At 59.4% G+C, this 56,391-nt stretch carries 54 protein-coding genes and 1 riboswitch (1 of these 55 only partly in view); of the genes, 22 read left to right on the top strand and 32 right to left on the bottom strand.

Annotated features, from left to right (window positions below):
• The 9 genes from glmM to AC2FLU_RS06475 form a co-directional block, all read right to left on the bottom strand.
• Nucleotides 1-1,283: the 5' portion of a phosphoglucosamine mutase gene (glmM, locus tag AC2FLU_RS06515; protein WP_480554693.1), read on the bottom strand. 61 nt of this gene lie to the left of the window's left edge; 1,283 of the gene's 1,344 nt are visible here — the first part of the coding sequence; the start codon lies at nucleotides 1,281-1,283; its stop codon lies off the left edge, out of view.
• Between the two features lie 33 nt (nucleotides 1,284-1,316).
• Nucleotides 1,317-2,315, bottom strand: a complete 999-nt coding sequence (gene folP / locus AC2FLU_RS06510) for a dihydropteroate synthase (protein WP_496811910.1) — start codon at nucleotides 2,313-2,315, stop codon at nucleotides 1,317-1,319.
• Nucleotides 2,312-3,232 carry a dihydroneopterin aldolase gene (locus tag AC2FLU_RS06505; RefSeq protein WP_480476542.1) on the bottom strand — a complete coding sequence of 307 codons (921 nt, stop codon included), beginning with the start codon at nucleotides 3,230-3,232 and terminating at the stop codon, nucleotides 2,312-2,314. The genes folP and AC2FLU_RS06505 overlap by 4 nt, the downstream gene beginning before the upstream one ends.
• Before the next feature lie 100 nt (nucleotides 3,233-3,332).
• Entirely contained in the window at nucleotides 3,333-4,706 is a 1,374-nt protein-coding gene (locus tag AC2FLU_RS06500) for a multicopper oxidase family protein (protein WP_496808601.1), read from the bottom strand.
• 73 nt (nucleotides 4,707-4,779) lie between these two features.
• Nucleotides 4,780-5,421, bottom strand: coding sequence for a cell wall hydrolase (locus tag AC2FLU_RS06495; protein ID WP_496714527.1), 642 nt, complete (start codon nucleotides 5,419-5,421; stop codon nucleotides 4,780-4,782).
• 187 nt (nucleotides 5,422-5,608) lie between these two features.
• On the bottom strand, nucleotides 5,609-8,149 hold the full coding sequence (locus AC2FLU_RS06490) for a putative PEP-binding protein (protein ID WP_480476946.1): 2,541 nt from the start codon (nucleotides 8,147-8,149) through the stop codon (nucleotides 5,609-5,611).
• An 89-nt stretch (nucleotides 8,150-8,238) separates the two neighbouring features.
• Entirely contained in the window at nucleotides 8,239-10,458 is a 2,220-nt protein-coding gene (gene glyS, locus AC2FLU_RS06485; protein WP_496808603.1) for a glycine--tRNA ligase subunit beta, read from the bottom strand.
• Nucleotides 10,459-10,467: 9 nt separating this feature from the next.
• Entirely contained in the window at nucleotides 10,468-11,715 is a 1,248-nt protein-coding gene (gltS, locus tag AC2FLU_RS06480) for a sodium/glutamate symporter (RefSeq protein WP_496808604.1), read from the bottom strand.
• On the bottom strand, nucleotides 11,691-12,212 hold the full coding sequence (locus tag AC2FLU_RS06475) for a DUF6446 family protein (RefSeq protein WP_480554683.1): 522 nt from the start codon (nucleotides 12,210-12,212) through the stop codon (nucleotides 11,691-11,693). The genes gltS and AC2FLU_RS06475 overlap by 25 nt, the downstream gene beginning before the upstream one ends.
• A gap of 78 nt (nucleotides 12,213-12,290) precedes the next feature.
• On the opposite strand from AC2FLU_RS06475, the gene AC2FLU_RS06470 reads away from it, so the two are divergent.
• Nucleotides 12,291-12,923, top strand: a complete 633-nt coding sequence (locus tag AC2FLU_RS06470) for a MarC family protein (protein ID WP_480476530.1) — start codon at nucleotides 12,291-12,293, stop codon at nucleotides 12,921-12,923.
• A 5-nt stretch (nucleotides 12,924-12,928) separates the two neighbouring features.
• Here the strand turns inward: AC2FLU_RS06470 and AC2FLU_RS06465 are convergent, their stop codons facing one another.
• On the bottom strand, nucleotides 12,929-13,861 hold the full coding sequence (locus AC2FLU_RS06465) for a glycine--tRNA ligase subunit alpha (RefSeq protein ID WP_496808605.1): 933 nt from the start codon (nucleotides 13,859-13,861) through the stop codon (nucleotides 12,929-12,931).
• A 207-nt stretch (nucleotides 13,862-14,068) separates the two neighbouring features.
• Here AC2FLU_RS06465 and AC2FLU_RS06460 point away from each other — a divergent pair, with 207 nt between their 5' ends.
• Nucleotides 14,069-15,808 (top strand): serine protease, encoded by a 1,740-nt coding sequence (locus AC2FLU_RS06460; protein WP_496808606.1) that lies wholly within the window; start codon nucleotides 14,069-14,071, stop codon nucleotides 15,806-15,808.
• 70 nt (nucleotides 15,809-15,878) lie between these two features.
• Here the strand turns inward: AC2FLU_RS06460 and AC2FLU_RS06455 are convergent, their stop codons facing one another.
• The 5 genes from AC2FLU_RS06455 to metZ form a co-directional block, all read right to left on the bottom strand.
• Nucleotides 15,879-17,453, bottom strand: coding sequence for a 5-guanidino-2-oxopentanoate decarboxylase (locus tag AC2FLU_RS06455; protein ID WP_480919427.1), 1,575 nt, complete (start codon nucleotides 17,451-17,453; stop codon nucleotides 15,879-15,881).
• Entirely contained in the window at nucleotides 17,453-18,901 is a 1,449-nt protein-coding gene (locus tag AC2FLU_RS06450; protein ID WP_480476522.1) for a TrkH family potassium uptake protein, read from the bottom strand. Before AC2FLU_RS06450 ends, AC2FLU_RS06455 begins: the two co-directional genes overlap by 1 nt.
• 59 nt (nucleotides 18,902-18,960) lie before the next feature.
• Entirely contained in the window at nucleotides 18,961-19,599 is a 639-nt protein-coding gene (locus tag AC2FLU_RS06445) for a hypothetical protein (RefSeq protein WP_480493441.1), read from the bottom strand.
• Between the two features lie 283 nt (nucleotides 19,600-19,882).
• Nucleotides 19,883-20,986 carry a GTP cyclohydrolase FolE2 gene (gene folE2, locus AC2FLU_RS06440; RefSeq protein ID WP_496808607.1) on the bottom strand — a complete coding sequence of 368 codons (1,104 nt, stop codon included), beginning with the start codon at nucleotides 20,984-20,986 and terminating at the stop codon, nucleotides 19,883-19,885.
• Nucleotides 20,987-21,233: 247 nt separating this feature from the next.
• On the bottom strand, nucleotides 21,234-22,424 hold the full coding sequence (gene metZ / locus AC2FLU_RS06435; RefSeq protein ID WP_496808608.1) for an O-succinylhomoserine sulfhydrylase: 1,191 nt from the start codon (nucleotides 22,422-22,424) through the stop codon (nucleotides 21,234-21,236).
• A 61-nt stretch (nucleotides 22,425-22,485) separates the two neighbouring features.
• Nucleotides 22,486-22,563, bottom strand: a riboswitch (SAM riboswitch).
• 123 nt (nucleotides 22,564-22,686) lie between these two features.
• On the opposite strand from metZ, the gene AC2FLU_RS06430 reads away from it, so the two are divergent.
• Both AC2FLU_RS06430 and AC2FLU_RS06425 read left to right on the top strand, forming a co-directional pair.
• Nucleotides 22,687-23,385: a glutathione S-transferase N-terminal domain-containing protein gene (locus tag AC2FLU_RS06430; RefSeq protein ID WP_496714532.1), complete on the top strand. Its 699-nt coding sequence runs from the start codon at nucleotides 22,687-22,689 to the stop codon at nucleotides 23,383-23,385.
• A gap of 133 nt (nucleotides 23,386-23,518) precedes the next feature.
• Nucleotides 23,519-24,475: a calcium/sodium antiporter gene (locus tag AC2FLU_RS06425; RefSeq protein WP_480554677.1), complete on the top strand. Its 957-nt coding sequence runs from the start codon at nucleotides 23,519-23,521 to the stop codon at nucleotides 24,473-24,475.
• Between the two features lie 148 nt (nucleotides 24,476-24,623).
• Here the strand turns inward: AC2FLU_RS06425 and AC2FLU_RS06420 are convergent, their stop codons facing one another.
• Together AC2FLU_RS06420 and AC2FLU_RS06415 are read right to left on the bottom strand one after the other, a co-directional pair.
• Nucleotides 24,624-25,121 carry a hypothetical protein gene (locus AC2FLU_RS06420; protein ID WP_496808609.1) on the bottom strand — a complete coding sequence of 166 codons (498 nt, stop codon included), beginning with the start codon at nucleotides 25,119-25,121 and terminating at the stop codon, nucleotides 24,624-24,626.
• A 240-nt stretch (nucleotides 25,122-25,361) separates the two neighbouring features.
• Complete coding sequence (locus AC2FLU_RS06415; protein WP_480476508.1) at nucleotides 25,362-25,733, bottom strand: OB-fold nucleic acid binding domain-containing protein; 372 nt, start codon at nucleotides 25,731-25,733, stop codon at nucleotides 25,362-25,364.
• Nucleotides 25,734-25,860: 127 nt separating this feature from the next.
• On the opposite strand from AC2FLU_RS06415, the gene AC2FLU_RS06410 reads away from it, so the two are divergent.
• Both AC2FLU_RS06410 and AC2FLU_RS06405 read left to right on the top strand, forming a co-directional pair.
• Nucleotides 25,861-26,184 carry a 2Fe-2S iron-sulfur cluster-binding protein gene (locus AC2FLU_RS06410; RefSeq protein ID WP_209504265.1) on the top strand — a complete coding sequence of 108 codons (324 nt, stop codon included), beginning with the start codon at nucleotides 25,861-25,863 and terminating at the stop codon, nucleotides 26,182-26,184.
• Entirely contained in the window at nucleotides 26,184-26,927 is a 744-nt protein-coding gene (locus tag AC2FLU_RS06405; protein WP_496808610.1) for an FG-GAP repeat domain-containing protein, read from the top strand. Before AC2FLU_RS06410 ends, AC2FLU_RS06405 begins: the two co-directional genes overlap by 1 nt.
• Before the next feature lie 134 nt (nucleotides 26,928-27,061).
• Here AC2FLU_RS06405 and purD read toward each other — a convergent pair whose 3' ends face one another.
• Nucleotides 27,062-28,330, bottom strand: a complete 1,269-nt coding sequence (gene purD / locus AC2FLU_RS06400; protein ID WP_496808611.1) for a phosphoribosylamine--glycine ligase — start codon at nucleotides 28,328-28,330, stop codon at nucleotides 27,062-27,064.
• Nucleotides 28,331-28,406: 76 nt separating this feature from the next.
• Between purD and xseA the strand changes: the two genes are divergently transcribed.
• Both xseA and AC2FLU_RS06390 read left to right on the top strand, forming a co-directional pair.
• Nucleotides 28,407-29,891, top strand: coding sequence for an exodeoxyribonuclease VII large subunit (gene xseA / locus AC2FLU_RS06395; RefSeq protein ID WP_480899612.1), 1,485 nt, complete (start codon nucleotides 28,407-28,409; stop codon nucleotides 29,889-29,891).
• A 3-nt stretch (nucleotides 29,892-29,894) separates the two neighbouring features.
• Nucleotides 29,895-30,536, top strand: coding sequence for a glutathione S-transferase family protein (locus AC2FLU_RS06390; protein ID WP_496808613.1), 642 nt, complete (start codon nucleotides 29,895-29,897; stop codon nucleotides 30,534-30,536).
• Here the strand turns inward: AC2FLU_RS06390 and AC2FLU_RS06385 are convergent, their stop codons facing one another.
• Nucleotides 30,537-30,917, bottom strand: a complete 381-nt coding sequence (locus AC2FLU_RS06385; protein WP_480622395.1) for a hypothetical protein — start codon at nucleotides 30,915-30,917, stop codon at nucleotides 30,537-30,539. It lies immediately after the preceding gene.
• Between the two features lie 155 nt (nucleotides 30,918-31,072).
• Between AC2FLU_RS06385 and AC2FLU_RS06380 the strand changes: the two genes are divergently transcribed.
• From AC2FLU_RS06380 to AC2FLU_RS06360, 5 genes are all read left to right on the top strand, one after another.
• On the top strand, nucleotides 31,073-31,711 hold the full coding sequence (locus tag AC2FLU_RS06380; RefSeq protein ID WP_480516598.1) for a lysoplasmalogenase family protein: 639 nt from the start codon (nucleotides 31,073-31,075) through the stop codon (nucleotides 31,709-31,711).
• 58 nt (nucleotides 31,712-31,769) lie between these two features.
• A complete protein-coding gene (ftsY, locus tag AC2FLU_RS06375) occupies nucleotides 31,770-32,912 on the top strand; it encodes a signal recognition particle-docking protein FtsY (RefSeq protein ID WP_480554670.1) in 1,143 nt (380 codons plus the stop codon).
• An 88-nt stretch (nucleotides 32,913-33,000) separates the two neighbouring features.
• Nucleotides 33,001-33,903, top strand: a complete 903-nt coding sequence (locus AC2FLU_RS06370) for an EamA family transporter (RefSeq protein WP_496808614.1) — start codon at nucleotides 33,001-33,003, stop codon at nucleotides 33,901-33,903.
• 16 nt (nucleotides 33,904-33,919) lie between these two features.
• Nucleotides 33,920-34,525 carry an inner membrane-spanning protein YciB gene (locus tag AC2FLU_RS06365; RefSeq protein WP_480476490.1) on the top strand — a complete coding sequence of 202 codons (606 nt, stop codon included), beginning with the start codon at nucleotides 33,920-33,922 and terminating at the stop codon, nucleotides 34,523-34,525.
• A gap of 113 nt (nucleotides 34,526-34,638) precedes the next feature.
• A complete protein-coding gene (locus AC2FLU_RS06360) occupies nucleotides 34,639-35,307 on the top strand; it encodes a Crp/Fnr family transcriptional regulator (RefSeq protein ID WP_480476488.1) in 669 nt (222 codons plus the stop codon).
• Between the two features lie 218 nt (nucleotides 35,308-35,525).
• On the opposite strand, the gene AC2FLU_RS06355 is transcribed toward AC2FLU_RS06360, so the two are convergent.
• From AC2FLU_RS06355 to rpiA, 6 genes are all read right to left on the bottom strand, one after another.
• Nucleotides 35,526-36,965, bottom strand: coding sequence for a Do family serine endopeptidase (locus AC2FLU_RS06355; RefSeq protein ID WP_480493563.1), 1,440 nt, complete (start codon nucleotides 36,963-36,965; stop codon nucleotides 35,526-35,528).
• Between the two features lie 181 nt (nucleotides 36,966-37,146).
• Nucleotides 37,147-37,341: a DUF2065 domain-containing protein gene (locus tag AC2FLU_RS06350; RefSeq protein WP_480476484.1), complete on the bottom strand. Its 195-nt coding sequence runs from the start codon at nucleotides 37,339-37,341 to the stop codon at nucleotides 37,147-37,149.
• Entirely contained in the window at nucleotides 37,341-38,237 is an 897-nt protein-coding gene (hflC, locus tag AC2FLU_RS06345) for a protease modulator HflC (protein ID WP_480476482.1), read from the bottom strand. Before hflC ends, AC2FLU_RS06350 begins: the two co-directional genes overlap by 1 nt.
• Nucleotides 38,237-39,379, bottom strand: coding sequence for an FtsH protease activity modulator HflK (gene hflK, locus AC2FLU_RS06340; RefSeq protein ID WP_480557332.1), 1,143 nt, complete (start codon nucleotides 39,377-39,379; stop codon nucleotides 38,237-38,239). The genes hflC and hflK overlap by 1 nt, the downstream gene beginning before the upstream one ends.
• A gap of 72 nt (nucleotides 39,380-39,451) precedes the next feature.
• The gene (gene gor / locus AC2FLU_RS06335) at nucleotides 39,452-40,810 is read right to left on the bottom strand and encodes a glutathione-disulfide reductase (RefSeq protein ID WP_480604143.1); all 1,359 of its coding nucleotides are present in this window, start codon (nucleotides 40,808-40,810) and stop codon (nucleotides 39,452-39,454) included.
• Between the two features lie 124 nt (nucleotides 40,811-40,934).
• Nucleotides 40,935-41,723: a ribose-5-phosphate isomerase RpiA gene (gene rpiA / locus AC2FLU_RS06330; RefSeq protein WP_209504279.1), complete on the bottom strand. Its 789-nt coding sequence runs from the start codon at nucleotides 41,721-41,723 to the stop codon at nucleotides 40,935-40,937.
• 167 nt (nucleotides 41,724-41,890) lie between these two features.
• Between rpiA and AC2FLU_RS06325 the strand changes: the two genes are divergently transcribed.
• Genes AC2FLU_RS06325 through AC2FLU_RS06310 form a run of 4 tightly spaced genes read left to right on the top strand, consistent with a single transcriptional unit; the run spans nucleotide 41,891 to nucleotide 45,364 of the window.
• Nucleotides 41,891-42,592, top strand: coding sequence for a glutathione S-transferase family protein (locus AC2FLU_RS06325; protein WP_480604141.1), 702 nt, complete (start codon nucleotides 41,891-41,893; stop codon nucleotides 42,590-42,592).
• Between the two features lies 1 nt (nucleotide 42,593).
• Nucleotides 42,594-43,967, top strand: coding sequence for an L-serine ammonia-lyase (locus AC2FLU_RS06320; RefSeq protein ID WP_496808616.1), 1,374 nt, complete (start codon nucleotides 42,594-42,596; stop codon nucleotides 43,965-43,967).
• Between the two features lie 20 nt (nucleotides 43,968-43,987).
• The gene (locus AC2FLU_RS06315; RefSeq protein WP_496808617.1) at nucleotides 43,988-44,404 is read left to right on the top strand and encodes a GFA family protein; all 417 of its coding nucleotides are present in this window, start codon (nucleotides 43,988-43,990) and stop codon (nucleotides 44,402-44,404) included.
• Between the two features lie 45 nt (nucleotides 44,405-44,449).
• Nucleotides 44,450-45,364, top strand: coding sequence for a DMT family transporter (locus AC2FLU_RS06310; protein WP_480624306.1), 915 nt, complete (start codon nucleotides 44,450-44,452; stop codon nucleotides 45,362-45,364).
• Here the strand turns inward: AC2FLU_RS06310 and AC2FLU_RS06305 are convergent.
• Entirely contained in the window at nucleotides 45,309-46,016 is a 708-nt protein-coding gene (locus AC2FLU_RS06305; RefSeq protein WP_480493467.1) for a thiamine diphosphokinase, read from the bottom strand. The two genes, AC2FLU_RS06310 and AC2FLU_RS06305, sit on opposite strands and share 56 nt — an antisense overlap.
• 123 nt (nucleotides 46,017-46,139) lie before the next feature.
• Here AC2FLU_RS06305 and AC2FLU_RS06300 point away from each other — a divergent pair, with 123 nt between their 5' ends.
• A complete protein-coding gene (locus tag AC2FLU_RS06300) occupies nucleotides 46,140-47,843 on the top strand; it encodes a hypothetical protein (RefSeq protein ID WP_480493469.1) in 1,704 nt (567 codons plus the stop codon).
• Between the two features lie 200 nt (nucleotides 47,844-48,043).
• Here the strand turns inward: AC2FLU_RS06300 and AC2FLU_RS06295 are convergent, their stop codons facing one another.
• The 5 genes from AC2FLU_RS06295 to nthA form a co-directional block, all read right to left on the bottom strand.
• Nucleotides 48,044-48,280, bottom strand: coding sequence for a DUF2842 domain-containing protein (locus AC2FLU_RS06295; RefSeq protein ID WP_496714538.1), 237 nt, complete (start codon nucleotides 48,278-48,280; stop codon nucleotides 48,044-48,046).
• Complete coding sequence (locus tag AC2FLU_RS06290) at nucleotides 48,280-49,575, bottom strand: adenylosuccinate synthase (protein WP_480476462.1); 1,296 nt, start codon at nucleotides 49,573-49,575, stop codon at nucleotides 48,280-48,282. Before AC2FLU_RS06290 ends, AC2FLU_RS06295 begins: the two co-directional genes overlap by 1 nt.
• 215 nt (nucleotides 49,576-49,790) lie before the next feature.
• Nucleotides 49,791-50,129 carry a nitrile hydratase accessory protein gene (locus AC2FLU_RS06285; RefSeq protein WP_480476460.1) on the bottom strand — a complete coding sequence of 113 codons (339 nt, stop codon included), beginning with the start codon at nucleotides 50,127-50,129 and terminating at the stop codon, nucleotides 49,791-49,793.
• A complete protein-coding gene (gene nthB / locus AC2FLU_RS06280; protein ID WP_496811909.1) occupies nucleotides 50,126-50,803 on the bottom strand; it encodes a nitrile hydratase subunit beta in 678 nt (225 codons plus the stop codon). Before nthB ends, AC2FLU_RS06285 begins: the two co-directional genes overlap by 4 nt.
• Nucleotides 50,800-51,414 carry a nitrile hydratase subunit alpha gene (nthA, locus tag AC2FLU_RS06275; protein ID WP_480476456.1) on the bottom strand — a complete coding sequence of 205 codons (615 nt, stop codon included), beginning with the start codon at nucleotides 51,412-51,414 and terminating at the stop codon, nucleotides 50,800-50,802. The genes nthB and nthA overlap by 4 nt, the downstream gene beginning before the upstream one ends.
• Before the next feature lie 150 nt (nucleotides 51,415-51,564).
• On the opposite strand from nthA, the gene secG reads away from it, so the two are divergent.
• From secG to AC2FLU_RS06255, 4 genes are all read left to right on the top strand, one after another.
• Nucleotides 51,565-51,924: a preprotein translocase subunit SecG gene (secG, locus tag AC2FLU_RS06270; RefSeq protein WP_480476944.1), complete on the top strand. Its 360-nt coding sequence runs from the start codon at nucleotides 51,565-51,567 to the stop codon at nucleotides 51,922-51,924.
• 160 nt (nucleotides 51,925-52,084) lie between these two features.
• Nucleotides 52,085-53,728, top strand: coding sequence for a CTP synthase (gene pyrG / locus AC2FLU_RS06265; RefSeq protein ID WP_496808622.1), 1,644 nt, complete (start codon nucleotides 52,085-52,087; stop codon nucleotides 53,726-53,728).
• 112 nt (nucleotides 53,729-53,840) lie between these two features.
• The gene (locus tag AC2FLU_RS06260; RefSeq protein ID WP_496811908.1) at nucleotides 53,841-54,323 is read left to right on the top strand and encodes a bacterioferritin; all 483 of its coding nucleotides are present in this window, start codon (nucleotides 53,841-53,843) and stop codon (nucleotides 54,321-54,323) included.
• Nucleotides 54,324-54,483: 160 nt separating this feature from the next.
• On the top strand, nucleotides 54,484-55,254 hold the full coding sequence (locus AC2FLU_RS06255; protein WP_496808623.1) for an isocitrate lyase/PEP mutase family protein: 771 nt from the start codon (nucleotides 54,484-54,486) through the stop codon (nucleotides 55,252-55,254).
• Between the two features lie 161 nt (nucleotides 55,255-55,415).
• On the opposite strand, the gene AC2FLU_RS06250 is transcribed toward AC2FLU_RS06255, so the two are convergent.
• On the bottom strand, nucleotides 55,416-56,391 hold a 976-nt coding region (locus tag AC2FLU_RS06250; protein ID WP_496808624.1), incomplete at its 5' end, for a methyltransferase domain-containing protein.

Raw genomic sequence — 56,391 nt, 5'->3', positions numbered from 1 at the left:
TCATCCTCGCATTCGGCCATAACGCGGATCAGCGGCTCGGTGCCGGATTTGCGGATCAGCAACCGGCCCTGCCCGTTCAGCCGCGCCTCGGCATCGGCAATGGCAGCTTTAACGCTTTGAACTTCAAGCGGAGTTTGACCGTTGGCATAGCGGACGTTCTTCAACAGCTGCGGCACGGTTTCGAACTGCTTGGACAGGTCCGAGGCTTTGCGACCAGACAGAACCATCTCGGCCAGGAAATGCAGGCCGGCCATCAGGCCGTCACCGGTGGTGGCATAATCGCTCATCACGATATGACCGGATTGTTCACCGCCCAGGTTGAAGCCGCCTTCGCGCATGCGCTCGACCACATAGCGGTCGCCGACAGCCGTGCGTTCCAGTCGCATGCCGTGTGACGAGAGGTGCCGTTCGAGCCCCAGATTGGACATCACCGTGGCCACAAGGGCATCGCCTTTCAACTGCCCGGATTTTTTCCAGGCCGTCGCTAGCAGCGCCATAAGCTGATCGCCATCGGCGATCTGACCGGTCTCGTCGACGATAACAACCCGATCCGCGTCGCCGTCCAGACAGACACCAACGTCAGCGCCATGCGCCACGACGGTTTCGGCGGCCAGTTGCGGCTTGGTCGATCCGCAGTTGAGGTTGATGTTCTTCCCATTGGGCGAAATCCCGATCGGGATCACGTCTGCACCCAGTTCCCAAAGAACCTCGGGCGCGGTGCGGTGGGCGGCGCCATTGGCACAGTCGATCACCACCTTGAGACCATCCAGACGCACATCGCGCGGCAGCGAGGATTTTACACGCTCGCCATATCTGAACCGGGCGTCATCAACACGACGCGCCCGTCCGATATTCTGGGCCTGAGCAGGCCGGACACCTTCGTCGATCAGCTTTTCGATGTCGATCTCGGCCTGATCGGACAGTTTATAACCGTCGGGGCCAAAGAACTTGATGCCGTTGTCCTCTGCCGGGTTGTGGCTGGCCGAGATCATGACACCCAGATCGGCCCGCATCGACCGCGTCATCAGGCCCACCGCAGGCGTCGGAACCGGCCCCAGCAACAGCACATTCATTCCCGTTGACGTCAGACCGGCGGTCAGCGCGTTTTCCAGCATATAGCCGGACAGGCGTGTGTCCTTGCCGATGACGACCCGGTGCACACCGGTCGCATCACGCCGGAAATAGCGCCCCACCGCAGCCCCGATGCGCAACGCCATTTCCGCCGTCATCGGATGCGTGTTGGCCGTGCCCCGCACCCCGTCGGTTCCGAACAGCTTGCGCATTGGTGTCACTCCGTGATTTTCCGTGAGACCGGATTACCGGACAGCGGCCCATAGACGCAAGGCCTGAGCGGTCTCGGCGACGTCGTGAACGCGAATGATCTGCACGCCCTGAGACAATCCGGCCAAAGCCACAGCAATTGAACCCGGCGCGCGGGCAGTCTTGTCAGGCTCCCGTCCAATTGTTCCGATAAAGCCCTTGCGGGACACGCCCAGCAGGATCGGGCAGCCAAGCCCGTGAAACAGGCTGAGATTGCGCAGCAAGGTCAGGTTGTGATCCTCGGTCTTGCCGAAACCGATACCTGGATCGACGATGATCAGGTCGCGCCGAAGCCCCAAGTTTTCCAGCAGAGCGATCTGGGTTTCGAGGAAGTCATAAACATCCAGCAACACGTTGTCGTAGCTGGGGTTTTCCTGCATCGTGGCTGGATCACCCTGCATATGCATGACGCAGACCGGTGTGCCCTTGTCGGCGCAAAACGGTGCCAATTCGGGATCGAAAGTGAACCCCGAGACATCGTTGACCAGCCCCGCGCCCGCCGCACACGCCGCTTTGGCGACGCCGGCTTTGCGGGTGTCGATTGAAATCAGGGCATCCGTTTGTGCGCGAATCGCCTCGATCACCGGGCGGGTGCGGGCAATTTCCTGATCTGCCGGAATGAAATCCGCGCCCGGGCGCGTTGATTCCCCGCCAATATCCAGAATGGTGGCCCCATGCGCCACCATCCTTGCAGCGGTATCGCGGGCGGCCTCGACGGAACTGTGAACACCCCCGTCCGAGAAACTGTCAGGCGTGGTGTTGAGAATGCCCATGATGTGCGGCACCTGCATATCCAGCCCGGCGATGGGTGCGCGCGGGCGGGTCAACCGCTCCAGCGCCCCACCGGGAATATCCGATGCTGCCATGATCTGCGGTGCGGTATCGCGCCCAAGCGCTTCGACATGTGTAAACCACAGGGGCTGACCGGCCAAAGAATACGCGCCAGCGGGCCGGGTCTGGCCGTGCTGAACCAGCGGTCTGAAATAGATGCTCACAATTCGGCCTGATCCACGGCCACAGCCCGCAGGGGGGTTTTGGGCGTTTTCGGCAATTCGCCGCCGATGACCATCATTTCGCTGGCTTCAAAGGTCGCCGCAAACCATGCAGCCAAAGCCACGGCGTCGGAGGGCGCGGCGGACGGACCATCCACCGCGTCCAGCACGATCTTGGACGGGGCCCAGACACAGATCTGGCCGTTCTTCATGGCCCAGTCCAGTTCCGTCCGGGTTGAAACCACCTTGCAGCGGTGATCGCGCGCGGCCAGAACCCACGCGTTCTGCTCGATCGCCAGCAGGTCAATCCGGCGCTGTGTCATTGCGTGGCCGGTTTGCGGCGCAGCCAGGTCTGACGCCCCCACACACAGGATCAGCGGGCGCTGTCGGTTCTGCAACTGGTCGATCCACCCGGTCAGATTGTCCGACGCGATAGCGTCATTCGACAAGTAGACCAGACGGGGATGCGGGCGATCTTCCTCGGTCACGTCGTGATGAACCGAGTCTTTCCCCCGCACGATCTCGACCCCGAGAGCGCCTGGGCCGCGATCCAGTTTTTCGATGCGAACAAAGACCCTTACAGCCTGTGGTTCATGCAAGATACGTTCGGCTACACGCTCGGCCAGGGTTTCAAGCAGGTTCAGACGCTCGGCCGCGAGTTCATAGGCAATGGATTCCGTCACCCGGTCATAAGACAGGATGCGATCCACATCGTCGTCAATAGGGTCGGTCAGAGGCCGGACTTCGACCACGATATTGAAACAGATCCGCTGGGTTGTTCCCCGCTCGGCCTGAAACGCACCGATTTCAACCTCGACAATATGGTCGCGCAGGGAAATGCGGTCCAGCGGCCCTCGGGGCGAGGTCGCCTCGGACCGTTCGGTCGGGTGCGCAAATGCCAGTCGGATTTCAGAACTCATGGGTCCGGCCTTTTCGGCTTGTTGCAGGGCTTGCCCTCTATAGGCGTTGCAAGGGCCTATAACATTCAAACAAACGCCATTCCAACCGCCGAATGCGGCGTCAGGTGACGCGAAACCAGCTCATCATACCCGAAGCGGCATGTCCCAGCATATGGCAATGCAACAGCCAGTCCCCCGGATTATCCGCGACCAGAGCGATCTGGCGGGTTTGTCCGCGATCAACCAAAACAGTATCGCGCCACGGGCCAAGCGATCCGTCCGGCTGGATCAGTCGGAAGTGGTGACCGTGCAAATGCATGGCATGTGGAAAGACTGTTTCATTGACGAACTCGATCCTGTGAAGACCCCCGGTCCGGGCATCCAGAAACGGGTCGGACGGGCGTTCCGCATAACCGTTCAGGGCCCAGAACCGGCCCAACTGCGCCAGTTCTTGGCCTGACAATTCTGTGTCCCCGATCCGGGCGCTGTCCAGCCAGCGCATCGCCCCGCCTTGCAGGGACATCCGGTGCGATGGTGCGGATGAGACATCCTCGATGACTGGCAAAGGGTTGGGCGGCAACGCTGACACGCCTTGTCGCGGCGCAGGTGCGAAGGGTTCGTCAACATCAAACCGAACGATGCCAAAGGCACCATCGCGCTCAACGCTCACCAGACTTGCCGTATCGCCCGCAGCCACGACATCCACAACAAGATCGATGCGTTGTGCGGGGGCGATTGGGAAAGCCCCAGACAATGGGATCGGCGTTTCCAGTGGCATACCGTCAAGAGCGACGATCCAACCAGACAACCCGTCAAGATTCAGGTCAAAAATCCGCGCGTTGGAGGCGTTGATCAGGCGTAGCCGGAGACGGTCGTTCCGTCGCGCCTCAACGCGAGGGTCAAGGGATCCGTTGACAGTGATGATATTCCCCAGCCGACCAGCATGGCTGAGATCATGGCCATTGTCGAAATCATCCGTGATCTGAGCGGTTTCCGGATCAAGCCGCCAGTCGTCCAGCATCAGCACCAGATCCTGATCCACATCGGGGGCAGCAGTTTCTTCGACGATCAGCGGCCCGTAAAGCCCGCGCGCAACCTGTTCCATCGACTGGTTATGCGCATGATACCAATAGGTCCCTGCGTCGGGAACGACGAAGGAGTAATCAAAGCTTGCGCCCGTCTCGACCACGTTCTGCGTCAGGCCGGGCACGCCGTCCATGGCGTTTTCGATGCGAATGCCGTGCCAATGGACCGACGTGGCTTGCGGAAGCTGGTTCATCAGGGTGCGCTGGATGCGGTCGCCCTGCCTGACACGCAGTTCAACGCCGGGGACAGACCCGTCATATGTCCAGACTTCCGTTTCAGGATAACTTTCTGGCGCGATCGGGTGTTTGGCTACACGCGCATTAAGCGGTGCAAAACCCGCGCTGGCCACACGCGGCATCAGCAATGCTGCGGCGGCGGATTGCAAAAGGTGTCTGCGGTTCAAAATCATCACGGGCCTCCTGGCCCGCAATATAGGGTGCAACCTGCCCCACGCCAGCAAGCTTCCAGCGCGGGTGCGTCAATCAGTTGCTCGCTGTCCGGTAGTTGTGACGGTAAAAAACATGCACGCCGATTTTCGCGGTCTGTTTATAGACCCGCGACCAGGACGGGCGCACCGACGTCGTGTGATAGTGTGTTGCCCCTTCGGTCAACTCATTTGCCACGCCATCAATGGCTGCCCGCGCGACTTTCGCCACACGCTCATACGCCTTTTTCTCGTGGATGACTTCCTTGCGGCCATCGCAGGTATACGTGAACTGGCACTGGTATTTCTTGCCGGTCCCCTGATGGATCACCCCGCACAGGGAATCCGGGAAACGGCTGCTTTTGACCCGGTTCAGGATCACCTCGGCAACCGCGAACTGGCCGCGCACGCTTTCGCCGCGCGCCTCGAAGTACAGGGCTTCGGACAGGCATTTCCAGTTTTCACCACCGGAGGCCTTTGGTTGCTGGTCAAGCCAGTCTTTGGAGAAGGACACTTCGACAGGTTCAGCCGCCTTGCGGGGCTGGAACAGCTTGAAATAGTCCCGAAAACTTTGCGCTGGCAGCTCGCTGCGGGCGACAAGTTCTTGTTTTGCAGTATCAGTCGCTTCCTTCTCAGCGAAGGATGCACTCGGCAGAACGGTTGCCGCCACTGCGGCAACAGCCAATATGTAACGTAGCATCAGATAACCTCGCACAGGCACATCACGCGCCTTACCCTCCCCCGGCGGGCGCGACGAGGCTGATACCCCAGACTGACGCAAAGGTCCAGTATCTTGAAAAAAGCAAGTGGAAAATCGCCCGTAGCGAAAATATTTTTCGCCTACGAGTGACCGTATAACCCACTATTCCTTGGGGTCCGGCGCGGTGTCAACCCCCAAGTCTGGAGGAAATCGCCAGTTGAGCGGCAGCCAGCCGAGCGACCGGAACCCGGAACGGTGAGCATGACACATAGTCGAATCCAAGATCGCGGCAAATGGCGATTGATTCGGGGTTCCCGCCGTGTTCGCCACAGACCGAAAGGGTCACATCCGGCTTCGCGGCACGCCCGCGTTCCGCCCCGAGTTTCAGCAGCTCGCCCACCCCGTCCGGATCAAGGACATGGAACGGATCTTCGGTAAAGACCCCCTGCCGCACGTAAGCGGACATGAAACGACCGGCATCGTCGCGGGACAGGCCGTAGGTCATCTGCGTCAGGTCGTTCGTTCCAAAACTCATGAAAGCAGTCTGTGGCGCGATCTCTTCCGCGCGCAGACAGGCGCGTGGCGTTTCGACCATGACGCCCAGCCGATATTCGAACTTCTGCCCGCGTTCCGATTCAACGGCGGCGGCGACCGAGTCGATGCGGGATTTGACCAGTTCAACCTCGCGCTTGGCGGATACCAGCGGGATCATCACTTCGGGCACCACCGGAGCACCGTTTTTTCGGGCGTCAAGCGTGGCTTCAAAAATCGCGCGCGCCTGCATGTCGTAGATCTCGGGTACGGTGACACCCAGACGAACGCCGCGCAGGCCCAGCATGGGGTTGTATTCGGTCATCGCCTCAACCCGGCGTTCGACGTCGGACACGGGCAGGTCCAGCGCCTCGGCCAACTCCCGTTGCCCGGTGCGCGTTGTCGGCAGAAATTCATGCAAGGGTGGATCGAACAGGCGGATGCAGACAGGCTGACCTTCCATGATCCTGAACAGCTGAACGAAATCCTCGCGCTGCATCGGAAGCAGGCGTTCCAGCACCGCCGCCCTGCCCGCCGAGGTTTGCGCAAAGATCATTTCGCGCATCACGATCAGACGACCGGGGTCAAAGAACATGTGTTCGGTCCGGCACAGACCGATCCCCTGGGCCTGAAAGTTCCGGGCCGTCTGCGCATCAGCCGGTGTGTCGGCATTGGCGCGGATTTCGATGTCACGCTCGGCATCGGCCCAGCCCATCAGCGTCTGGAAACAGTCATCCAACGCGGCCTCGAGCATGGCGGGCTGACCGGCCAGCACCTGACCCGAGCTGCCATCAATGGTGACAATATCGCCGGTTTTGAATACCCGGCCATCCGGTGCGGTCAGCATCTTGTCTTTCGTCTGAAACCGCATTTCCGAGGCCCCGACGATACAGGGCAGACCCAATCCGCGCCCGATCACGGCCGCGTGGCTGGTCATGCCGCCTTTTTCCGTCAGAACCGCAACGGCGGCGTGCATCCCGCGCACATCCTCGGGCGAGGTTTCCCGGCGCACCAGAACACATGCCTCGCCACGGGCGGCACTGGCCTGTGCTTCGGCCGAGGTAAACACGATCTTGCCGGTCGAGGCACCGGGGCTGGCACCAATGGCCGTGGTCAGCACATCGCGTTGCGCATCGGGGTGGACCTGACGGTGCAGTAGTTCGTTCAGCGCGTGCGGGTCGACACGCATCACCGCCTCTTGCGGCGGTATGATACCGTCTTCGGCAAGACGTACGGCAATGCGCATGGCCGCGCGGGCCGATCGCTGCACCCGGACACCATCGAGAATATGCACGGTGCCGTCCTGAATGACGAATTCGACCTGCATCTCTTCGCGCAGTTTCTCGCGCATCAGCGCGGCCTGAGCCTTGACCTCGGCGAAAGCATCTGGTGCGACCTCTTCCAGCGAGGGGCCGCGCGGGTCTTTTTCCAGAAACAGGGCTGCCACATCTTCACCCAGCGCATCGCGCCCCTGACTCTGGCTTAGATAGCGGCCGGTGATTTGTGGCATTCCGGTTGTGGAATCAACCAGTTGCAGAACGCCAGATCCGCATTCGCCTTTCCCGACGCCGGGGATCATCTCTTGGATGACCAACCCAAGCCCGGCATCTGCGGGTGCCCCCTTGGCCTGCCGCAGCAAGCGCGCGGACGTCCCGTCCCATGCACGCGCCATCGAGCGCAGAACACCGATCAGCTGTTCGCCCCTGTCCTGCGGAAAGACCTCGTCGGTTTCATCCTCGTAGGCGCGCAGCGAGTGGCGCAACCCCTCGCGGCCATCAGCTTCGATGTCATCGAACACATCCGCATCCAGCCGTGCCACGTGGATCGCATAGCTTTGAACGAACCGCAGATACAGAGCTGCGGCGGCCTCGGCGCCCATGGTGTCGGACAGGTCGACATAGCGCGCGTCGTTCATTCCGATATTGAGAACCGCGCCGGGGCCGCCCCAATCGGGATCTTCGGAACTGGGTCGGACGCATAGCAACGAGGTCGGGTCGAACTGTTCGAGGATCGCCGCAATATCCGGGATCGCCCCTTCTGCAATCTGGTGAACGGCATCAAATGACAGCGCAACGGTTCGGGGCACCGGCAGGTCCAGCCGGACCAGACGTTGCAGACATTTGGCCCGCCCGCCATGTGTATGGGCGGTGACAGGCGCGTCGGATGTAATGAGCGTTGTATTCGGATTATTCTGCACTGCAGCACCTTTTGGTTTGTCTGCAGCATAGGCGCTTGCGCCCTTCACGCAAGTGCGTTGTGGGCGCGCCTGCCAGTGCGCCCAGTCGTTTACCCTTCGATCCGGGTCAGATCGGCCACGCTGGAGCAGATCTGCCGGATCTGGCTGAGAAGGTTCAGCCGGTTGCGGCGAACAATGTCATTGTCGGTGTTGACCTGCACATCCTCAAAGAACGCATCCACCGGCCCGCGCAGCCCGGCCATGGCGGCCATGGCCGTGGGGAAATCTTCTGATTTCAGCGCGGGCTCGATTTGCGCCTGTGCTGCATCCAAAGCGGCAAACAATGCCTTTTCGCTGTCGGTTTCGGCGAATTTCACATCCGCACCGTAGGAATATTCCACCCCGTCCTTTTCTTCGGCCTGGGTCAGGATGTTGTTGGCGCGCTTGAAGCCCTGCACGAGGTTCTCGCCATCCTCGGTCGCGATCACCGCGTTCAGCGCGCGGGCGCGTTTGACCAGCAGGTTGAGATCATCATTTCCGTCCATCGCGATACAGGCATCGATGACGTCGTGACGGATGCCTTCGTCGCGGAGGAAGACCTTGAGGCGGTCGTGGAAGAACGAGAGGAGATCGTCGGATGCGTCGGGTATCTTCTTTTCAAGACTCAGGAAATCGGCACCCGACAATTCTCCCAGCCTTTCCTTGACAGTCTGGAAGGCTGCGCCAAACACGCCATGATCTGCGATTTCATCCAACAGTTCGTCAACATTTTCAGCCGCCAGCGCCTCGTTTGCAGCGCTTTCAGCACGCAGCAGCTGTCTGTCGAAAAACCGATCCAGATGCAGACGCAGGTCATTGTCGAGCACCAACCGGATAACCCCCAGCGCCGCACGGCGCAGGGCAAACGGGTCTTTCGAGCCAGTAGGCTTTTCATCAATCGCCCAGAACCCGGTCAGTGTGTCCAGCTTGTCGGCCAATGCAACGGTCACCGACAGCGGAGCAGTGGGGACATCATCCGACGGCCCCAAAGGCGAGTAGTGCTCTTGCGCGACGGCGGCCACGGCGGCATCTTCACCTGCCGCTTCGATGTAATACCGCCCCATAAGGCCCTGAAGCTCAGGGAATTCGTAGACCATTTCCGAGCTGAGGTCGGCCTTGGCCAGGCGCGCGGCTTTTTCAGCCTGATCGGCATCGGCACCGGTTACTGGTGCCAGTTCGCGGGCCAACGCGGCGATACGACCGATCCGGTCGGCCTGCGTTCCCAGTTTGTTGTGGAAGGTGACGTTCTCCAGCGCGCGGGTCCATTGTGCAATGTCCGATTTGGCGATGCGCAGGTCATTTTCCCAAAAGAACTTGGCATCGGCAAGACGGGCTGAGAGCACTTTCTGATTGCCCGCCAGAATGGTCGCGCCATTGTCCGCGGTTTCGCGGTTCGCAACAGTGACGAACCGTTCAATCCGGCCCGTTTTGGGATTGCGGACCGAGAAGAACTTCTGGTGTTCTTTCATCGAGGTTTGCAGCACCTCGGGCGGCAGGTCGAGGAATTCGTCGTCAATCTGTCCCATTAGAACGACCGGCCATTCGACCAGCCCGGCGACCTCGGCCAGCAGGCCCTTGTCTTCGACCAGTTCAAGACCGGCGGCAAAGGCCATGTTCTGGGCGTCGTTCCAGATGTGCCGGGCGCGTTCCTCGGGGGACAGGACGACAAAAGCCCGCTTCAGCTTGGCCGCGTAATCGTCGAAAGACGTGACCGAAAAGCGGTTGGGCGCCATAAAGCGGTGGCCTGCTGTGGTGTCGCCGGACGAAATGCCGTCGACATCCATTGGCACGACCTGTGCCCCGGCCTCATCCGTCAGAATGCACAGGATCGAATGCAGCGGACGCACCCAGCGCAAGCTGCCACTGCCCCAGCGCATGGACTTCGGCCAAGGGAAATTGCGGATGGTGGTTTCGAGCACTTCGGCAATGATCTCTGCCGCGGGGCGACCCGCCCTTTCGATGGTGGCGAAATAGATGGCCCCCTTGGGCGTTTCGCGTTCTTCCAGCTGATCACGGGTCAGGCCCGCGCCGCGCAGGAACCCTTCGATTGCCTTGTCGGGTGCGCCGACCTTTGGACCCTTGCGTTCTTCCCGGATGGTGGGGCTTTTCGCCAGCAGCCCCTCGACCGCCAGCGTCAGGCGGCGGGGCGTGGTCAGGGCGGCCGCGCTTGCATAGGTCAGACCGGCCTCGACCAGACCATCGGTAATCCGCTTTTTCAGATCCTCGCCGGCACGGGCTTGCATCCGTGCGGGGATCTCTTCGGAGAACAGTTCGATCAGCAGGTCGGGCATTGTCGGTCCTTAGAAATTGACGATCGTCTGAATGACGATGGCATTGGCGATATCCACAAAAAAGGCGGATACAAGGGGCAGCACGATAAAGGCAATAGGCGATGGGCCATATCGCTTGGTCACGGCTGTCATATTTGCGATAGCGGTGGGTGTGGCCCCCAACGCAAAGCCGCCAAACCCGGCGGCCAGTACAGCAGCGCGATAGTTGGACCCCATGACCGGGAACAGCACCCAGAGGACGAAGAGCACCGCGAACACCGTCTGCGCTGTCATGATCACTGCAATGGCCATGCCCAGCTGCGCGATGGTCCAGAGTTGCAAGCTCATCAGCGACATTGCAAGAAACGCGCCCAGCGCAAATTCCGAAATCAGCGCCAGCGACGGTGTGCGCGACACTTTCGGAGCGCCGGGAAACAGCGCGTCCCGCAGATTGGCGATCACGATGCCCATGATCAGGCAGGGCACGAACAGCGGCAGCTTCAGCCCGGCGGCGGCAATTGATTCATTCAGCGCATACCCCGAGATGATCGCCAGGTTCAGGTGCAGCAGGACGCGCATGACGGTCAGATGATCGATGCTTGTGGTGTGCCCGTCATGCTCATCCGGCAATCCGACGCTGGGTTCTTCGTCAGGGCGGTCAGGCGTCAGGCCGCGCCGTTCGACCAACAGGCGCGCAATCGGTCCGCCAACCAGCGCAGCAAGGACCAATCCAAGGGTGGCGACTGCCACACCCAGTTCGGTCGCGCCGTCAAGGCCCGTTGCCTGCGCCACATCCGGCGCCCATGCAATTGCCGTTCCGTGCCCACCGATCAGGGCAGCCGATCCGAACAACACACCGGCCTGTGCGGGATAGCCGAAGATCGCCGCCCCAGCCGCGCCGATCACATTCTGAAAGACAATCGTCGCCAGAGTAAGAACCAAAAGCAAGATTAACGGCTCACCACCCGCAATGAGGTCAGACAGGCGGGCGTTCAGGCCGATCCCGGCAAAAAACAGGACCAGCAGGAAATCGCGGGCTGTCAGGCCAAAGGACAGTTCGATCCCGAATACCAGATAGAGCATCAGAACCACCAACGAGGCCAGCAGGCCTCCTGTTACGGGTTCGGGGATGTTGAAATTGCGCAGGGTTGTCACACGTGCGTTGATCTCGGCCCCGATCAGATAGACCGCAAACCCCAGAGTGGCCGTCAGGAAATCGGGGATTTCTATGACATGGCCCACGATCTGCTCCTTCAGTTTTCCGGGCGCGGCGGGCATTCCTCGCCCACGACGGTACCGTCATAGGCTTTTTCACCACAATTGTTCAACGCGTGCCAGACATAGCCCTTGCCATCCGCGGTGATCGCCACAATCCGGTCGACGCCGAAATGGATGTTCTTCACCCCCATGAACGCCCGCGCCTGCCCGGATTCAAGCGCATCCGCCAAAGACACCGCATCGTAGCATTCAAACCATCCCGGTGCGGTCAGGGGTTCGGAGTTTTCGACAGGCACGTATCCAGCCATCTGGTCCGGCGACAATTCGGTTTCGAAGCAGGCACGATACCGGATCGGCGAACTGTCGGCGTCGATTGCCTGAAACCCGGAATAGGCGATGGGCTCGGGCACACCGCCCGAATCCGTAATCAGGGCAACGTCCTGCCCCGGTTGCGGTTCGACCTCATAATAATAGCCGTAGACCTGTAGATAATACATGCCGACGCCTGCCACGATGGCCGACAGCAGCAGAAGAATTGTCAGCAGTTTTCCCGTCATCTTTCAGGCCGCCTCTTTCAAGTTCTTGTAAAATAGGACAGGTTTCATCCGGGGACAGGCAGAAACGAGGTCAACACGATGGAATCCACCCTTGCCGTCGGATTTTTCGGCGCATTGTTTGCGATCATGAACCCGGTCACCAACCTGCCGGTGTTTCTGAGCGTCACTCAGGACCTGTCCGCCGCCGAACAACGCAAGATTGCGGTCAAAACAGCGGTTTACTGCCTGATCCTTGGCGGCGCCTTTGCCTTGGTCGGTAGTCAGGCGCTTGGCCTTTTTGGCATTAGTGTCAATCATCTGCGCGTCGCCGGTGGTCTGGTTGTCATGATGATCGGCCTTAACATGCTGAACGGACACGAAAGCACCTCTCATCACGGGACGAAGGGGGAAAAGGACGCTTACCCCGAACCGGATACCGTCGCCTTTTATCCGCTGGCCTTTCCCGTTTTGGTCGGCCCCGGCACGATCACCACGCTGATCCTGTATGCACACCAGATCAAGAAGCCCGTAGAAGCCATTGTTTATGCTGGTGTATTCCTTGCCATTGTTGGCCTGCTTCTGATCACGTTCTGGAACGCGGCCTGGCTGGCCCAACGCCTGTCCGACACCGCGCGCGTGATCATGAGCCGCTTTATGGGGATGATTCTGGCGGCTATCGCCGTCAGCATGATCGCGGACGGCCTGAAAGCCCTGTTGCCGGGGCTGGCCTGATCGCCTCATCCGGCGCTGAACCCGGCGGCCTCGGTCTGCATAAAGGCATCCGCGCATTGCTTGGCCAGCGCCCGCACGCGCCCGATATAGGCCTGCCGTTCGGTGACCGAGATCACGCCCCGTGCATCCAGCAGATTGAAGATGTGTGACGCCTTGATGCATTGGTCATAGGCCGGATGCGCCATGATAATACGCTTGCCGGTTTTCGGGTCGTCATGTGCCTGCGCCAGGATAGTGGCGCATTCAGCCTCGGCCTCTTCGAAATGGCGCAGCAGAACCTCGGTATTGGCCACGTCAAAGTTCCAGCGGGCGTATTCCTCTTCCGTCTGTTTGAAGATGTCGCCGTATTTCAGCGGGCTGGGCGATTGCGGATCGTTGAACGGCATGTCCATCACGTGGTCGATGCCCAGCACATACATCGCCAGACGCTCGAGCCCATAGGTCAGCTCGCCCGAGACAGGCGTGCAGTCATGGCCGCCGACCTGCTGGAAATAGGTGAACTGGCTGACTTCCATTCCGTCACACCAGACTTCCCAGCCAAGCCCCCAAGCGCCCAGCGTGGGGCTTTCCCAGTCGTCTTCGACAAAGCGGATATCATGCAGGTCCATGTCGATGCCGATGGCCTGAAGGCTGCCCAGATACAGCTCCTGCAAATCCGGCGGGCTGGGTTTGATCAGCACCTGATACTGGTAGTAATGCTGAAGCCGGTTGGGGTTTTCGCCATAGCGCCCATCCGTGGGACGGCGCGACGGTTGAACATAGGCTGCGGCCCATGCCTTGGACCCCAGCGCCCGCAAAGTGGTAGCGGGATGGAACGTCCCTGCCCCGACCTCCATGTCATAGGGTTGCAGAATCGCGCAGCCTTTCGAGGCCCAGTAGGACTGAAGCCTAAGGATGATTTCCTGAAATGAACGCGGTGCGCTGGTCGGTTCGGTCATGACATTCCCTCTGGGCGCCCCGTGCGCCCGGTTCCGGTCGGTTTGGCCCTTCCTATGCAAGGGGTCGAGGGGCGTCAACGGGGCTTTGGGCTGTGGCTGTATCTGCGCGGCCACACCACAAATTCCCCGCATTCACAGCATGGTATTTGGCAAATGAAATCGCGTATTCTGCACCTCAGTACAAACACCGCATAACACGGGCAGACTATGACACGCGTATTTTCAGCAATTCTTTTGTTTCTTCTGGTCGGCCTGCGCGCCGCGACCGCACAACAAGATCCCGGCGTCTGGGTTCAGGTCGAGGCGCAGCCCTCGCTGCGCGAAGCGCAGGACCGGGCGCAAGCCTATGCCAGCACCTTGCCCGACGTGAACGGGTTTCGGCTGAACAGCGGCTGGTATGCCATAGTCATTGGCCCCTATTCGCGCGGCGATGCCGAGCAGGTTTTGCGCGTATACCGGGCCGAGGGGCAGATCCCGCGTGACAGCTTTGTCGCGTTTTCAAGCGCGCTGGGGCAGCAATTCTGGCCGGTCGGCGAAAACGCGGTGAACCGCGACGTTGTTAGCGTGCTGACAGAACCGGCAGCACAGGCGGAAGAACCCGTGGCGGTTACGACCCCGCAGGATTCGGATGAAACCCGCGAACAGGCGTTGCAATCCGAGCGCCTTTTGACGGCGCTGGAACGGAAAGACCTACAAACAGCCCTGCAAGCGGCGGGTTTCTATAATTCGACTATCGATGGCGCTTTCGGTCAGGGAACCCGCCGGTCGATGGGCGATTGGCAGCGCTTCAATGGTTATGAGGCGACGGGCATTCTGACCACGGTGCAACGCAAGGCCCTGATAGATGAATACAACGCGCCGCTGATCTCGGCCGGGATAGAACGGTATTCCGATGACGCAGCCGGAATTGCGCTGGACATGCCGTTAGGTACAGTCAGCTTTGATCGCTATGAGGCGCCGTTCGTGCATTTCAAAAGCGCCTCGGACCTGAACGCCCAGGCCCTTTTGATCAGTCAGGAGGGTGACAAGAACACGCTGCGCGCCCTTTACGAGGTGATGCAGTCGCTTGAGATTGTTCCGCTGAACGGCCCGCGCGAGCTGGGTCGCGACCAGTTTACCCTTGAAGGGCGCGGCAATGGGATCGTGTCATTCACGCAGGCGCGGCTGGATGATGGAAAGATCAAGGGCTTTACACTCGTCTGGCCCGAAGGGGACGAAGCGCGCCGCCTGCGTGTTCTGGCTGCGATGGCGACCAGCCTGAGCACAACCGGCGCGGTTCTGGATGCCGCCGCCGGTGCGGATGCGGAACAGCGCATCGATCTGGTCTCGGGTCTTCAGATCCGCAAGCCCCGGTTGTCGCGGTCGGGCTTTTTCGCTGGTGCGGACGGCACGGTTCTGACGGTGTCCGAAGCCGCCGAAAGCTGCACCCGGATCACTCTGGAAGGGGATCAGGAGGTTCAGCTGGCGCTGACGGACCCGGAGCTTGGTGTTTCGGTTCTGCGTCCTGCAAAAGCTCTTGCCCCTATGAGTGTTGCTGCTTTCAGCACCACCCAACCGCGCATCCAGTCCGAAGTGGCCGTATCCGGCTTTTCCTACCAGGGGGCTTTGGGCGCACCGACGCTGACCTACGGCCAAATCGCGGATATCCGTGGCCTGAACGGCGAGACGGGTGTCAAACGGCTGGCGCTGAACGCACAGCCCGGCGATGCGGGCGGGCCGGTCTTCAACGACAGCGGCAACGTGGTTGGCATGCTGCTGCCCACACCGTCCGAGGGGCGCACCCTGCCCGCGTCAGTCAGCCTTGCGGCAACGGTCGAGCGGTTGACAGAAATCCTGACGAAAGCCGGTGTTTCCGGTCAGTCGAGCGAGGAAACCACCCGGATTTCCCCCAACGAGCTGAACCGGCGCGCGACCGGAATGACGGTTCTGGTGCATTGCTGGGATTGAACGCGCGCAGATATTGAAACCAGACATTGAAACATCAAAGCGCCGCATGAACCTGCGGCGCTTTTATTTGTTACAGAATGTCCGGGGTCACGTGGATCAAGGTCGGGACAGGTGCATCGAAAGCCGCGCGAACCGCGCTCTGCATCTCAGCCAGAGATGAAGGGGCTGAGGCGCGCGCGCCAAAAGCTTCGGCCAGCTTGCAGAAGTCCGGGTTATGCGCCACCACTGCATTGGGCGCGATCTGGCTGCGGACCATGCTGTCTTCGATTTCTTTCAGTTTGCCATTGTCCCACAGGATGATCGGCAGCGACAAACCCAGTTCGACCGCAACACCCAGTTCCTGCATCGTATAGTGGAACCCGTAATCCCCGGCGATAACCGCCGTTGGTTTGCCGCGCCGCGCCACCGCGCCGCCAATTCCGGCCGGTAGACCATAGCCCAGCGTTCCGAACCCGGTCGGATGGTGCCAGTGATGCGGATAGGCCATGTCCCACACCTCTTTCGCGACATAGGCGAATTGGGTCATGTCGGAATAGATCATGGTATCAGCGGGCATCGCGGCGCGCAGCGCATCGGCCACTGCTGCAATTCCGGGCCGTTCGGCATCCACCTCGGCCCGCCACCGGGCGCGGGTTTCGGATATTTCGTCGGGCGACCAGCCGGTTGCCGGTTTCAGGTTTTCGGTCGCCTGCCACAAGGCGCGGGCAAAGCTTTCGCTGTCGGTTTGCAGTTTGATCGCGGCGCGATGGTGGTCCGACAGGACTTCGGGATCAAGGTCAACGCGGATCAGCGTTGACGAATGCCCAAGGTCGCTGCGCCACAGATCGACCTCGCCCAATTCGGCGCCGACCGCGATGACCAGATCCGCCGAGGCGATAACCTCGGCGCTGCCGGGGCGCGGCAGCGACGCGCCGAAATCCAGCGGATAGTTTGCGCCCGGCAGCCCGCGCCCTGCGTATGTAGTAAAGCATGCAGCCCCAAGCTGTGTCAGAATCTGCCGCCAGTCGTTGGACTTGCAACCGCCCCCAAGAATGAACAGCGGCCTGCGCGCAAGGTTCAGCATCGAGACAACCGGCGATACGTCAGGCGGCAACGCCTTGGTGCGCAACGCAGGCTGGTTGGGGAAAGGTGCCGGATCAGCCTCGGCCTGCAACTGCGCGATTGGCACCTGAATGTGCTTGGGGCGCGGGCGCGACAGCTCGAATTCTTCAAAGGCGCGTTCGACCAGCGCATAGGCGGCCTCGGCCGTGTTGGCCTGTGCCGACCAGTGTGCAACGGTTCCGGCCGCAAGGCGCTGGTCCTTCATCTGGTGCAACTGGCCGCGCAGCGCCTGTGTTTCATCAAGGCAGGACGACACCACCAGCATCGGCACCGAGTCGCTGTAGGCCTGCCCGATCGGCGTCATGATGTTGCACAGGCCGGGCCCGGTGATCACATAGGCAACCCCCGGCTTGCCGGTTGCGCGGGCATACCCATCGGCCATAAACCCCGCCCCCTGTTCGTGACGGGCCAGAACATGTTGGATGCCAGCCTCTTCCATGCCGCGATACATTTCCTGATTGTGAACGCCGGGTATACCAAAAATCACGTCCACGCCACGATCCTTGAGCATATGCGAAATCTGCGCGCCAAGGGGTCTTTTCATCAGCCTCTCCAGAATTGAACAGTGAAGATCGCGTAAACGGCCAACAGCTCGAGCCGCCCGACCAGCATCCCGATTGTCAGCAACCATTTAGCCGTGTCGTTGAGATTTGCGAAATTGCCCGCTGGTCCGATCTGATCGCCCAGACCGGGACCGACATTGGCCAGCGCGGTCGCTGCCCCGGAAACGGCTGTGATAAAGTCCAGACCGGTCAGCGCCAGCGCCCAGGACAGCACGCCCATCGATAGGACAAAGAACATGAAGAAGCTCATCACCGAGGTCAGAATACCCTGCCCCACAGGCCGCCCATCATAGAGCGGCACGAACACGCCATGCGGAGACCTGATCCGTTTGATCTGACTTTTGATCGAGGCAAACAGCAGCTGATAGCGGAATATCTTGATCGAACATGCGGTCGATCCCGCGCAGCCGCCAATCAGGCCGATCAGGAAGAACATCATGATCGGAAAGCTGCCCCAGCCCATGTAATCGACACTGGCATAGCCGGTGCCCGAGATGATCGAGGTGATGTTGAACAAAGATTCCCGAAACGCCTGTTCCCAGTGATGCGGAAAGACCGATGTCAGGAAAATCGACATGATGATGACCAGAACCAGAATGGTCGCCAGAAACACGCGAACTTGACTGTCTTTCCACAAGGACGCTGTATGGCCGTTTGCCAGCTGGACGTAGCGCACAAAAGGAAGCGCCGCCAAAATCATGAAGACCGACGCCGCATATTCGGCGGGCCCCGAGAAGGTTCCGAACGAGGCGTCATAATTCGAGAACCCGCCGGTCGAAAGCGTTGTCAACGCATGTACCAGGGCGTCGAAAAAGTTCATTCCCAAACCGGCGTAAACCAGCGCGCAGACAAGTGTCAGGAAGACATAGATGAGCGAAATCTGACCCGCGATCTCTTGCGCGCGAGGCAGGATTTTTCCCATTGTTTCAAAGCCTTCCGAGCGGAAGATTTGCATGCCACCAACGCGCAGCTCGGGCAGGAATACCATGGCGACAACGATGATCCCGATGCCCCCCAGCCATTGCAGGATACCGCGCCACAGCAAAAGCCCCTGCGGCAGGGTGTCCAACCCGGAAATCACTGTTGAACCTGTTGTTGTCAGGCCGGACATCGCCTCGAAATACGCATCGACAAAGCGCAGCTCGGTTTCACCGAACAGAAACGGAATTGCGCCAAACAGGGGCAGCGCCGCCCAAACACCGGTTGTCAACAGGAAGGTCTGGCGGATGGTCAGCCCTTCGCCCACACCGTTCGAGCAGCTCATCGCCAGAACGGACCCGGTCAGCGTCGTGATAATCGCGCTTTCCAGAAACACGTGCCATTCCCCGCGCCCCTCGATCAGGTCCGCGAGCATAGGCAGCAGCATGGTCGCCCCAAGAATGGCGACCAGCAAGCCAATCACATATCCGACCGGGCGAAGATCCATCATGACGCGCAGGGTTGGCGTGCCAACCCGACCGTGTCAAGCAGATGATCCCGGTTTACCCGTCAGTTTTTGGCATCTGCTCCGGGCATCACGGGTGGTTTGGACGGGGCACGAGTTTTTCGCGCCTGCGGTTTGCGCGGCTCTGTGGCCGGGGCAGATTTCGCCTGCACCTCAGCCGGGGCAGGATCGGCCGGTGTCGGCTTAACCTGCGTTGCCTGAACAGGCGCCGGTTTTGCAGGGGCGGGCTTGGGCGTTACGGGCGACACGGTTGCGGTCGCAGGTGTCACCGTAGATTCAACAGGTTTTACTGCTATTTCATCACTAACCGCTGGTGTCGGTTTGGCTGCCGCCGGGGGTGCTGCCGTGGGCCGCGGACTGGCTGAGAACTCAACCGGTGTGGCCGCCGGCTTGGACGGTGCAGGTTTGCGGGCCAGCTTTTTCTTGGGCGTTGACGATTTCACCGGTACGCGTTTCGCACGGGTCGCGGCGGGTTTGGGATTGGCCACCGGTTTTTCCGCCGGTGTTTCCACCGCAGGAACCGGTGCTGATGCTGCCAGGTGCAGGGCGTGGACCGGCACCATCGGCAGTTCAAGTGCCGAACGGGTCATGATCTGTGCGATCTTGATCTGGTTGACGATCGCATAGCCAGCCATGCGTATAGCTGCGGCCTGAAGCTCTAGCGGTTGGGTAATCGGATTCATTCCATAGATCTCCTCTGAAAACGATGCAGCCCGAAGAGTGAGGGTAAAGCGCCCTGCCCGCTCGGAGGGTCCGGGCGGAGGTAGGGGTCTTGCAGTCCAAGGCGTCTCACGTCTCGGCTTCCTTTCGGGTGACACACCATTGAGCGCGCCGGTGTGCCGAAGCTGCATTCCCCGTCAGGATACAGGAAGTCTTCACGCAATTGCAGCATTTTTGCTGCACTGCGGCGAATGAGCGCCGATCAGATAAATCTCTGATTAAATTCTAGCCACTTACCCGAGACGTTCAGCCAACGTGAAACAGGGTCGTAAACAGTTTCGGGTCCAGGCTGGACGCGGTGAAGGTTGGGCCTTCGGTCAGAATCGACACGGCGTCATGGCTGTGCAGGCTCTCTTGATGGCTTGCGACAACGCGAAAATCGCCAACGTGATGATCTGCCAAAAGCTCGGCGCAGAACAGGCGCGCGGCATCTTCGACAAAGATCGGATTGGCTGCGTTCAGCTCGGCAAATGCCTGTTCATCTTCGCGTTTCACCATGACCTGCGTTTCCGTCGGAACCGCACGGCGGCACAGCGCAATCAGGTCTTCAAACCACAGGCAATCCGCATCACAGTCCACGACAACCGAGATCCGCGCGACGGAGCGCTGCGAATGCGGCGTCGCCAGCTGACCACGCATCGACCGGGCATGTTCGCTGAGTTCCAAAGAACATGGGCAGGTCGAGGAATAGACATAGTCAAGGTGCATGATCTTTAGACGCACACCGTTCTGTTCGACCAGTTCCAGCGCTATATCGTAATACTGGTACCCTTCAAGGCCCGAGCGCAGGCTTTTGATCCTGTCCGGGTAGGAAAAGCGCATCTGAATACGGGCGTCGAAGCTGTCCAGATCGGACATGTAATCGTCCAGAGCGGATTCCATGACCTCAAAGCTGAACGTCCGTTCCGCATGTTTGTAGAAAGATCGCATTATCCGGGACATATTGATGCCCTTTTTCTCGGCCTCGAGGCTGACCGTGCCGGTGATCGAGGTTTCCAGCGTCAGGTCTTCGCCCTCTTTCCGGTGGAAGCGGATCGGCAGGCGGAAGTTCGAAATACCCACATGTTGAATCTGCTGTTTGGCCCCACGGATCAGGCTGGACGGGCCGTTCTGCAAATCCGGCAAGGATGCGCGGTACGCCGCATCGACAGTAAAGTCATCGGGGTAAGCGCGCGAAAAGGGCGGATAGTTGCCCGCCGCCAGACCGGGCAGCAGCCGGGCCACAGCCGGGTCAAGCTGGTTTATCTCGGCTTCCGAGGCGGACTTTGCCCATTGCCGCAAAACGTTCAAAGCCTCGGCAGCCTTGTCCCGATTCGGTTTTTCATCAATGTCGCGCGGGTGAACGTTCATCAGCGGCAGTTCCTTGGTTGGTCGTCGGACTATATATGACTGATGGTCTAATACCAGTCTAACCCGATACGTCGGCAATAGCAGCCCGGATTGAAAAATCCGGCGCAAAACCGTCATCTCGCAACAGTTAGCGCCTTTTGAAGGCGGGAACAGCGGGTGGTGCGCCTGGCTGCCGCCCGAAACAGAGTGGCCGCATGGGCAGGCAGCCAGCCCCCACGCACGAAAAGGGCGCGCGGGGGGCTTTGGTTTATTTCTGCGAGGCTTCCAACGCTTGCTGAAGGTCGGCCAGCAAGTCACCGGCATCCTCAAGCCCGACGGAAAAGCGGATCAGACCTGGTGTAATGCCCAGCTGGTCCTTCTGCACGTCACTGAGACGCTGGTGCGTTGTTGTCGCCGGGTGCGTCGCGATGGATTTGGCATCGCCCAGATTGTTCGAAATCACAGGAATGGTCATTGCGTTCAGGAAGGCAAACGCCGCATCCTTGCCGCCCTTGATGTCCAGCGACAGCACGGTTCCGCCCTTGCCGCCCAACTGGGTCTGAACCAGCGCGTTCTGGGCATGGGTTTTCAGACCGGGGTAAAGTGTACGTTCCAGCGCCGGGTGCCCTTCCAGCGCCTCGGCAATCTTTTGCGCGCTTTCGGCTTGAGCATTGACCCGCAGCGCCATCGTCTCAAGACCCTTGAGCATGATCCACGCATTGAACGGGCTCAGCGCGCCGCCGGTATGCTTAAGATAGGGTTCAACTGTTCCTCGGATGAAGTCCTTGGTTCCGATGATCACACCGCCCAGCGCACGGCCCTGCCCATCGATATGCTTGGTCGCTGAATAGACGACCACATCCGCACCCTGCTGGATCGCGCGCGAGAACACCGGGGTCGAGAACACGTTGTCCACCACGACAACGGCTCCGACCGCATGGGCCAGCTCGGCCACCGCTGCGATATTGATCACCTCAAGCGTGGGGTTCGACATGGATTCAAAGAAAACGGCCTTGGTGTCCGGGCGGATCGCCGCCTTCCACTGTTCCAGATCGGTGCCGTCAACAAAGGTCACGTCCACGCCATAGCGGCTCAGGATGTTTTCAAGGATATAGAGGCACGAGCCGAACAGCGCCTTGGCCGAAACGACATGGTCCCCGGCCTTCAGCATCGAGGTCAGCGCGCCGTTGACGGCGGCCATACCCGAGGCCGTCGCAAACGCATCTTCGCCGCCTTCCAGCGCCGCGATGCGCTGTTCGAACATGGACACGGTCGGGTTGCCGTAACGGGCATAGATGAACTCGTCCGGGCCACATTCCAGAAACCGGGCCTCGGCCTGTTCAGCGTTTTCGTAGACGAAACCCTGCGTCAGAAAAATCGCCTCGCTCACCTCGTTATACTGGCTGCGACGGATGCCGCCATGGACGGCTTGGGTGCGTTTGTTCCAGTTCTCGCTCATCTCAATCCTTTCAGCCTCGGGTGGAGGCAAACAAAAAACCCCAGACGCGGCCAAGCGAAAGGGGTCTTTCATCCTGACCTTTTAGCGGTGTTGTTTAGCGTGGCCCGCAATCCGGTAACAAATCGCCACGTAGCTTCAGGATCGCAATACGCCTCGGGCGGTTCTCGGTCAAGCCCGGCCTGCGGTTCGGTCACGCTTTCGTAAGCGGTACTTGCCGAACCGGCAGAAACCCGCATGATCCCCGTCAACATCAGGAGAACACATGGCTGACCCGATTGATCTGTATTTCTGGCCGACACCGAATGGCTGGAAAGTTTCCATCGCCTTGGAAGAGATGGAGCTGCCCTACACCACCCATCTGATCAATATCGGCAAGGGTGACCAGTTCGACCCCGGGTTCCTGAAGATCGCGCCCAACAACCGGATGCCCGCCATCGTCGATCCCGACGGGCCGGACGGCGCACCTATTTCGGTTTTCGAGAGCGGCGCGATCCTGATGTATCTGGCCCGCAAGACCGGGCGGTTCTATGGCAGGACCGAGCGCGACCGGATCGCGGTCGAGGAATGGCTGATGTGGCAGATGGGAGGCGTTGGCCCGATGGCGGGTCAGGCGCATCACTTCCTGAAATACGCCCCGCAACTGGACCCGCCACAGGACCTGCCCTATGCCAAGGACCGCTACCGCGCCGAGGTCGCGCGCCTTTACGGCGTACTGGACCGGCGGCTGGCCGAAAACGAGTATGTCGCGGGCGATTTCTATTCCATCGCCGACATGTCGATCTGGGGCTGGGCCAGCCTGTGGGAAGGTCAGCGGCAGGTGCTGGAGGACAAGCCGCACTTTGCCCGCTGGCTGGAGACCGTCAGCGCCCGCCCAGCCGTTCAGGCCGGACGCGCGCTTTATGCCGAGTTGCGAGGGGATCACCGGGACAAGCAGGCGCAGAGCGTTTTGTTCAAGCGGTAAGCTTGTTCCATGGCCGGTTTTGAGGTCAATCTTACGTATGCTGCGTGATGCGCGAATATCCGCCTTTGCTATTGTATAGGTTTGGCAAATCATTACATGAGCGACGGAAATCCTTCAGAAAGACCCACTCAAGATGTACGCGGCATTATTTGTCGTTTTTGGCCTTGTTGGCTTAGTGGTCGGTGGCGAATTGGTGGTGCGCGGATCGGTTTCTGCTGCCAAGTCGTTCGGTATTTCACCGATGGTCATTGGACTGACACTGGTTGGCTTCGGAACGTCAACACCGGAACTGGTTACAAGCTTGCAAGCCGCGCTTTCCGGTTCTTCAGGCATTTCAATTGGGAATGTTGTCGGCAGCAACATTGGGAACATTCTTCTAATACTCGGCATCGCAGCACTCATCGCGCCTATCGCCGTGAACCCGAGAGCACTCCGCCGGGACGGTACGGCGGTCGTGATAGTAACTCTCCTTTGTTTAAGCGTAGTTCTATACGGCGAAATCAGCCGGCTGATCGGCGCAGGGCTTGTCGTCACCTTGGCGGCTTATCTGGGCTTCACACTGTGGTCTGAGTATAGGTCCGAAGGCACGCCAGCCGCAGCTGTCTACGAGAACGAAGCAGAAGCCGTAGTCGGCCCAGTAACATCACTTGCCGTGTCGTTACTGATCACCGTTGCAGGGCTGGCGATCACCATATTTGGGGCAAAGCTCTTGGTGACAGGTGCCGTGTCTCTCGCTGAGACAGCGGGGCTTTCGGAGACGGTAATTGGGCTGACAATTGTTGCAATCGGAACCTCAATGCCGGAACTCGTCACTTCAATCATCGCAGTTCGGAAAGGTGAGGGAGATGTCGCACTCGGGAACGTCTTGGGCAGTAACATCTTCAACATCTTGGGTATCCTTGGCGTAACTGTTCTGGTGCAACCTATGGTCATTCCTGGCGAGATTATTCGTCTCGATATCTGGGTTCTGTGTGCCTCAACGCTTGTCCTTATCGGGTTTGCCCGAAGCGGCTGGTCAATCAGTCGGCGCGAGGGCGGGCTCTTTGTGCTCGCTTACGTTGTCTATCTTGGTGTGCTTCTGGCTCGATAAGCGTTCACTCGGATAGCCTAGCTGTCTAATGAAGCGGACCTTTACAGCGGTGCAGTTATGGCCCGCTTTGTCCCCGTACCAGGTTACTCCGCCCCGCACCAACACGACCAGCACCCCCGGCAGCGAATCCTTGGCGCGGGGCGACCTGTCAGCGAAACTGGAATTCAGGTTCCGCGGGGAAAGACATGGATATGCCTGTCCAGTGCCCATTGCGCAGCCTTGCAACGTTCCGCCCGTCAACACGCATCCGGGTTGTCAGGACAAATGCGGCCTGCCCTTTGTTCGCTCCGGCTTTCTGGGCTGCGCCGTCAGAACGCTCTGCCCTTTCGAAAAGCATCCCATCGGGTTTTGCCGACCGCCGGGACCGAAAGCTCGGGACCAAATGCGGCTTTCGATCCGCTTTCTCCGCCGAGCGCGACGCCTCTATCCGCTTGAGTTGCTGCAACTCCGACCGAAGCCTTTTTGCAGTCTCAACCTGCCTGCGTTCAAAGGAATAAGCGCTTAGCGCCTCATCGATCATTCGGGCGGTATGAACATATCCCGCTGAACGCGTGAGTTCCGAGAGCTCAGCCAGACGGTCGGAAATCCGGCTTTCGTCCAGAGAGACGGTATTTTCGAGCGATCCTTGATGTGTTGCGTTGGGCATCCGAACTGACTCTGAAAAGACGTTGAGTGATGCGCAATCCGGCCCGAGCTTTGACACAAGCCGATGCGCAAAGATGCGTGTCACTACGCGCCCGGTGCCAAAGAGTCGACCATCCCGCGTTCAAGTGGCGGAAAAGCGCCTTAGTCGCGCATTTGGGACAAAGAAAACATATCGCCCGCTCTCCAGGCGCGGGTTTGCGGCACTGCGACGGACAATTTCGGATTGATCCGCACAGCAGGCCTAACCCTGCCCCTGCACCAGCAGGTCCAGCATGCCCGAGATATCCTCGATCTCTTCCGCGATCACATGGGTCACCGAATGCGCCCGCTGCATCCGGCCCGTCACCTTCAGCAACCGCCCCGAGATCACCGCACGGCGGAAGCGTTCGTAGATTTTGCGCCAGACCACCACGTTGACGATCCCGGTCTCATCCTCAAGCGTCAGAAAGATCACGCCTTTGGCTGTCCCCGGCCGCTGCCGCAGGATCACCAGCCCGGCCACGGCCACACGCGCCCCTTCGGGCGGGGCCTCCAGCTGGGCGGAGGGCAGACAGGACGGCGGTCGCGGCCAGTCCCGGTTTGAAATCGCGCGGTGAAAAGGGGCAGTAAACATAAGAACAAAAATAGAACAAAATACAGGAAAGTCCAGACACGGCGCAAGGAGTCGCAAATGAGGCTGGAAACACCTAACTCCCTTCACTAAGGAAGGTTTCGAACATCGCAAAAGGAAGACGCACGCAATGGCAAAGATCACCTATGTCGAGCATGGCGGTACCGAGCACACTGTCGAGGTCGCCAACGGACTGACTGTCATGGAAGGGGCCCGAGACAACAATATTCCCGGCATCGAGGCCGATTGCGGCGGTGCCTGCGCCTGCTCGACCTGCCATGTCTATGTCCACCCCGACTGGGTCGAGAAGATCCCGGCCAAGGACGACATGGAAGAGGATATGCTGGATTTCGCCTATGAGCCCGACCCGGCCCGCTCGCGCCTGACCTGCCAGATCAAGGTGACCGACGCGCTGGACGGTCTGATTGTCCAGATGCCCGAAAAGCAGATCTGATGCTGTCCAAAGCGCCGCGTCAACCCGCCCGCCTGTGGCAATGTCGGGTGCGCAGCGCTTTGCTCCCTTTTGGCATGTGGTGCGCGCTGCCAATCGCAGTCCCGGCGGACACCATCACCGACGCTCGCTTCACGGAACCAACCACGCGATACGCGCATGGTGTTTTGGGCGACAACATCGAATACGGCGCGCTGGAACTTGTGGTCAATGACACAGTCGTAACGGTTCGCCTGCCACAGGACCGTGTATTCGAAGACCTCGCGCCGCGTCTGGCAGACATCGACAGGGACGGCGCGGTTGAAGCAATTGTCGTTGAAACGCAGGACACAACAGGCGCTCAGCTTGCGATCTACAACGCCGCTGGCGAAAAAATCGCGGCCACACCTCATATCGGCGCACGTTTCCGCTGGCTCGCCCCGGTCGGTGCTGCTGATCTGGACGGTGACGGCAATATCGAAATCGCCTATATCGACCGCCCCCACCTGGCCAAAACCCTGCGCATCTGGCGCTTCAAAGATGGCGGCCTGACCGAAATCGCCGCTCTGCCCGGCCTGACCAACCACAAGATCGGTAAGGATTTCATTTCCGGCGGCCTGAGGAGCTGTGGTGAACCCCCTGAGATGATCCTCGCAAGCGCCGACTGGTCGCAGATCATCCGTGTTTCCTATCAGGATGGCTGGCATCTGACGGACCTGGGCCCGCTCAAACACCGCGACAGTCTCACATCAGCCCTGAAGTGCTGATCCGCTTCTTCATCTGGCCAAAAATATCCTGGGGGTGAGCGGTTGAAAGGAAATCGTCCAGTGGACGATTTCGACCGCGAACGCGCGCAGCGTCGGGAGGCCGCAAGGCCGAGGGGGCAAAGCCCCATGCCCGATCATCCCTCCAAAGCGCGCCAGCCGATATCGCTACGATAGAACCCTTCGGGCCAATCCACGGCATCAACCATCTGATACGCCCGGTCGCGCGCCTCTTGCAGCGTTTTTCCGCGCGCGGTCACGTTCAGAACGCGCCCGCCGACAGCCTGCACCTGCCCCGCAGCCTCGCTAGTGCCGGCATGAAACACCATATTGCTGCTGTCCTCGGGCATGCCGTCCAATCCTTTGATGACCGTGCCCTTCTCGTAGGTTCCCGGATAACCTTTGGCCGCCATCACGACCGTCATCGCGTGATCATCAGCCCAGTTGACCCGCATCTCGCCCAGCCGCCCTTCGGCGGTGGCATGCAACAGGTCCATCGCCTGCGCGCCCAGACGCATCATCAGGACCTGACATTCCGGGTCCCCAAAACGGACGTTGTATTCCACAAGGCGCGGCTGGCCGTCCTTGATCATCAGCCCCGCATAGAGAATTCCCTGAAACGGTGTGCCCCGGCGCTTCATTTCGGCAATGGTGGGGCGCACGATTTCTTCCATCGCGCGCGCTTCAACTTCCACACTCAGAACCGGCGCCGGAGAATAGGCACCCATCCCCCCGGTGTTCAGGCCGGTATCCCCTTCGCCCACCCGCTTGTGGTCTTGTGCCGTGCCGATGGACAGGATGTCTTGGCCATCGCACAGAACAAACAAAGACGCTTCTTCGCCGTCCATAAACTCTTCGATCACGACCTCGGCCCCCGCGCCACCAAAGGCACCTCCGAACATGTCGTCAATGGCGTCAAGCGCCGTGTCTTCGTCCATGGCCACGATCACGCCCTTGCCGGCGGCCAGACCATCGGCCTTAACCACGATGGGCGCGCCCTGTTCGCGGATATAGGCCTTGGCGGGCTCGGGCGCGGTGAACCGCGCATAAGCGGCGGTGGGCGCGTGTGCCGCGTCGCAGATTTCCTTGGTAAAGCTTTTCGAGGCTTCCAGCCGGGCCGCTTCGGCAGACGGTCCGAAAACCAGCACCCCGGCTTCGCGCAGGCGATCCGCCACTCCTGCTGCCAAGGGGGCCTCGGGGCCGACAATCACGAAATCAATCGCGTTTTCCTCGGCAAAGCTGACGACGGCCCCGCCGTTTTCGATATCCAGAGCGGCACAATCCGCGATCTGAGCGATCCCGGCATTGCCCGGCGCCACGATCAGACGGTCGCATTTTGGGTTTTGCATCACTGCCCAGGCCAGGCTGTGTTCGCGCCCGCCGCTGCCGAGAATAAGGATGTTCATGGGGTCGTCTCCGATCTGCTTGGCCTCGCCTGCGCGGCGTTCTAAGCTGGGTGAGCAATTGAAACAAGGCGCTGAAATGTCCGACCTGCTTGATGACCCGATTCCGGGCCAAAACACCCCTGAATACACGGTTTCCGAGGTATCGGGCGAGGTGAAGCGCACGCTGGAAGGCGCGTTCGGGCGAATCCGCGTGCGCGGCGAAGTCGGGCGCGTGTTCAAGGCCCGGTCCGGGCACCTGTACTACGACATCAAGGACGACCGTAACGTTTTGGCCTGCACGACATGGAAAGGTCAGGTTTCCAGCCTCTCGGTCGTGCCAGAGGAAGGGCTGGAGGTTGTCGTCACCGGTCGCCTGACCGCTTTTGGCGCACAGTCCAAATACAACCTGAATGTCGATGAAGTTGCCGTTGCCGGTCAGGGCGCGCTTATGGCCTTGCTGGAAAAGCGCAAGAAACAGCTTGAGGCCGAAGGTCTGTTTGCGCCCGAGCGCAAGAAGCCCCTGCCGTATCTGCCGCAGATCATCGGCGTCGTGACATCGCCTTCGGGCGCGGTGATCCGTGACATTCTGCACCGGCTTCGGGACAGGTTCCCGCGAAAGGTGCTGATCTGGCCCGTGGCCGTGCAGGGCGCAAACTGCGCCCCCGAGGTTTCCCGCGCCATCGAAGGGTTCAACCAGTTGACACCCGGCGGCGCACTGCCCCGTCCTGACCTGATCATCGTGGCCCGTGGCGGTGGGTCGATCGAAGATCTTTGGGGCTTCAACGAAGAGAGTGTCGCGCGCGCCGCCGCCGCATCGGACATACCGCTGATTTCGGCCGTTGGGCATGAAACCGACACGACCCTGATCGATTTCGTCTCGGACCGCCGCGCGCCTACACCCACAGCTGCGGCAGAGCTGGCCGTGCCGGTCCGCATCGAACTGCTGGCCTGGACCGGCGAGCAAGGCGCCCGCTTGTCGCGCGCGGCAACGGACACGGTGCAGCGCCGTTCGCAAAGGCTGCGCGATTTGTCCCGCGCCCTGCCGCGCCCAGACAGCCTGTTGAACTCCCCCCGGCAACGCCTTGATTTGATTGCGGATCGCCTGACCCCGGCTTTGACGCGAGGAGTGCAAAACCGCCGCCTGCAAGTGGTGGAACTGTCAGCCCATCTGCGCCCGTCAACTCTGCGCGGTCTGGTCTCGGCCCGGCAGGAATCACTGCGCAACCTGTCGTCGCGCCTGTCCCTGCGCCCGATTCAACGCGAGATCGGCCAGCACGCGCAAAACCTTGCCCGGCTTGGTGACCGGATGAACGCGGCGCAGACCACGCGGCTGGATCGTCTGAAACATCAGTTGGAGGCCACCGACCGCCTGCGCGAAACGCTCAGCTACAAGGCGACGCTGGAACGCGGATATGCTGTGGTCCGCGCAGATGGGAATGTCATCACGACCAAGGCCGAGGCCGCAAAACACACGGTGCTGGACATCGAGTTCGCCGATGGCATTCTTGGCACCGGGACAGCCGCAAAGCAGACCAACCGGAAATCCAAACCGGATGCACCAGATCAGGGATCGTTATTCTAAGCCATGCTGACAATCTGGGGCCGCAAAACGTCATCGAATGTTCAGGCCCTGATGTGGTGCGTCGGAGAGCTGGATCTGCGCTTTCACCGCCACGATGCAGGGCACAGGTTCGGCGGGCTGGACACCGATGCCTTTCGCAAGCTGAACCCGAACGGCACCATCCCAGTACTACAGGATGACAATCACCCACCGCTGTGGGAAACCGGCGCAATCCTGCGCTATCTGGCGAATGCCTATGGCGGGAATGCGTTCTGGCCACGCGACCCGGTTCAACGGGCCGAAGTCGACAAATGGGCGGAATGGGCCAAGATCAACGTTGCGATGGATTTCACGGTGCCCGTGTTCTGGCAGGTTGTCCGGACCGCCCCGGCGCAGCAAGACCAAAACGCGATTGAGCAGGCCGTTGCCGCGCTGGATAGCAAACTGGCACTTGCCGATACCCGGCTGTCAGAAAACACCTACCTGTGCGGGCCCGATCTGACGCTGGCCGATATTCAGCTGGGACATATCCTTTATCGCTATTACGACATCGCCATATCCCGCAGGGTCCTGCCCAACCTGCGGCGCTATTACGAAAAGCTGACAGAAAGACCTGCATATCAGGAGCATGTCATGCTCAGCTATGATGAGCTTCGGGTGATCTAGTCAGACACCGACGTCGGGGCCATAACACACCATTTCTTCGCCGATATCTTCCGCCTCGTACAGTTCGGTCGCCTGCGGGTCGCCTTCAAACTGCGCGACGAGGCCACCGCCGGATCGCGTAAAAACCCAGCATTGCGGATCAAACCGGTCTTCGTAGATGAAACAAATCTGCTCATCCTGCTGATACCAGACACCTTCCTTGCAATCGCCATCCAGAAAAGACCAGATCACCCGGCGGTTGGGCAAATAGCGTTCGACCCCGTAAACCTGCCCTTCGAACCCGTAAAACAGGGTCTTGCCCCGCGTATAGGTGTCGAATTCGGGGCCGGACAAAGGGGCCTGGGCCACAGCGGGCGGTGCGGCAAAACAGGCGAGAATCATCAGCGCTCGGAACATACGCCCATTGTGTCAGATGCGATCCGGAGACGCCATTCACCCTTTGGCCGAGGGTTGGCGAAACACGCTTAACTCCACGTAAGCGCTTGATTATTTGCCCCACTCGGGATGATGGTATTCGAAAACCGCGGTGAGGTGACATGACAACCCTTCTCTTCTGGATCGCCCTTGGCTGCGCATTGGGATACCTGCCCCTGACGGTCCGACCAGCCAGTTCCTTGCGCACTGTGCTGAAAACCACCTCGGTCGCCGTGTTGGCAGTCATTGCGGTTCTGCAGGGCGGCCCATGGATGCTGGCCGTTGCGCTTGCACTGTGCGCGACCGGGGACGCGCTGTTGTCGCGTGAAACGGATGCCACGTTCATGGCTGGTATTGCCGCTTTTGCCGCCGGGCATCTGGCCTATATCGCCTTGTTTCTTTCGCATCCCGCAAGTTCCGCCAGCCTGATCTGGGACGCCCCCGCGATCGTGTGGTCTCTGATCATTCTGGGCATTGTCATGGCCACCTTGCTTGCCTCTCGGGCCGGAGATCTCAAAGGCCCTGTTCTGGCCTATATACCGATCATCCTTGGCATGGGGATCACCGTGCTGGCGCTGCCCCAGACAGGTGCCCTGCGATGGGCGTTTCCGGCTGCAATCGCCTTCATCGCGTCCGACCTGATCCTTGCAACGGAAAAGTTCCTGCTGCCTGCGAACCATCCCGCCCACAAGCTGACTCCCTATCTGATCTGGCCGCTCTACTGGGGCGCGCAATTTGGGTTCGTCTTCGCTTTTGCGTGACCCTTTGCAACTGCCGCAAATCCGCATTAGGTGAAAGGAACACCTGCGGAGACCAAATATGGCGTTTTTCTCAAAGCTAAAGGACAAGCTGTTCAAATCCTCATCCCGCCTCGAACAGGGGCTGGACGCCATCGTCGAGGATGGTGGCGAGGAAATCGCCGCACCCGACCCAGTCCTCCCCGAACCAGAGCCCGAGCCGCAACCGGTCCCGGAAATTCCGGCCCCTGAACCGGCGCAGGAACCGTCTGAACAACCTGCCCCCGCGCCGGCAGACCCCAAGCCCATTGCCCCACCTCCGGAAATTCCCGAATCCAAAGGCATCCTGAACCGCCTGTTCAGCCGCGGCGGCGACGCCACTGAAATGCGCCGCACGCTGGATGACGACATGCTCGAGCAGCTCGAAGAGCTGCTGATCGCTTCTGACATGGGCGTCGACACCGCCCTCCGTGTCACCTCGAACATGGCCGAGGGGCGCTTTGGGCGCAAACTCTCGACCCGGGAAATCAAACAGCTTTTGGCGCAGGAAGTGTCCCGTGTGATGGAGCCCGTGGCCAAGCCACTGCCGATTTACCCCAAACGCCCGCAAGTGGTGCTGGTCGTCGGTGTCAACGGCTCGGGCAAGACCACGACCATCGGCAAACTGGCCAGCCAGTTCAAGCAGGCTGGAAAAAAAGTCGTCATCGCCGCCGGTGATACCTTTCGTGCTGCGGCCGTCGAACAGCTGCAAGTCTGGGGCGACCGCGCCGGGGTTCCGGTTCTGACCGCGCCCGAGGGCTCGGATCCCGCCAGCCTCGCCTTTGACGCGCTGACCCGGGCACAGGCCGAAGGCGCGGACCTGCTGATGATCGACACCGCCGGACGCCTGCAAAACCGCACGGATCTGATGGAGGAGCTGGCCAAGATCGTCCGCGTCATCCGCAAGGTTGACGAGACCGCGCCGCACAACACCTTGCTGGTCCTCGATGCCACCACAGGCCAGAACGCGCTGAGCCAGGTGGAAACCTTTCGCAAGCTGGCCGATGTCTCGGGCCTGATCATGACCAAGCTGGACGGAACCGCCAAGGGCGGCGTGCTGGTCGCTCTGGCCGACAAGTTCGGCCTGCCGATCCATGCAATCGGGGTGGGAGAGCAGATTGATGACCTTGCCCCCTTCGACCCCGAAGAATTCGCCGCCGCCCTGACCGGGCTCGACAAGGGCTGATCCGCCTCTTCCTCTGGCCTAAAATATCCTCGGGGGTGTGGGGGCAGACAGCCCCCACCCCTCTCCGCCCTGCAAAAGGTTTGCGTAATTGAGCGACTGGCTGATCTCACTTGAAGGCACCGAAGCGGGTCACCAACTGGCGCTGGCACTGGCGTTGATGGCCGCCTTCCTGCACGCCGCGTTCGGGGCGCTACAGAAAGGCCGCCATGATCCATGGCTGTCCCGCGGCGCCATTGACGCCAGCTATGGCCTGATGGCCGCCCCGTTTGCCTTTTTCGTGGTGCCTTGGCCTGAACCTCATATGTGGCAGATCTTCGCCCTCGTCTGGCTGATCCACATTGCCTACAAGACGCTGCAGGCCGCGGCGTACACCAAGGGGTCCTACACGGTCGTCTATCCCGTCGTGCGCGGGACAGGCCCGCTGTTTACGGTCATTGGTGCCTATCTTCTGTTCGGTGAAACATTCTCGGCCGTTCAGTGGCTGGGCGTGGCCACCCTGCTGGCCGGAATATTTGGGTTGGCCGCCTACAACTTCAGGTTCCTGGAAACCAACAGGGATACGCTGGGCATCGCGTTGACACTGGCGATCATCACGGGCCTGTTTGTGGCGCTTTACACCACCTATGACGCCTATGGCATACGCGCCACCGCCGACCCGTTCACATTTCTGGCCTGGTTCTTCATGATCGACGGCGCGGCGATGCCGGTCTACGCCTTCCTCAGATGGCGCGCGATGACACATCGCCCTGCACCCGGCCCGCTGATGCTGCGGGGTCTGGCCGGCGGCATCATCGCGCCTTTGTCCTTTGGGTCGATCATGCTGGCCACACGGCTGGACAAAGTCGGCGAAGCCGCCGTGCTGCGCGAAACCTCAACCGTCTTTGCGGCGCTGATCGGCTGGCTTGTCCTGAAGGAGACCGTTGGCCCAAGACGCATTGCATTGATGGCATTGATTGCACTCGGCGCCGTAATAGTTGAAATGGGCGGGTAAGCAGCAGGACATACCGATGACAGGCAAAAAAGATATCAACCCATTTCTGAAACAGGTGCTGGAGCTTGGCCCGCCGCTGGCCTTCTTCTTCATCTACCTGCGCTTGCGTGATGACAGCTTTCTGATCGGTGGCACCGAGTATTCCGGCTTTATCATCGCCACGATTATCTTCGTCCCTTTGATGCTGGGGGCAATGGGTATCCTGTGGTATCTGACCGGCCAGCTTAGCCGGATGCAGATTTTCACGGCCTTCATGGTCATTTTCTTTGGTGGCCTGACCGCATGGTTCAATGACGAGCGGTTTTTCAAGATGAAAACCACGCTTGTCTATGGCCTGTTCGCCCTGATCCTTGGCATCGGGTTGCTGCAAAAGAAATCTTATCTGGCCTACGTACTGGATGAATTGCTGCCGATGAAGCACGAAGGGTGGATGATTCTGACGCGCCGCCTTTGCGCCTGTTTCGCCGTTCTGGCCGCCGCAAACGAGTTTGTCTGGCGCACCATGTCGACCGACCTTTGGGTCAAAATCGAAACCTTCGGATTTCCCATCGCGCTGATGGCCTTCCTGATGCTGCAATTCAGCATCCTGCAACGCTATATGGACGACCCGGAACAGAAATAGCTGTCCTGACGTCGCAATACCTGCAAAACAAACAAAATTCTTGGCTTAGCCGCCGAGCTATGGGAAGTTGTGCCACCACCCACACTCACACCTTACCCAAGATCGGTGTATACATGACGGCCTTTCCCACCAGCGGCTTCCTTTCGGAGGCCTCCGACGGGCTTAGAGAGATGCTTTCGGCGCAGGCGACCGACATCTCGCTGGCTCAAGGCGAAACCCTATTCGAACAGGGCGATGAAGGCGATTCGCTCTACGCCATTCTGGAAGGCACGCTTGAAGTGTCCTTTCTGGCGATGAGCGGGCGAAAGCTGACGCTGACCCTGATGCGCCCTGGCGAAGTCTTTGGCGAAATTGCACTGTTTGACAACGGCCCGCGCACGGCGACTATTGCGGCGGCCGAGCCATCGCGCGTTTTGCGCGTACGTCGCAATGACGTCATGAACCAGATCAGAAAACAGCCTGATCTTGCCGTGGATCTGATCCGGTTGGCCGGGGTGCGTATGCGATGGATGGGGTTGCAGCTGAACGAGCAGGTCTTTTTGCCCATGCCCATTCGATTGGCCCGAAAGCTGTTGCATCTGTCGGAATTGCAGGACGACCCAACGCAGCGCATCACCCTGTCGCAGAGCGAACTGGCCGAATTCGTCGGGGCCACACGCGAGGCCGTTTCCAAGACGATCTCGATCTGGAAACGCGACAATATTGTCGAATCCTCGCGCGGCGGATTGCTGATTCAGGATTTCGACGCTTTGCGGGAACTGGCCGATTCCGAACTTATCTGACCCAGTGTGATCTGGTTCACATACGAAGAGGTCGGCGTTGACCTAAGGTGAAGTTGTTACCGTAGGAGGTCAGAGAATCATCCCCGATATCTGTCCACTGATCTCTCCCTGTATCTGAGCCATACGCAATTACCGCGTATGGCTCATTTTCTTTCTGCATGCCTCTTCAGGTGTTCAGGCAATGAAAAAGGCCAGGCGCTTGTCCCGGCCTTTTCTAATCACTCTTCCAGGCTTAGCGCCACAAATCGCGGCTCGCCCCCCCTGCGAACCAAAAGCAGCAGGGATTTCCGCCCAGCCTCTCGCGATTGGTCCATTCGGGCCTCCAGATCCGCGATGGTTTCCACCTTTTGCTGACCCGCTTCGGTAATCAGGTCACCCGCGCGCAACCCTTTCGCGTAGGCTTCAGACGCTTCGTCGACATTCGAAATCACCAGACCTTCGGCATCTGCATCCAATCCCATATCCGCGCGCAGCGTATCTGTGAGCGGGGAGATGGTCAGCCCGAGAATATCGGCGTTTTCTTCGACCGGAGCATCTTGCGTTTCTTCTTCGTCATCTTCTTTGCTTTCTGCGTCTTCGCGGCGTCCCAGCGTGACCAGAATTGTCTGCGTGCCGCCATCGCGATGCACAATGACCCGGACAGCTTTGCCGACTTCTGTTTCGCCAACCTGACGGACCAGACCACGGGTGTCTTCGACCTCGACACCGTCAAAGCTGATGATCACGTCGCCTGCTTTCAGACCGGCCTCCTGGGCGGGGCCTTCCGGAACATCGCTGATCAGCGCGCCACCGGGCTTTTCCAGCCCCATGGCCTCGGCCATGTCCTCGGTCACGTCCTGAATGCGGACACCCAGCCAGCCGCGCCGGGTTTCACCAAACTCGCGCAGCTGATCGACAACCTTCACTACCACGTTCGACGCCATCGAAAAGCCGATGCCGATCGAGCCACCGTTGGGCGACAGGATGGCGGTGTTCACGCCGATCACTTCGCCGTCCATGTTGAACAACGGACCGCCCGAGTTGCCCCGGTTGATCGCCGCATCCGTCTGGATGTAGTCGTCATAAGATCCGCTGAGCGCCCGGTTGCGGGCGGATACGATACCAGCGGATACAGAAAAGCCCTGACCAAGCGGGTTGCCCATGGCAATAACCCAATCACCCACACGCGCCACGTCGCTGTCGCCGAATTGCACGTATTTCAAGGGGCCGGACGCTTCGACCTTGAGCAGCGCGATATCGGTTTTCTCATCGGTTCCGATGACCTTGGCCACCAGTTCTTTTTTGGGCTGCCCGTCGCCGGGGAAGAATTCTATGAGGATTTCATCAGCTTCCGCAATGACGTGATTGTTGGTGACAATAAAGCCATCCTCTGAGATCACAAAACCCGACCCAAGGGCGTTGCTGCGTCGGGGCGGGCCGTTGTCATTGCCGCCGTTGCGATCCTGAAACTCGCGAAAGAAATCCTCGAACGGAGACCCCTCGGGCACGATGCCCTGCGGACCTGTCTGACCTTCGATCAGGGTGCTTGTGGTGATGTTCACCACGGCCGGGCTGATCTTTTCCGCCAAGGGCGCAAGGCTTTCGCTTCTGGCCTGAGCGGAAACCGACTGCGCCAGCACAAGCAGTGTACCGGCAAAGGCCAGCCACATTAGCCGCATCCAAACACTCACGTCGTCCCATCGGACGGATAAACTGCTCGCTTTCGCCTGCACTTGAGCTCTCCTTGTCGACAATCTTGCCAAGGCCTGTATCGGCCTTTCTTAGTTTCCAATGTAGTCAGTTTAACCCGGTGAGCAACTCGGGATCGCAGCGAAATCACCCGCACGTGAAACCGCCCCGTCAAAAGCCCAGTTGATATGCCCCCCAGAGCAGGATCAAACCACTGACAACACAAAGCAACCCGGCCAGACGCCGGGCCTGTACGGGCATGGCGCGCAGCGCCTCCAGCATCCGTTCGATAAGCGAAGGGGCCAGCGCATAGGCCAGCCCCTCGACAATCAGTACCAGCCCGAAGGCCAGAAGGATCATGCCCATTATTCAGAGACCGGAGCCGCCGGAACACTCCGCCCTGTGGGTGAACCCAGGTAATTGAAAAACTCGGAATCCGGGCTCAACACCAGCGAGCTGTTACCGCCTTGCAGCGCATTCTGATAGGCCGTCAACGAGCGGTAAAATTCAAAGAACTCCGGATCGGCGCTATAAGCTTCGGCAAAGATCGCGTTGCGTTCGGCGTCGGCTTCACCGCGGGTGATCTCAGCCTCACGGCGCGCATCCGACACCAGTTCAACCACAGTCCGGTCAGCCTGCGCGCGCACACGTTGCGCCGCCTCGTTACCACGTGCGCGTTCATCTGTCGCTTCACGTTCCCGCTCGGCCTTCATCCTGTCAAATGTGGCCTCAAGGTTGGCCTGCGGCAAGTCGGTCGCTTTCAAGCGCACGTCGATTACGGTGACGCCTAACGCCTGCGCTTCGGCAATCGCGCTATTTCGAATGCGCAGCATCAAGGCTGCACGGTCCGAGCTGAGGATGTCACGCGAGGAAACCGAACCCAGTACTTCGCGGGTTTCAGCACGCAGAATGCGGTCCAGACGATCCTCGGCCACCGGGATACCACCGACGCCAACGGCCTGACGGAACTGTTCCAGATCAGAAATTCGATAACGCGCAAACGCATCAACCACCAGACGACGATCATCCAGCGGAGTAACTTCCAGCGGGTGGACATCGATGGACAGGATGCGGTTGTCATAGCGCACTACTTCTTGAATCACCGGTATCTTGAACGCCAGACCTGGCTCCTCCTTCACCGCGACAACGCGGCCAAATTGTAGAACCAGAGCACGTTCGCGCTCGTCCACGATGAAAATCGAGGAAAGAACACCGACTACCGCGATGAAAACGATCGGCAAAATAAATGTCGTCTTACGCATCAGTTGCTCTCCCCAGAAGGACTACGGCGCAGCTCATTCAGCGGCAGGTAGGGCACGACGCCCTGCCCTTGTCCACTCGAACTCGGGTCTAGAATGATCTTGTCGACGTCACCCAAAATCTGTTCCATCCGCTCCAAGTACAGACGCTTGCGAGTCACGTCCGGTGCCTTGGAGTATTCTTCCAGAACCGCGCTAAAGCGGCTGGCCTCACCTTGGGCACTATTGATTTGTTGGGCGCGGTACCCTTCAGCCTCTTCCAGAATCTGTGCGGCTTCACCGCGTGCCTCGGCCAGCACACGGTTGGCATAAGCGTCTGCCACGTTCTGCAACCGGTCACGTTCTTGCGCGGCAGCCTGGACATCGCGGAAGGAGGCGATCACGTCCTGTGGCGGGTCGGCTTTGTCAAAGTTGACGCGAATGATGTTCACACCCGAATCGTAGCTGTCCATTGTATCCTGAATCAGCACCTGCAAACGGTCGGCGATTACGCCGCGATCACGGTTAAGGATCGGTGCAAGCTCGCTTTGCGCAATGATCTCACGCATCGCGGATTCGGACACGGCTCGGATCGTCTGGCGCGGATCACGCAGATTAAACAGGTACTTGGCCGGGTCGTTGATGTTCCAGACAACCTGATAATCTATGTCGACCACATTCTCGTCGCCGGTCAGCATCAGGCCATCGTCGCTACCACGCGCGCCACCCATGTCTTCGTTCTGTTCGCGGGTCACCGGAATAACCTCGGCGGTTACAAACGGCCATGGCGCAAAGTTCAGGCCCGGATTGCCGACGGCCGAGAATTCGCCCAGAAACAGTTCGACAGACTGTTCTTCGGGTTTGACAGTATAAAAGCTCGCAAGCCCCCAAACTACTGCAGCTGCAACAAGGCCAATCGCAACTGTGCCCTTGGTAAAGGCCGGACCGCCACCGCCCTGATCACCGCTACCGCCACGGCCACCGCCGCCACGGCCGCCCATGAGGACGCGCAGCTGCTCCTGGCCTTTTTTCATCAGTTCATCGATCTCGGGAATATGCGGGCCATCGCTTTCGGGAGGCTTGCGCCCGTTCCCGTTGTTACCCTGATTTCCTCCGCCACCGGATGAGCCTCCGCCCCCCCAGGGGCCGCCGCTGTTGCCCGCCATATGTATCTTTTCCTTCGTTTTGGACCGTGTGATCACGGGTTCCCTTGTAACCTGTGTGCGCGCGCTTGCAAATCAAGCCGTGCGCACAGGTTGCCGCATTGTCACCAGTTCTTCGGCCATGACCGGGTGAACTGCAACCGTGCGGTCAAAATCTTCCTTGGTCGCGCCCATCTTTACGGCGATTCCCGCCAGCTGGATCATCTCGCCGGCACCGGGGGCGACAATATGGCAACCCAGCACCTTGCGCGTGGCCTGAGAGACGATGAGTTTCATCAGTACCCGCTGCGTGCCGCCAGCAAAAGATTTCTGCATCGGCTTGAAAGATGTGGCATAGACCTCGATCGGTTCCTGTTCTGCTGCCTCTTCTTCGCTGAGGCCGACAGTTCCCATCTCGGGCTGAGTGAAGATCGCAGTCGGGATCAATTCGTGATCTACCGGTGTCGGATTGCCTTTGAACACGGTTTCCACAAAGGCCATCCCCTCGCGGATCGCGACCGGGGTCAGGTTCACCCGATCGGTCACATCGCCAATGGCAAATATCGAGGGAACGGCGGTCTGGCTGTATTCATCCACGATGATCTCACCCTTACGACCGCGTTCAACGCCCAAAGCCTCCAACCCAAGGTTATCGGCATTCGGCGCACGGCCCGTGGCATACATCACCACATCAAAACTCTGCTCGGAGCCGTTGGTGGCCTTGACCCAGATCTTGTCGCCTTGCTTTTTCATCTCAAGCACATTGGTGCCCAGATGCAGGTCGATGCCGTTCTGGCACATTTCTTCGCTGATCAGTCCACGCGCCTCGTCATCAAAACCCCGAAGGATCTGTGCGCCGCGATAAAATTGAGTCGTCCTGACCCCCAGCCCGTTCATGATCCCGGCAAATTCACAGGCGATATAACCGCCCCCTACGATCAGGATGCTTTCTGGCAGCTTACCCAGATGGAATATCTCGTTCGACGTAATCGCCAGTTCCGAGCCCGGAAAATCCGGAACAACCGGGCGACCGCCAGTGGCGATCAGAATGTGTTTGGCGGTTTTGCGGGTTCCATCGGTCAGCTCGACCGTGTGGGCATCCACAAGGCGCGCACGCTGGTCAAAGCTTTCGACGCCGTTGTTCTTCAGGATATTGCGATATATCCCTTCCAACCGATCAAGCTCGGCCACCAGCTTGCCGTGGAAAGTGTTCCAGTTGAACGCGCCGGGCTGAATGTCCCAGCCATAGGCCTGCGCATCCCCGACCATGCCCGAGTATTCGCTGGCAAAGACCATCAGCTTCTTTGGCACGCAGCCCCGGATCACACAGGTGCCGCCATACCGGTCTTCTTCGGCCAGCGCGACCTTGGCGCCGGTTTCGCCCGCCGCAACACGCGCCGCGCGGACCCCGCCCGAACCTCCGCCGATGACAAAAAGATCATAGTCAAAGCTCATGCCGGGTTCCTTCGTTCAACTTTCAAAATTCTCTGGATATCTGGGCGTAAAAAAGCCTGTGCCAACCCCCGGCGCGGAAAATTCGAACTTTCATAGCCACTTGCCGAACGGAACTGCACGAAACTCAGTCCGAAAAATCGGAGAACAGATTGTCGCGCGACCCGCTGAGCAGCTGATCCAGTTCGACCGTGCCCGCGTTGATATCCCGCAGCTCGACCCGGCCATCGCCATGGCCGATCACGACCTTGTCGCAGATGTCGATGAACAGGCCATTTTCCACAACACCGGGCACCTGGTTCAGGATCAGCGCCATCTGGCGCGGGTTGCCGATGCGCTTGAGGTGCAGGTCAAGGATGTGGTTGCCCTCATCGGTTACAAACGGGGCCTCACCATTCATGCGCAGCGCCGAGGACGTTCCAAGTACATCCATTGTATCCAGGGCTTCCTCGATCAATGTGCGCGTTGTCTGCCAGCCAAAGGGAATGACCTCGACAGGCAGTGGAAAGGCCCCCAGAGTTTCAACTTCTTTGCCTGCATCGGCGATGACGATCATCTGATCGCTGGCCGTGGCCACAATCTTTTCCTGCAAATGCGCACCGCCGCCCCCCTTGATCAGGTTCAGGTCCTGATCGAACTCATCCGCGCCGTCGATGGTCATGTCCAGCCAACCGGCCTGATCCAGTGAAATGACGTCAATACCAACCTCGCGGGCAAGCTGCGCCGTGCGGGTCGAGGTTGGAACACCCTTAATCCGCAGGCCGTCTTCGCGCACCCGTTCACCCAGACGGCGCACCAGCCAGGCGGCTGTCGATCCTGTGCCAAGGCCCACGCGCATCCCGTCTTCGACCATGTCGGCGGCACGGTACGCGGCAACATATTTCGCGGTGTCGATTGGCGACAGATCTCTGGTCATAGCAGCTTTCCCAGTTTATTCTGACGGAGTTATAGGGAATGCGTCAGGCGACTGCGACCCCATTTTGCGATCCGACAGGCGTTAAGATGTCTCAGGACTACGCGTTTCCTGTCGGAAAAGTCGCAATCATGTCTTACACTCACATCTTTGCGCTGTAAGTTGCGCGCATGTTGACCCCGTACCGCCTGCACTATGCCCCTGACAACGCCTCGCTGGTGATCCGGCTGGCGCTGGACGAGATGGGCGTGGCTTATGAAACGGTGCTGGTGGACCGCCGCCAGAACGAGCAGGACAGCGACGCGTATCGGTCGCTTAATCCCAACGGGCTGATCCCGGTTCTGGAAACGCCGCAGGGCCCGATCTTTGAAACCGCGGCGATCCTGCTTTGGCTGACGGAGCGCCATGGTCAACTTGCCCCGACGGCGGATGATCCTGAACGCGCCGGATTTCTGAAATGGCTGTTTTTTGCGTCCAACACGTTGCATGCGGATCTGCGCATCCTGTTCTACGCTGAAAAATACATAGACGCCTCACAGGCCGACACGCTGCGCGCGGGCATCCGACCCCGGTTGCTGCAGCACCTGCGGCTGCTGGATGCGCTGGCGCAACGCGGGCCTGAGTGGTTTCGCGCAGGTGTCCCATCGGTTCTGACCTATTATGTCGCCTGCATGATGCGCTGGATGGCCCTGTACCCCGTAAGTGCTAACCGTAGCTGGTATCAACTGGCCGACACGCCGCATCTGCAGAAAGTTCTTCTGCACCTTGAGACATGCCCCGCCACCCGTTCGGCAATCGCTGCGGAAGGTTTGGGCGTTACACCTTTCACATCCCCTACTTACGCTAATCCCCCGGAAGGCTCGGCTATCTGATATGTTCCTATCTGTCTTCGATATGTTCAAAGTGGGCATTGGCCCGTCTTCATCGCACACAATGGGCCCGATGGTGGCCGCGGCGCGCTTTTTGGACATGATGCGCGCCTCCCCCTTTGAATTTACAGGCCTGAAAGGATCGTTGCACGGCTCGCTTGCCTTCACCGGTGTCGGTCACGCGACCGATCGGGCGACCATTCTGGGTCTGGCGGGTTTTGTTCCTGACACCTATGACAATGAAAAGGCCGAGGCCGCGCTGGCTGATATCGCCCGCGCGCACACGGTCACGCCCGAAGGCCTGCCGACGCTTCATTTCGATCCCAAGGCGGATCTGATCTTTGACTACGACAACAATCTGCCCGGACACGCCAACGGGATGATCCTGATGGCCACCGACGCACAGGGCGATGTGATCCTGCGGCAGGTGTTCTATTCGATCGGCGGCGGCTTTGTCCTGACCGAGGAAGAACTGGCCGAGGGGAAAGACACCGACGAAGGCGACCCGGTCCCGTTCCCGTTCAAATCCGCCGCAGAAATGCTTGAGATGGCCAAATCCAGTGGCAAAAGCATTGCCGGGATGAAGCGCGCGAACGAGATCGCGCGGGGCTGCGCCGACAGTTTCGCGAAAGGCTCGGCCCGCCTGTGGGACGTCATGAATGCCTGTATCGAACGTGGCTTGACCACTGACGGCATCCTTCCGGGCGGGTTGAAAGTGCGCCGCCGCGCGAAAGGCATCTATGATGCGCTGATGGCCGAGCGCGGCATGAACCTGACCGCGCCGCACACGATCAACGACTGGATGAGCGTCTATGCCATGGCGGTCAACGAGGAAAACGCGGCGGGCGGGCAAGTTGTCACCGCGCCCACCAACGGGGCCGCAGGTGTTCTGCCCGCTGTTCTGCGCTATTATCTGGATCACGTACCGGGCGCGTCCGAGAGCCATATCGAGGATTTCTTGCTGACCGCAGCGGCCATTGGTGGATTGGTGAAATACAACGCCTCAATCTCGGGTGCCGAAGCGGGATGTCAGGCCGAAGTTGGCAGCGCGGCCGCCATGGCGGCAGCCGGGCTTTGCGCCGTGATGGGGGGAACCCCCGAACAGGTGGAAAATGCCGCCGAGATCGCGCTGGAGCATCATCTGGGCATGACCTGCGACCCTGTTGCCGGGCTGGTTCAGGTTCCTTGTATCGAACGAAACGGGCTGGGGGCCATCAAAGCGGTCTCAGCGGCCTCGCTGGCCTTGCGCGGGGACGGTCAGCATTTCGTGCCGCTGGACGCGGTGATCGAGACGATGCGCCAGACCGGCCATGACATGCATGAGAAATACAAGGAAACGTCGCTGGGTGGTCTGGCTGTGAACGTACCGAACTGCTGAAACAGAAAGCGAGGGGCGACATGCGTGGACATTGTCTGTGCGGCAGGATCCGGTTCGAGGTCGACCCTCCGGTACTGTCATGCGTCAGCTGCCATTGCGACTGTTGCCGTCGCCAATGCGCAGCGCCGATGACAACGTATTTCGGAGTTCGCGATGGCCATTGGCGGTGGACCGGTGAAGAGCCCAAGCGTTTCAACTCCTCTCCCGGTGTCGAGCGCAGCTTCTGCCCGCACTGCGGCACGCCAATGTCCTTCAGTTCAACCGCCATGTCGGATGTGATGCACCGTTTTGTCGCGACGTTGGACTCTCCTGAAGCGCTGGAACCTACGTTACATGTCGCGCATGAAGAAAAGCTGAAATGGCTGAAATTGGAGGATGGTTTGCCTACCTGCAACGGGCCGGATTACACCAAGGTTCAGCCCCTGGCCGACCGCTGACAACAGCGCTTCCCTCTGCGTCGCGAAACAGTTAGCGTCGCGCTCGTGACTCAGGACAGACCCGTCTTTGGCATCTTTTTGATGCTCGGTTTTTGCGTGCTCGCGCCCTTGGGGGATGCGATGGCGAAGCTGTTGGGCGAGACCACGCCGCTGGGTCTGCTGGTCACGGTGCGTTTCGCGGTGCAAGCGGTGATCCTGATCCCGCTGGTTGCGGTGACGGGGCGACCCTGGCGGATGCGCGGACGGATCCTGCGGCTGACCCTGCTACGGACGCTGCTGCATATCATCGGCATTTCGGCCATGTTCAGCGCGCTGCAATTCCTGCCCTTGGCGGACGCCGTTGCTATTGCTTTCGTCATGCCATTCATCATGCTGCTGCTGGGCAAATATGTTCTGGAGGAAGAGGTCGGTTCCCGCCGTCTTGCCGCCTGCATTGTCGGGTTCATCGGCACATTGCTGGTCATTCAACCCAGCTTTGCCGAGGTGGGTGCACCTGCGTTGCTGCCACTGATCGTTGCCGTAGTCTTTGCCTTGTTCATGCTGGTCACACGGCAAGTCGCGAAAGAGACCGATCCGGTGTCGTTGCAAGCCGTGTCCGGCGTATTTGCGACAGTCCTTCTGGCTCCGATCCTTCTGATTGGCACGCAAATGAACATTCAAGAGCTCTCGATGACCCTGCCGTCCAGCGACCTGAACTGGCTGCTGATTGCGATCGGGGTGTTGGGTACGGTCGCCCATCTGCTGATGACTTGGTCGCTGCGCTATGCGCCCTCTGCTACACTGGCCCCGATGCAATATCTGGAAATCCCGGTTGCAACCCTGATCGGATGGGTGATCTTCAGCGACCTGCCCGACGGATTGGCTGCAGTTGGCATCGTCATTACCATTGCCGCAGGCCTGTACGTCATTCTGCGCGAGCGGGCCAGCGCCCGGTCTGCCCCGACAGAAACACCTGCATAAGCGGATCGAGTGCAGCGCGCGGGATCATCACCAGCAAGCCCGGCCCATCCATCTTCAGCTCGACAGGTGCCAGTGCGCGGTTGGACGTTCCCACCTGCCCGTCCGGCCGAAAGGCCAGATCGTCAATCGGCCATTCCAGCCCGGTACTACGCCCCGTCACTGACTGCATCGGAAACAGCGAGACCACATCGCCGGGCGCAACCGGCAGCTTGATCTCTGGCGGTGCGTGAAAAACCAACTCACGTTCGCCCAGCAATATGCAGGCCTGATCCTGCCGTCGGACCAGAACATTCAGAACGGCCAGTTGATGATCAAGCCGCCCGCCAAGAAACCCTGCCCCCAGAACCAGCGGAGCGTGCAGATTGCGCAGAGCCTTGTCGAAATCGGTACTGTCCTGTTCGCGGATGGCAAACAGGCGATCCGCGGGAATTTTTGCTTGCGTCGCTTGGCTCAGCGAATCGAAGTCACCAATCACCGCATCGGGAATCCGGCCTGATTCTGTCAAAACGTCCGCTCCGCCATCGGCGGCAACGACCGAATTGACGCGATTCAGCACCAGATTCAGGTCTCCATATCCGATAAATCCCCCTCCGAACAACCCAATTGGATCGGCAGAGCGTACAATTGGCTTGATTTTCCTAAGATTGGCCATTTTTCCCGGATTTGGACACATTAAGACCACAAAATGATAGGTTCATGCATAAAGTTCAGAGCCTTCGTGTGCTCCCGATTCCGGGTAAGTGGGCTCTCGTAGTTTGTAAAGGACGTGCGTCTGATGGTACAGAATAACAAGGTATTAACCGTTTCATATGGAACCTTCTCCTGCACTTTGGAAGGATTTGATGATTCCTTTGAAACGATGAAAGCCATCGCCGAGTATTTCCGCGATCTCGCAGCGGATGACCGTTACTTCGGCTCGGAACCCCCGCAACCGGATGCCGAAATGCTGACCCGCATCGCCCGGCGCGATGCATCACAGCGCGTCGAAGCCCGTCAGAACGAATCCGGCCTGTTGCTGCGCGCCACTCAGACCACCGAAACTCCTGTCGCTGCTGAAGAACCGGCCCCGCACACGGCCGCTATCAAGGCTGCCGATACTCCCACTCATGTTCAGCCGCAACCGGCCCCCGCGCAGACCGGGTTCGCCGAAGCGGAACCTGTCGCGGACACCCCGCCACCGGCTGCTGACAGCATCGCGGCGAAACTGCAACGCATTCGCGCGGTCGTCTCTCATTCCGACGTGCCCGCTGCCGAGTATTCCGAAGACGAAGAGTCGCCGCTGCTGGCCAATACCGCCCCCCCGGTAGATGCTGTGGCCGCTGCGTTTGAGGCCGGTGCGCTCAGCGCAGAAGACTTTGCCGAACCCACAGAGCCTGAATCCCAGGAAACCGAAGAGCCCGCGGCACCTGCGATTGATGAGTTGCAGGATCAGGAAGCTGAAGAACCGCAAGCGGCTGAGACAGCAGAAGCGCTGATCCCCGAAGGTGCTGAAACTCAGATCGAAGAAACCGTTGACTTGCAGGCGCCCCTGACCCCCCAGCCCCTGCATATCGACGAAATCGAAGACGCGCCGGTGGCGGATCAGTCCGCTGCCGAGCCTTTGTTCGCTGATCTTGAAGACGTTGCCGAAGACGATTTCGACGAAGAAGATGCCCCCAACATCCTCAACGTTGAAGACGTAGCAATTGAATCCGACGATGAACCGGTCGAGGAAGACCTGACGCAGGGTGTATTGACGGCAGAAGACGAAATGCACCTGTTGACCGAAATTTCCGAGATCGAACAGCACCTGTCCGGTCGTTCGAGCCAAAAACTGGCTGACGATGCGGATCCCGATCAGGATATGTCGCGCCTGATGGCAAAGACCGGCGAGCATATGGATGACCCCAGCAGCAGCGATGCGCGCGAAACCTATTCGCACCTGCGCACCGCCGTCGCAGCCACCGAAGCCGACCGCGACGGTCAGGCGCGCTCGAAAGAGGCGGCCGACCGGGAATACCGCGGCGATCTGGCATCCGTGGTCAGCCCACGGCGACCCGAAATCAAGGTAACCAGCATGCGTCCGGCACCGGAAGCTCCGGCGCCACTCAAGCTGGTGGCCGAGCAGCGCGTGGATGAACACGGAACATCCGCAAGTCCGGTCTTGCCACGTCGCGTCACTACAGACCAGGAAGCAACCGGATCAGAGGAAGGCGGTTTTGCACAGTTTGCACAGGAACAGGGTGCGCAATCGCTGCCTGATCTTCTGGAAGCGGCTGCCGCCTATCTGTCCTTCATCGAAGGTCAGGAGCAGTTTTCGCGCCCGCAGCTGATGAACAAGGTGCGTTCGCTGAAACAAGACGAGTTCAATCGCGAAGAAAGCCTGCGTTCTTTTGGGCAGTTGCTGCGCGATGGTAAAATCGAGAAAGCCGGAGGCGGGCGTTTCGCGGCGTCCAACCTGATCGGTTTTCGCCCCGATGACGAGCGTGCCGTAGGCTGATCACGCTTGAAGGTTATCAATCAAGGCCGGGTTTACCCCCGGCCTTTTTGCTTTTGGCCATTGGACCAAACGCCCGTCCTGAATGACAAAGCCCGAACGTTTCGACTGTTACCAGACGGTCGTCACCAAAGCGCCGAGGACCACGCGTTTTCCCGCACGGCACTCAGCAGGCCCGGTCATTTACACGTACCTCACGAGCGCTAGGACTGATCGGGGTCTTCTTTACCGACGCCGCGAAACACGAACTTGAACGGCAGGGCCCAAAGGATGCCCAGCACGATATAAACCAGCAACTCAATCCAGATCGGAGGACGCCCCAGCAAGTTCACGATCGTCACCACGGCGATGATGTACAGCGGAAGGCCAAGCACAAGGATCACCAGCGACCAGCGCCGGCGTGCCTTGTAACTCAACCCTTTCTTCTGTTTCTCGCGCATCAGTCAGCAAAGGGGTCCGTCACCAGAATGGTGTCGTCCCGCTCCGGGCTTGTGGACAAAAGCGCAACCGGGCACTCGATCAGTTCTTCGACCCGACGCACATATTTGATCGCATTTGCAGGTAAATCCGCCCAGCTGCGCGCGCCTTCGGTCGATTCGCTCCACCCCGGCATTTCTTCATAAATCGGGTTACAGCGGGCTTGCTGATCAGCAGCGGTCGGAAGGTAATCCAAACGTTCGCCATCCAGCTCATACCCGGTACAGATCTTAAGTGTCTCAAACCCGTCCAGAACATCCAGCTTGGTCAGCGAAATACCGTTCACGCCGCTGGTTGCGCAGGTCTGGCGCACCAGACAGGCGTCGAACCATCCGCAGCGGCGCTTGCGGCCTGTTGTCGTGCCGAATTCGTGCCCGCGTTCACCCAGACGCTGACCGTCTGCGTCTTCCAACTCGGTCGGGAACGGCCCTTCTCCAACACGGGTGGTATAGGCCTTAACAATGCCAAGCACGAAATTGATCGAGCCTGGGCCAATACCAACACCGGTTGCCGCCTGCCCCGCAATCACGTTTGACGACGTCACAAAGGGATAGGTGCCGAAATCGATATCCAGCAGCGCGCCCTGCGCCCCTTCAAACAGGATGCGTTTCCCGGCCTTGCGCTTTTCGTTCAGCACTTTCCAGACGGGAGCTGCAAACGGCAGAATTTGTTGCGCTATCTCTTTGAGTTGAGCAATCAGCGCGTCGCGGTCAACCGGCTCGATACCCAGTCCCTTGCGCAACGGATCGTGATGTTGCAACGCGCGGTCAACGCGGGCCTCCAGCGTGGCTTCGTCCGCCAGATCGGCAACGCGAACAGAACGCCGCCCAACCTTGTCTTCATATGCCGGGCCAATTCCACGACCGGTTGTTCCGATCTTGGTGCCTTTGCTCGCAGCTTCCTCGCGCGCACGGTCCAACTCGCCATGAATGGGCAGAATCAATGGCGTGTTTTCAGCGATCATCAGCGTCTCAGGAGTGATCTCAACACCCTGCGCCCGGATGGTTGCGATCTCATTGACCAGATGCCAGGGGTCCAGAACCACGCCGTTGCCAATAACGCTCAACTTGCCGCCGCGTACCACGCCCGAAGGAAGCGCGTGCAGCTTATAAACCTCACCGTCGATCACCAGCGTATGACCGGCATTGTGACCGCCCTGAAAACGCGCGATTACGTCCGCCCTTTCGCTGAGCCAGTCGACAATCTTGCCTTTTCCTTCGTCGCCCCATTGGGCGCCGACAACAACCACGTTGGCCATATCCGGTCCTTTTCGTGCTGAGTGATCAAACCCGGCTCATATAGCGGGGCAAAAACGGCAGGGAAACCGATATTTCGCCGCAGAGGAAAATCGCGCTGGCGCGCGATGCCTCCGGCGGGGATATTTGTAGCCAGATGAAGAGTGGATCCCCTGCTTCACCTGGCTGTAAATATCCCGGGGGAGGCGCCCGGAACGGGCGGCGGGGGCAGAGCCCCCTAACCCTGTCGCCGTAAGTGGACAGGTTGCCCATGCGGAGTGGTCAGGTAAGCCTCTTCCCAGGCCTTATGCAGATCAAGCACATCTTTCGGCCTTGCAGCGCCCTGTTCGGCCAGCAATGCCTCAAGCGTTTCCAGCCATGCGTGGAAGTAATCGTCACCGCCATCCAATTCCCGGGCAAGCCCATTGTGTTTCAATGTCGCTGAAAAGCGCGCCGCCCAATCCGCCCAATCGAACCGCCCAGCCTCGTTCAGCGCGACGGTGACGGCAAAGACCTGAGCGTGCCAGGGTTCAGCAAAAACCGGCTCGGGGGCTCCGTATGAGATACAGTCGTTCATGCCGGTTCCAGGTAGCTTTGCCAGAGGTCCAGCACCACCTGGTCGGCGGGATGTTCGGTGGCGGCCCAGAGTTCTGATGCCGCAAAAGCCACTGCATAAATCGGCTCTGGCGCCTCACCCAACCCATGCGCATTGGAATCGGGCAGAACATGGGTTCCGTGCAGGCGCAGGATTCGGCCCCTGGCACCGGATGCATAGACAGGCAGGCGCGTGTGACCTCCATCCACGAGGCGATTTGCTGTCGGCCGGACCGTGACAACCTCTTGCCCCACAGAATACAGCGCCGCGACATTGGAAGGCCTGTCCGCAGGCCCGCCTTTGGCCAGCGCAGCGGACACGGCTTCGGCCTTGAGCGCTCTGTTTGCCAAGGGGTGCGGATTGTCGCCGCTCACGCCACGCAGATCATCCAATGTCAGAACGCCCTTTTCGACCAGCAGATCGGCCAGACCGGATATCCATTTCTCATAATACGAAAACCGGGTGTAATCCTTCGGAGACAAGCGTTCGCGCGCGTGGCGCGAAACGTCGATGTTCCACTGCCCCAGAAACCCGGATGCAAGTGTCACCGCAAGAGCGCGGGCGTGCCAGTCTTCGGCAAAAACAGGCGCGTCCTCTGCCTCGGGGTGTATCGGACCATCACCGAAACGGCCTCCCATATCGTGAACGCGGGTCATGATGGCACCTTGGGAAGGCCCGTGCCGATCATGCTGTCGCGCGTCACAAGCGCAGCAAGCTCATCTTCGCTCATTCCGTCTGTGCCTTCAGGGCGCATGGGCAAGACGAGATAGCGAATCTCGGCCGTCGAATCCCAAACCCGTACAGAGGTGTCTTGGGGCAAGGTGACGCCGAATTCGGCCAACACCTTGCGCGGTTCTCGCACTGCGCGGGCTCGGTAGGCGTCGGATTTGTACCATCCGGGCGGGATACCCAGCAGCGGCCAAGGGTAACAGCTGCACAGGGTGCAGACGACCATATTGTGCCGGTCCGGTGTATTCTCGACCACCACCATATGTTCGCCCTGGCGGCCATAGTAGCCAAGGTCCGCTACGACCGGAGTGGCGTCTTCAAGCAGGGCAGCTTTGAAGGCAGGGTCGCTCCAGGCTTTGGCAACGACGCGCGCGCCGTTTTGCGGCCCGATCCTGTTCTGATAAGTGTCGATGATCTCATCCAGAGCCGCCGGATCGATCAGCCCTTTGCGGGTCAGAATCGTCTCGAGCGCTTTGACGCGCAATGCGGGTTCAGGTGGCAACAGGGCATGCGGGTGGTCGTGATCGTCATGTGGCATGGCCGCAGCCTGCGTCACAAATCAACACACTGTCCAGTCCCTTTGACGTGATGGGATACATCAAAGAAGTTGATGCCAACTCCTGACTTGCCCCCGCTGGCAAACTTGCATAAGTACCACGCGATACACGCCACGCTGTACAGGACCACCATGGAAAACGTCGTTCTCATTATCCATCTTCTTCTGGCTCTGGGCCTGATCGCCGTTGTCCTGATGCAGCGGTCCGAAGGCGGTGGCCTGGGTATGGGTGGTGGCGGTGCCATGGCCGGTCGCGCAGCAGCGACGGCATTGGGCAAGCTGACGTGGATTCTGGCGGCCTGTTTCATCGTCACCTCGATCACGCTGACCATTCTTGCGGCTCAGAAATCTTCGGGCAGCTCGGTAATCGACCGTCTGGGCGTTCCGGCACCGGCTTCGACCGAGGAAAGTGCACCGGCGATTCCGTCGGTTGATGATCTTTTGCCGCCGGCACAGGACGACAACGCGCCTCTGATCCCGCAGGCGGATTGATCCACAAAACCTAGAAACATGAAAGAGGACTGCAACAGCATCTTGCGGTTCTCTTGCGCTTTTGGCGCGAATCCTTTATACGTGAAGTCCCGTGATGCAGCGGTTTTTCGGAACCGCCGGGCAGCTGATTTTGACGTCTCACGGGAGCAGCCGAAAAACTATGGCACGTTTTATTTTCATCACCGGTGGTGTGGTTTCGTCCTTGGGCAAAGGGCTGGCTTCGGCAGCTTTGGGCGCTTTGTTGCAGGCCCGCGGTTATTCGGTGCGTCTGCGCAAGCTGGACCCCTATCTGAACGTCGATCCCGGCACGATGTCGCCCTTTGAGCATGGCGAAGTGTTTGTCACCGATGATGGCGCCGAGACCGATCTGGACCTTGGCCATTACGAACGGTTCACCGGTGTCGCAGCGCGCAAGACCGACTCGGTCAGTTCCGGGCGGATTTATTCAAACGTGCTCGAGAAAGAACGCCGCGGAGATTACCTCGGCAAGACCATTCAGGTGATCCCGCACGTCACCAACGAGATCAAGGATTTCATCGCCATCGGCGAGGATGAGGTTGATTTCATGCTGTGTGAGATTGGCGGTACCGTGGGTGACATCGAAGGCCTGCCCTTCTTTGAAGCCATCCGACAGTTCAGTCAGGACAAACCGCGCGGCCAGTGTATCTTTATGCATCTGACGTTGCTGCCCTACATCAAAGCGTCGGGTGAGTTGAAAACCAAGCCTACCCAGCACTCGGTGAAAGAACTGCGCTCGATCGGTCTGGCCCCCGATATTCTGGTCTGCCGGTCCGAAGGGCCGATCCCGACCAAGGAACGGGAAAAGCTTGCCCTGTTCTGTAACGTGCGTCCGGACAGCGTGATCGCGGCGCAGGACCTGTCCACCATTTACGACGCGCCGCTGGCCTATCACCGCGAGGGGCTGGACCAGGCCGTTCTGGATGCCTTCCAGATCAGCCCCGCCCCCAAACCTGATCTGGCCAAATGGGAAGATGTCAGCGACCGCATCCACAACGCCGAAGGCGAAGTGAAAGTGGCCATTGTCGGCAAATACACGCAGCTTGAAGACGCCTATAAGTCGATTGCCGAGGCGCTGACCCATGGCGGTATGGCCAACCGTGTGAAGGTCAAGATCGAGTGGGTGGATGCCGAAGTTTTCGACACCGAAGACGCAGCTCCGTATCTGGAAGGCTTCCACGCCATCCTCGTCCCCGGTGGATTTGGCGAGCGTGGCACCGAAGGCAAGATCAAGGCGGCGCAATATGCGCGCGAGCACAAAGTCCCCTATCTGGGCATTTGTCTTGGCATGCAGATGGCGGTGATCGAGGCAGCGCGAAACGTTGCGGGTATTACCGAAGCCGGGTCCGAGGAGTTCGACCATGAGGCCGGGAAGAAACGGTTTGAACCGGTGGTCTATCACCTCAAGGAGTGGGTACAGGGCAACCACAAGGTCGAGCGCAAGGTCGGCGACGACAAGGGCGGCACAATGCGCCTTGGGGCCTACAACGCAGTATTGGCGGACGGATCCAAAGTCGCCGAGGTCTATGGCGGCACCCAGATCGAGGAACGGCACCGCCACCGCTATGAGGTGGACATCAAGTATCGCGACAAGCTTGAAAAAGCGGACCTGAAGTTTTCGGGCATGTCGCCGGACGGTCGTCTGCCCGAAATCGTGGAATGGGCGGATCACCCGTGGTTCATTGGCGTTCAGTACCACCCGGAACTGAAGTCCAAGCCGTTTGACCCGCATCCGCTGTTTCGCGATTTTGTGCGGGCCGCGAAAGACACCTCGCGCCTGGTCTGATCCCTGACTGTGTCGGACTGTCACCCCACGTTGTTTCGTGGGGATTGATCTCTTAACTCTGTGCAGAGGCAGGCTTTCTGCTTTTGCATTTCACGATTTCAGGAGATTTCCGATGAGCAACGCAACAACGATCAGCAACCTTCAGCAAGCGCTTCATATGGAGCTTACTGCCGCGCACCAATACCAGTTGCACGCGCACGTTTTGGACGACTGGGGCCTTGATATTCTGGCTGAGAAAATGCGGGGCGAGATGCAGGAAGAACTGGTGCATTCTGACGCCTTTATCGAACGTATCCTGTTTCTGGGTGGAACCCCCGAGCTTGCGTTTCAGAAAAGCCCAGCCGAAGCGGGCACGCTGGAAGAAATGTTCGCCTCTGATCTCCAAGACGAGAGTGAGGCCGTCGATTTCTACACCAATGCAGCGCAACAGGCGGCCGAAGTCGGTGATGTTGGTTCGCGTACATTGTTCGAACGTATCCTGATGGAAGAAGAAGGTCATAAAGCCTGGCTGGAGACACAGCTGAGCCTGCTGCAACGTCTTGGCGAATCTGCGTTTAGCGCGAAATTCGTCTCTGGCGCTGCGGGCGAAGCCTGAGGCCTTGGTTTCAAACCGGTGGATGTCACAGGTACTTTGCACAGCTGACGCAATCTGTGCCTGTGCCGTCACCTCAAAGTGACCTGTCTGGGTGCAAAAACTCTGGCCGGGTCATTTTCACAGCGTTAGCTGTAGGATACGCGACAACAGGAGAGTTCCGATGACCAGCCAGTCCCAGAAAGCCGTGACCTTTACCAGCCTTCACAAGAAAGGCGATCCTGTCATTCTGTTCAATATCTGGGACGCTGGCAGCGCTGGCGCTGTTCGGGACGCTGGTGCCCAGGCCATCGCGACCGGCAGTGCCCCTGTTGCCATGGCGCAGGGCTATGGCGACGGGCAGAACATTCCACTTGAGGCCGCGTTGGACAATGCACGCCGCATCGTTGCAGCGGTTGACTTGCCCGTAACACTGGATTTCGAGGGCGCTTATGCCGAAGACCCGCAAGGGATCGCGCAAAACGTTCAGCGCGCGCTGGACTGCGGTGTTGTTGGTTTCAACTTTGAAGACCAGATCATAGGTGGAGACGGCCTCTTTGACATCGCCACTCAGGCCAAACGTGTTGAAGCGATGTGCGACGCCTGCGCGCGCGCAGGCATTCCCGCCTATGTCAATGCGCGCACAGATATCTTCCTGAAGGCAGCAGTGGACACCCATGACGACACGATGCTGGATGAGGCCATTGCCCGTGCCAATGCCTATGCTGATGCAGGTGCCAGCGGATTCTTTGCACCTGGGCTAAAGAACGAAGCCCTGATCGCCCGGCTTTGCGAATCCACGGCCTTACCGGTCAATATCATCGCCCTGCCCGGCACGCCGGATACGCCCACCCTGGCAAAACTGGGGGTTGCGCGGATCAGCTACGGTCCGGTTCCCTATCGCCAAATGCTGGCCTGGTTGCAAACCGCAGCCAAAGAGGCCCTGACCTGGTAATCACGTCAAAAGCCTGACCGAAGCCATTTCACCGGATCCTGAGTGATCTGGGTGGTAATTTATCTTCAAAGTTGGCTAGGGTTTTCATTGAAAATCCCCGACCAACTAAACCGATCAAGACACCTGAATCCCCGTAAACCCTGACTGGTCGAAAGATAACGTTAAGTTTTTGAACGCCTTTTTTTAAGGCGCCGATAGTTCATATTCCGAAGTATCTGACCAATTTTGGATCCTCGTAATTGATACCTTTTGCCGCCGGGAAACAACGCCAACTTTCCATTAACAGCACCGAACTGTGTTACACGCCAGCCCTGATCCTTCCAGACCCGGTGCAGAAGCTCCAATCGAACATCTGCGTAATCTTCGGCATTCATAACCTGAACGTCTTGCGCTGGCTTACGCATCACGACCATGAATTCGATACCCTTGGGTTCCTGCACGTCTTCGATTTGCAAAGATGTCAAGCCCAAGTATTGGCAGTCTTGCAGCATCAAGCGCAGCGAACTGGGTGTCATAACAGTGCAATGAGCATCCTGATAAGGAGATTCTGGCGTTGTTTGCTGCCACTGTTCCCACAAAACAGCGGGATCAAATTGCAGTCTGTGAAGTTCAGGTGGTGTTTGATGGTTAACAGGCTTGAACTCTGCGCCGCAGGCCTCACGGGAGAGAACGTAACGCGAGTCAAAAACCTGCTTTTCTGTCGGTTTCTTTCGATCTTCCCGGTAGGCTTCAAGCCATTCTGACGTAGTTGTCGGGGGGCGGAAATGGTCGAAACATAACCGCCCATCCGGTACGATCATGATCAAGCGCCCCCCTGACTTCAGTAGCGCCTCACAAGCTTGAAGAAATTTGATCGGATTCGGTAAATGTTCAAAATTATGGGAACTATATATATAATCGAAACTGCCATGTTCGTCTTTTGGCACGACTGAACCCAACTCGGTGGCGCTGCCGACGAAGTCTATCTCCTCTATTAGGCCGTAACTATCAGGGTTAATTGTGTCATTTCCCTCCGCCGACGCCAAAAGTTCTTGCGCGGTCAGTACGTCTGCTATTTTGAGATGCTGTTGAAAAAGTCGATGTGTAAGCGCGGCGGAAATAGCGGCTGAAGTCTTCCTGCTCGGCTCTTCACGCCGA

The sequence above is a fragment of the Ruegeria sp. SAZD013 genome (assembly GCF_059612525.1).
This window is presented reverse-complemented; position numbering and strand designations above follow the sequence as displayed.

Coding starts and splice junctions, on each gene's coding strand:
- AC2FLU_RS06505 (WP_480476542.1), bottom strand. CDS start 3,232: ATGAGTTCTGAAATCCGACTGGCATTTGCGCACCCGACCGAACGGTCC.
- AC2FLU_RS06500 (WP_496808601.1), bottom strand. CDS start 4,706: ATGATTTTGAACCGCAGACACCTTTTGCAATCCGCCGCCGCAGCATTG.
- AC2FLU_RS06495 (WP_496714527.1), bottom strand. CDS start 5,421: ATGCTACGTTACATATTGGCTGTTGCCGCAGTGGCGGCAACCGTTCTG.
- glyS (WP_496808603.1), bottom strand. CDS start 10,458: ATGCCCGACCTGCTGATCGAACTGTTCTCCGAAGAGATCCCCGCACGG.
- gltS (WP_496808604.1), bottom strand. CDS start 11,715: ATGCCCGCCGCGCCCGGAAAACTGAAGGAGCAGATCGTGGGCCATGTC.
- AC2FLU_RS06475 (WP_480554683.1), bottom strand. CDS start 12,212: ATGACGGGAAAACTGCTGACAATTCTTCTGCTGCTGTCGGCCATCGTG.
- AC2FLU_RS06470 (WP_480476530.1), top strand. CDS start 12,291: ATGGAATCCACCCTTGCCGTCGGATTTTTCGGCGCATTGTTTGCGATC.
- AC2FLU_RS06465 (WP_496808605.1), bottom strand. CDS start 13,861: ATGACCGAACCGACCAGCGCACCGCGTTCATTTCAGGAAATCATCCTT.
- AC2FLU_RS06460 (WP_496808606.1), top strand. CDS start 14,069: ATGACACGCGTATTTTCAGCAATTCTTTTGTTTCTTCTGGTCGGCCTG.
- AC2FLU_RS06455 (WP_480919427.1), bottom strand. CDS start 17,453: ATGAAAAGACCCCTTGGCGCGCAGATTTCGCATATGCTCAAGGATCGT.
- AC2FLU_RS06450 (WP_480476522.1), bottom strand. CDS start 18,901: ATGATGGATCTTCGCCCGGTCGGATATGTGATTGGCTTGCTGGTCGCC.
- AC2FLU_RS06445 (WP_480493441.1), bottom strand. CDS start 19,599: ATGAATCCGATTACCCAACCGCTAGAGCTTCAGGCCGCAGCTATACGC.
- folE2 (WP_496808607.1), bottom strand. CDS start 20,986: ATGAACGTTCACCCGCGCGACATTGATGAAAAACCGAATCGGGACAAG.
- metZ (WP_496808608.1), bottom strand. CDS start 22,424: ATGAGCGAGAACTGGAACAAACGCACCCAAGCCGTCCATGGCGGCATC.
- AC2FLU_RS06430 (WP_496714532.1), top strand. CDS start 22,687: ATGGCTGACCCGATTGATCTGTATTTCTGGCCGACACCGAATGGCTGG.
- AC2FLU_RS06425 (WP_480554677.1), top strand. CDS start 23,519: ATGTACGCGGCATTATTTGTCGTTTTTGGCCTTGTTGGCTTAGTGGTC.
- AC2FLU_RS06420 (WP_496808609.1), bottom strand. CDS start 25,121: ATGCCCAACGCAACACATCAAGGATCGCTCGAAAATACCGTCTCTCTG.
- AC2FLU_RS06415 (WP_480476508.1), bottom strand. CDS start 25,733: ATGTTTACTGCCCCTTTTCACCGCGCGATTTCAAACCGGGACTGGCCG.
- AC2FLU_RS06410 (WP_209504265.1), top strand. CDS start 25,861: ATGGCAAAGATCACCTATGTCGAGCATGGCGGTACCGAGCACACTGTC.
- AC2FLU_RS06405 (WP_496808610.1), top strand. CDS start 26,184: ATGCTGTCCAAAGCGCCGCGTCAACCCGCCCGCCTGTGGCAATGTCGG.
- purD (WP_496808611.1), bottom strand. CDS start 28,330: ATGAACATCCTTATTCTCGGCAGCGGCGGGCGCGAACACAGCCTGGCC.
- xseA (WP_480899612.1), top strand. CDS start 28,407: ATGTCCGACCTGCTTGATGACCCGATTCCGGGCCAAAACACCCCTGAA.
- AC2FLU_RS06390 (WP_496808613.1), top strand. CDS start 29,895: ATGCTGACAATCTGGGGCCGCAAAACGTCATCGAATGTTCAGGCCCTG.
- AC2FLU_RS06385 (WP_480622395.1), bottom strand. CDS start 30,917: ATGATTCTCGCCTGTTTTGCCGCACCGCCCGCTGTGGCCCAGGCCCCT.
- AC2FLU_RS06380 (WP_480516598.1), top strand. CDS start 31,073: ATGACAACCCTTCTCTTCTGGATCGCCCTTGGCTGCGCATTGGGATAC.
- ftsY (WP_480554670.1), top strand. CDS start 31,770: ATGGCGTTTTTCTCAAAGCTAAAGGACAAGCTGTTCAAATCCTCATCC.
- AC2FLU_RS06365 (WP_480476490.1), top strand. CDS start 33,920: ATGACAGGCAAAAAAGATATCAACCCATTTCTGAAACAGGTGCTGGAG.
- AC2FLU_RS06360 (WP_480476488.1), top strand. CDS start 34,639: ATGACGGCCTTTCCCACCAGCGGCTTCCTTTCGGAGGCCTCCGACGGG.
- AC2FLU_RS06355 (WP_480493563.1), bottom strand. CDS start 36,965: ATGCGGCTAATGTGGCTGGCCTTTGCCGGTACACTGCTTGTGCTGGCG.
- AC2FLU_RS06350 (WP_480476484.1), bottom strand. CDS start 37,341: ATGGGCATGATCCTTCTGGCCTTCGGGCTGGTACTGATTGTCGAGGGG.
- hflC (WP_480476482.1), bottom strand. CDS start 38,237: ATGCGTAAGACGACATTTATTTTGCCGATCGTTTTCATCGCGGTAGTC.
- hflK (WP_480557332.1), bottom strand. CDS start 39,379: ATGGCGGGCAACAGCGGCGGCCCCTGGGGGGGCGGAGGCTCATCCGGT.
- gor (WP_480604143.1), bottom strand. CDS start 40,810: ATGAGCTTTGACTATGATCTTTTTGTCATCGGCGGAGGTTCGGGCGGG.
- rpiA (WP_209504279.1), bottom strand. CDS start 41,723: ATGACCAGAGATCTGTCGCCAATCGACACCGCGAAATATGTTGCCGCG.
- AC2FLU_RS06325 (WP_480604141.1), top strand. CDS start 41,891: ATGTTGACCCCGTACCGCCTGCACTATGCCCCTGACAACGCCTCGCTG.
- AC2FLU_RS06320 (WP_496808616.1), top strand. CDS start 42,594: ATGTTCCTATCTGTCTTCGATATGTTCAAAGTGGGCATTGGCCCGTCT.
- AC2FLU_RS06315 (WP_496808617.1), top strand. CDS start 43,988: ATGCGTGGACATTGTCTGTGCGGCAGGATCCGGTTCGAGGTCGACCCT.
- AC2FLU_RS06305 (WP_480493467.1), bottom strand. CDS start 46,016: ATGGCCAATCTTAGGAAAATCAAGCCAATTGTACGCTCTGCCGATCCA.
- AC2FLU_RS06300 (WP_480493469.1), top strand. CDS start 46,140: ATGGTACAGAATAACAAGGTATTAACCGTTTCATATGGAACCTTCTCC.
- AC2FLU_RS06295 (WP_496714538.1), bottom strand. CDS start 48,280: ATGCGCGAGAAACAGAAGAAAGGGTTGAGTTACAAGGCACGCCGGCGC.
- AC2FLU_RS06290 (WP_480476462.1), bottom strand. CDS start 49,575: ATGGCCAACGTGGTTGTTGTCGGCGCCCAATGGGGCGACGAAGGAAAA.
- AC2FLU_RS06285 (WP_480476460.1), bottom strand. CDS start 50,129: ATGAACGACTGTATCTCATACGGAGCCCCCGAGCCGGTTTTTGCTGAA.
- nthB (WP_496811909.1), bottom strand. CDS start 50,803: ATGACCCGCGTTCACGATATGGGAGGCCGTTTCGGTGATGGTCCGATA.
- nthA (WP_480476456.1), bottom strand. CDS start 51,414: ATGCCACATGACGATCACGACCACCCGCATGCCCTGTTGCCACCTGAA.
- secG (WP_480476944.1), top strand. CDS start 51,565: ATGGAAAACGTCGTTCTCATTATCCATCTTCTTCTGGCTCTGGGCCTG.
- pyrG (WP_496808622.1), top strand. CDS start 52,085: ATGGCACGTTTTATTTTCATCACCGGTGGTGTGGTTTCGTCCTTGGGC.
- AC2FLU_RS06260 (WP_496811908.1), top strand. CDS start 53,841: ATGAGCAACGCAACAACGATCAGCAACCTTCAGCAAGCGCTTCATATG.
- AC2FLU_RS06255 (WP_496808623.1), top strand. CDS start 54,484: ATGACCAGCCAGTCCCAGAAAGCCGTGACCTTTACCAGCCTTCACAAG.